Below are 57,671 nucleotides of genomic sequence, written 5' to 3' on the forward strand. Positions count from 1 at the left end.
TTCGCATTTATTTTGTAATTATTTTTCTGCAAAAACCATTGTAATATAATGTACGCACAAAAGAGAAGAAAAAAAGTATTCGACACTAAAACACGAGAACTTCCGTTAGCTGTCTTAACGGGAAAAGTACCTGGGAGGTGTTTCATCGTAATGAAACAAGTGTTTCACCTAGGAGAAACAACTGTTTCACTAGGATGAAACACTTCGATAGATGCTTACTGGAAAATTTACATAACAGGCGCATCCGGAGCTTTGCCAGGTTTCGGAGCTTCACCTTCTTTGTAATCAGGTAACGGTCCCATTTCATATTTTTCCGGACCATAGCGAAGAGTCGATGCCATGATTTCATCCCATGTAATCGGTTTACCGGTATAAGCTGCTTCACGTCCAAGAATAGCAACCTGAGTAGAATAGGCCAATGCTTCTGCCTGATTTATTTTTTTATCCAAACGAATTGATTCAACCAAATGAACATGTTCCTGATCGTATGGATTCTTAACAGGCTTATTCTGATAGTCATATTCCCAAAGCGTATTTCCATTGTAATCTACAATCTTGATCTCTCCTCTGTCATTTAACTGAGCGACCCCTTTGGTTCCATAAACCTGCTCAGACACATTCCCATCACAACCATCGATCTGACGGGCAGTAGCCAACATACGTTTGTTATTATTATAGTAATAGTCTACGCTAAAAAAGTCATAAATATCTCCGGTCAGGCGTTGAGCACGACCTCCGAAACCAACAGCACGAACCGGACGGTCTTCCATGAACCAAGTCACTACATCAATATTATGAATAGCCTGATCCAATAGGTGGTCACCGCTTAGCCATTTGATGTTAAACCAGTTGCGGATACAATATTCCATATCGCTCCACTCGGGACGTTTCCGTTTATTCCACCAGGCACCCTGATCCCAATGAGCTGAAGTTGATACTATATCACCTATCAACCCATTCTTCACCTGAACATAGGCTTCCCAATAGTCCTTACGATGACGACGCTGATTACCTGTTACGACAGTCAGTCCTTTGGAAGTAGCCACTTTCGCCGCTGCAATTACCGTACGGATACCGGTAGGATCGACAGCGCAAGGTTTTTCCATAAAAATATGTTTGCCTGCTTCCACTGCCGCTTTGAACTGTTCCGGACGGAAATGTGTCGGTGTACAAAGCAGAACAACATCAATATCATTCATTGCCAACACCTTCTGATATGCATCAAAGCCAAAAAAACAATTGGCATCAGGCACCTCATTTTTAAACTGTTCCGATAAAACTTTCCGGCAAGTAGCCATTCGGTCGGGGAATAGATCGGCCAATGCGATAATAGATACATTCGGACCGGATTTAAGGAACTGTGTTGCAGCTCCGGTTCCACGATCTCCACAGCCTACTAATGCAGCTTTCAATGGTTTACCATCAGGAGCTACGTCTACGAAAGAAAACATGCCCAATTCTTCCGGAGAATAATTTTTCACAGCTTTACCTGCATCTTGTTGTTGTGTACACGAGGTCATTACAGCCGACGACATACCCAGCGGTATTCCCGCACCCAGCAAAGCTGTGTTTGTTAAGAAATCTCTTCTTTTCATGGTATTTAAAATAAATAGTATAGTTATCTGACGTCCAAATATATGAATTCGAAAGTAAAGAAACAAACTTAGCTGTAGTTTTATACATCAGATTTCTAGATGCATAGAGGTCGTATATATGTATTTTATACAATAAGACAATAGATATTGTACAAAAGACGCCAAGTATATAACCGGACTCCCTTCATCCTGTAATACAATAACTAAAAAAGTCTAAACGCGAAGAGCTCTGCTATGCAAAGCATATTTTTCGTACCTTTGAAGCCTAAACAATAACATTTATTATGATGAAAAACTCAAATTATCTTCTCCTCCTAGGATTAGGTCTTAGTACTTTATTCTCTTGTGAAGAGACAAAAGCACCTGATCCAATTTATCCTATCCCGACACCTGAGCAGGTCGAATGGCACAAAATGGAAACTTACGCCTTCGTCCATTTTGGTTTGAATACGTTTAATGATCTCGAATGGGGATACGGAGACACTCCCGCCTCCACCTTCAACCCAACGAATCTGGATTGTGACCAATGGGTTCGTACCATCCAGGCTGCCGGGCTCAAGGGAGTAATCCTCACCGCCAAGCATCACGATGGTTTCTGCTTGTGGCCAACCGCAACGACAGAGTACAGTGTCAAAAACTCTCCCTGGGAAGACGGAAAAGGAGATATGGTAAAAGAGCTATCGGATGCATGTCACAAATATGGTTTGAAATTCGGTATCTACCTCTCTCCCTGGGATCGTAACAGTGCAAATTACGGACAACCCGGATATGTAGAGAAATTCCATGCCCAGCTTCACGAACTGGTTTGCAACTATGGTCCTCTATTTGAATATTGGTTCGACGGAGCCAATGGAGGAAACGGTTGGTATGGCGGAGCTAACGAATCCCGTTCTATCGATCCTAACACTTACTACAAATACGAAGCGGCTGTCGATACAATCAAAAAATATAATCCATCCGTTATGATTTTCGGAGGAACCGAACCGACTATCCGCTGGATCGGCAATGAAGAAGGCTGGGCCGGAGATACGCAATGGAGTATGTTCACCAAGAAAGAGGGTGTCCACTACCGCCAGAGCCAGTGGGGACTGGAAGACGGCGACCAATGGCTGGGTGGCGAATGCGATGTTTCCATTCGTCCAGGTTGGTTCTATCATGCACGTGAAGACCACCAGGTCAAATCATTATCCCATTTGGTGGATTTATACTACCGTAGTGTCGGACACAATGCGAACTTCCTATTAAACTTCCCTGTTGCCCTGAACGGCCAAATCAGTCCAACCGACTCTATCCGCGCTGTCGAATGGTATCAAACTATACAAAACGACTTGAAAACGGATCTTCTGAAAGGTACTGCCGTTGAAGCCAGCAACTCCCGTGGCGGTCAGTTCAAGGCTGGTAAAGTCAATGACGGGAACTGGGATTCTTACTGGGCTACAGAAGACGGAGTAACAAACGGAACACTTACATTCACATTTAAGAAGCCGACAGATGTAAACCGCCTGATGATACAGGAATATATACCTTTAGGCCAACGCGTAAAAGCCTTTACTATCGAGACGGAAAAAGACGGACAATGGACACCGGTCGAAGCTGCCGACTCAACCACTACAGTTGGTTACAAACGTATCGTTCGCTTCCAGACTGTGAAAGCCGATAAGATACGCATCAATTTCGAAGAATCACGCGGACCGCTGTGTATTAATAATGTAGAGGCATTCCTTGCTCCTGCTTTATTAACCGAACCGGCCATCCGTCGTGATCTGAAAAATATGGTTACTATCCGGGTAGAAGATAAAGGTTCGGAACTTCATTATACAACCGACGGTACAGAACCGACAAAAGATTCTCCCCGTTATACGGAACCCTTTACTTTTGCACAGAGAGGAACGATTAAAGCAATTTCATACGACCGCACATTTGACAAAAGTAGCCCTGTATCAACAAAAGAATTGGATATTCCGGCTTCCGACTATACGGTCATTTACCCGAAAGACGAGAAAACATCGGTTATGTTCGATGGAAACGGATATACCACCTTCTATTTACCAAAAGGGAAACAAGAGGTCGAAATACAATTAGCAAGTGAAGTAACAATTTCCGGATTCCGGTATGTACCGAATCAGGGACGTGATGCAGGCGGACATGTTTCAAACTATCAATTGTTCGTTAACAACAAAGAAGTTGCAGTAGGTGAGTTCTCCAACATCAAACATAATCCGATCGAACAGGAAATACGTTTCCCCGCAGTAAAAGGAGATAAAATACGTTTTGTAGCAACACGGATCGTAGATAATCAACCACAGGCTGGGATCGGAGAGTTTTCTGTGATAACGAAATAATGATTCAATATTTATCAAATGTGAACCAATGGAGCCGACCTTGTAGAAGGCGACTCCATTGGTTCATTATTCATGACGAATAGGTCATAAACCAATGTGTTACTTTCTCACTATATGTTTTTGAAATTGGGATATCCGGTACTTTCTCAATGTCCAACTCAAGATAAACACCATCTTTTTCGCGACGGATTACCTTTACCTGGTCAAAATTGACCATATATGAACGGTGACAACGTAATACATTCGTCTCAGCTAAACTTTCCTCGATAGCTTTCAAAGAATTACGCAGCATAAATTTGGTCAACACTCCTTTATTAAGATACCAGATACAAACATAATTATCGGCAGATTCTAGATATAAAAGATTACTCCGTTTTACGGATAGACGTAACTCATGCTTCTCATCATAAAAAGAAAACACTGATAGCTTATTTGCCGCCTCCGCCCTGTCTTCTTCCAATAAACGTAACTGCCGCTCTTTCTCCTGATAAGAAAAATACAGGTGTAAGACAGAATAAGGCAATAATAATACCAAACTCGTATTTATAGACGATTCCTTAAAAGCACTCAGATATTCTCGCTCAGGATTAAGTACCAGCGTATAAACCGTATAAAACAATGACATAAAAAAAATCTCCAACAGTATCCACAACGCATATCCTCCGATCGTAATCTCATGCTTACGTCCCCAGTAATACATCACAATCCGGCTAATAACGACAACCAACACTCCTGTTAGAATGATCAAACTTGAAAAAATAAAAAACTTAAATTCCGAAACCGAATACCAACTGGAAGAACTGAACGGTTTATAGATATTTATAAACACCAAAGCAAAAAGTGCCGTCAGCAGGATCAGACGAACGATATTCGATTTCCCATAAATATATGCGGGGATTTTATAACCTAACATTCCCATATTTTTGCCTCTTATTTGATAACAAATGTACTACAAATCCTGATATATTCGCCCCACATATAAGAAATTCGCCCCTATATTCGACTTTCTACCCCTTCGGATAGTCACTAAAACCATTTATTTGGCGGAGTTGTTTTTATAGTGTTTGTTTGCAGTAAAAAATAAAACGTTATGGATATTTCACTTCGCACACAACAACTTAACAGCCTTTTCTCGTACGATAGAAAGGCCTGCCTGAAAGAAAGTCGTTTGGATATAATCCCCTTTCGTTTCACACAAACGATAGCTGCCAGCGAAATCGACGAATTCCAAAGGGAACTTGCAACGACAGACTTCTGTACCGTTACCGACGACCATATCCAGGAAAACAAAACATTCAATTATACCATATTCGCACCCTCCGGAAAAGAGAAACGGGATAAAGCGATCATTCTCCTGCATGGTCTGAATGAACGTACCTGGGAAAAATATCTGACCTGGGCCGAATACCTGGCAGAAACAACCGGAAAACCAGTCATTCTTTTTCCTATCGCTTTCCATATGAACCGTACCCCGGGTAGCTGGTGTAATCCACGAGCTGTCTTACCCTGGGTTGGACAACGTAAACTAAAGATCAATGATCTGGCCAACTCCACCTTCGCCAATGTGGCATTAAGCAGCCGTTTGTCCATCAATCCGCTACGCTTTTATGCCTCCGGTCGCGAATCGGTCTATAATCTTTGGCAACTGGTACATGAAATAAAGGATGGGAAACACCCCTTATTTAAAGAAGATACCTCGATCAACCTGTTCGCCTATTCAATCGGTGCGTTGCTGTCGCAGGTATTATTGTTGAGTAATCCGGAGAAGATGTTCAGCGACACACGCCTGTTTATGTTTTGCGGCGGTTCGATCTTCAGCCAGATGAACGGAAGCGCACGCGACATTATGGATCAGGATGCGTTTGACAGCCTGCAACGCTTTTATCGTCATGACTTTTTGGAGAATCGTTCGTTACCGACATCTTTCAAAAACGATTTTCTGGAACAAGCCTTCAAAGCGATGATACGTCCGGATGTATTACAAGATTACCGAGAGTCATTCTTTCAACGGGCCTGCAACCGGATCAAAGCCATCTCATTAAAGAAAGATATCGTGATGCCTACAAATGGAGTAATCCAGGCAATAGGAAAAGCATCTGACAAGATACTGGAGGAAATTGATTTCCCATTCCAGTATTCTCATCAGATACCCTTTCCGTTTCGGTCAAAAGCAGATCAAACACTCGTAAATCAAGCATTCAACCATATCTTTAGCAAAGCAGCAGCATTCCTGTAGAATGAGCATTTTGTTATCTATTATGCGAAGCGTCATTTCAGTATTTTATGCAGCCAGGGAATTATCAACTCATTCTTAAAATAATGGGAAGGCGGATCAACATTTACCAATTCGAAATAAGCTTGTGGAGTCAGACCCTCCGATAGGTGCTCCACATCGTTCCTCTTTGTTTTATCGGCAAACTTCGGATAATGATGAAATTCCACATTTTCCGGTTTCCCACAATCATCATAAGCTGCCTGAATCAGACGGAAATCGCGATCAAGGCCTCCTTCCGTAAAGATGATCGGACGGGGAGCGAGAGAAGCTGCAACATCCGGAAAGTTGAAATACTTCCAATAGTCAGGAATCAAATGACGGATAGAGTTAGGAAAAGGCCGCCTGTTTTCTTTATTCGGTGCCGTTATAACAACAGCCCGTTCCTGTGTCTGACATAAAAAATCATTATACACAAAAGCATAAATATCTCTATCCAATACACCTAAAACCATCATAGGCTCTGTTCCCAACGAAAAACCGCTTACTACAATCCGATCTGTTTTTATAAAAGACTGTTTTTTCATCCATTTCAATACCTGCATATCCAGATAAGAGGTGTATCCAAGCCAATTCCAGCCCAGTTCCAGCAAATAACGGGAAACAACGTCATAATCATAATTCCATCCTTTATCATAACACTCAAGGTCGGAAGCTTCGCCGGCCGCAGCATTATCGACAGCAACAGCCACATAGCCTTCCTTTACAAGGTTCAAAGCCATTGTCACTTTCGGATCGGTCGTATCTTCTGTTAATTTAGGACATGTACCGGGTTCTCCGGCCAGGCCTTCCTTTGTTCTTCCGGACCCCGGAATACACAAGATACCGGGAGCAGCTTCCTTCAGGTTATCCGGTTTCAATACAAGAAAAGTCGATACACTCTTAGAAAATGGATAAAACTCCCATTTTTCTATTGTATATCCATCCCTTTTTTCCGTTTTAACACAAACGGGATCGGGCTGATTCTTCACCTCCGGGAATTTCATAATTGTGACCATAGCACTTCGGACGCTATCCTGCCATTGCTCAAATTCGTCGCCGGACATACCCGCCCGATAGGAAAACTTCGGATGCGTATCTTTCAGCATCTCATGTACAATACCATACGAACTCAGAAAACGCCCATCCGGACGATCCGATTTCAGAACTGCATGTTCCTGGGGATTATAATTCTGCGAATAACCGGTCAGGAAAAAACTACAGATTAAAAGAAGAAGAACAGATCTTTTCATTTTCATCAGAATTTAATAGTATACATCATAAAAAGAGCCGGACAAAAAAATATATCCAGGCTCTTTCCTATTTTAATTATCATAGCCCGGAGTCTGCTTAATCTCCGGATCTCCATTCAAAACTTCAACATTTACAGGCCACAGCATCATATAAGATTGATCATCTGTCAAAATAGGTAAGGTACTACCATAATGAGCTTTGGCAGAGAAGACAAATGGTTTTCCGTTGGCATCCTTCAGACGAAGAAGGTCGAACCAACGACTACCTTCACCAACAAACTCCTTATCACGTTCCTGTAAAATAGCCCATTCATTATCCGCAAAACTACCTCCTATATATTCATGCCCCGCAAATTTATCACCATAAGCACGCCGGCGAACATCATTAATATATTTCGCACACTGAACCGAATTTCCTAAACCGTTTTCACACTCTGCCAGCATTAGCAACACATCCGAATAACGGTAAACAGGAACGTCCGAATCATAGTAATGAGTACCTCCATCGGTATGACCTATCAGCTTTTTCCAACAAGCACCACGGGTTTTTCCTTCAAATAAATACTGGAAGAAGGTAGCATCCAGACGCGAATCATCTTTATCGTAGATATCTACAAACGACGTCTTATATTCATAGCGAAGCGGCCCCGCCGTCAACAACTTCAATGGATCTGCATCATATTTATTACCTTCCAGGTCTGTTGCATTCGTGAAAAGAGCCACATTATAGAACCAATTCGCTCCCCAGTTAGTCAGTTCGTTTTTGTTGAAACACAAAGCAAAAATAAGTTCCTTATTTTTCTTTCCTTCCGGTGTCCATAAACCAGCATAGTCCGTTACTAACTCAAACTGTTGGTTCAAAAGATTTGACAAGGCCGTTTTTGCCGTTTGCAAATCGCTGTTACCCGGATCGACTGTGGTTGCTGAAGCAATATGGCCTCCCTCTCTATCCGCACCTGTCGTCACCTTGGCAGACCACATATAAATCTTTGCTTTCAGTATTTCCGTTGCATAATACGACCATTCATACAAAACGGTAATCTTCTTGTCAGCCTTACCGAAGAACTCTTCCGATTTATTTATATCCGTTTTAATAAAGTTCAATGTTTCCTCCGGAGTCGAACGAGCTTTGTACAAATCAGTAATATCAATGTTACCCTCTGTGACAGTCGGCTCCGTTTCCAGCGGAACCCCGCCGAACGTACGATAAAGATAGAAATAATAATAAGCACGTAAACCATAGGCTTGTCCGAGATAGAATGATTTCTCGGCTTCGGTCATATAGTCGATATCACTGTCTACATTTTTTATAAACAGATTTATATGCATGATACCCGGATATAGTTCATACCAATCTTTAATACCTGTATTATCTTTGGTCAGCAGGTTATTTGTCATAGGGGGACCATATACACCTTCCCCCATAGAGGTAACATCGCTTATAAGAAGTTCGCTTCTGAACTCTCCCAGGGTAACCGGCATCTGGTATTTGCTTCTCAAATCGGCATGGATACCGGTCATGAACATCTCAGCCTGCGACTTTTGGCTCCAGAAGTTAGTTGAGCCATAATAATCTTCAGGCGACAAATCTAATGAATCGCAGGAGTTAAATCCGACCATCCCTGCTAATAATATGCTTATGCTATAAAATAACTTTTTCATAATCTATCTTATTAGAATGTAACATTTAAGCCAAACACAACCGATCTGGGTATCGGATAGCCACCATTCTGGCTAACACCATACTCAGGAGTAGCCATATTCTTAGCTGCCGTGATATAACCCAGGTTCTGAGCTGTAACAGACACATTAACTTTACTCAAACCCGTCTTCAGAATCCAGTTCTGGGGCAATGTGTATGCCATACTTACTTCACGGAAAGCGAGGTAATCACCACGATAGCAATTGATATCCGAAATTCTGTCATAATTACGCTTTCCTAAGAAGTCAGCCCAACCATAAACAGGGTATTTTCCATTCGGGTTGGTTTCCGACCATGAATCTTTTACCAGAGAAATAGTATTGAATGTTCCCTGCATATTCCCCATGATCCAAGGTGTTTTAAAATCGTGTACCCAGAATCCAAGAGCATAGTCGAGGCGACAATTCAGTGACAAACCTTTCCAGGATGTATTGATATTAAAACCTCCTGTCCAGTGAGGAATCGTATTACCCAGCTTCACCCGATCATAATCGTCGATAACCCCATCATCATTTACATCGAGCCATTTAACATCACCAGCCTGTATAGGTAAACCCTTTTCTTTTTCAGCATCCGACATCTTAGCCCATGCATCAGGTCCATACAGAACCTTTGCGTCCGCACCATTCTCGGTATAAGTAGACCTGTCGATTAAGTTACCCGCAATTTCGCTCTCACTTTTATAAATGCCCAACGATTTAAAGCCGTAGATAACGCCATATTCTTGTCCTTCCTGATAGCCGCCAACCCATTTTTTCTCATAACTTCCGTCAGACAACTTATTACCGGTATAAACCTGATAAGCATCCTGCATATTATTCGGCAGACCATTATATGGTAATGATACTATTTTATTCTTATTATATGCCGTATTCATACTAACCGTAAATCTCCAATCTTTCGTGCGCAGGATATTGGCAGTAAGTTCCAACTCCATACCCTGGTTCTGTACTTCTCCGTTATTCGACAGGAAAGAAGAAACACCGCTATGAGAGGGTAATGTAATTTCCGCAAACTTATCTTGTGTATGTCTATTGTAGTAGGTAAAATTCAATACGTACTTATTATTAAGAAAACCCAGATCCAAACCTGTTTCAAACGTATACGACTTTTCCCATCGCATGGTCGGATTAGGCAGATCATTCAACATCAAAGGAACTTTACCGTTATAATTGGCAACAGTCTTTCCGTTTTTGTCTTTCATAATACCATAAGAGCCCTGAACGGTATAATAATCGAGTCCGGTTACAATATTGCCGTTGGCATCGAGCACTCCCGATACATTCCCATTAGCCCCATAGCTGGCACGCACCTTTGCATAAGAAAGTACATCCGCCATATCTTCCATAAAACTCTCTTTCGAGAAGACCCAACCTCCGGAAATACCGGGGAATGTTCCCCAACGATTATCTTTTGGCAATTTTGAATATCCGTCACGACGCAGAACCAGACTCAGCAAGTATTTAGATTTATAATCGTAATTTACTCTACCGAAAAATGAAAGAATACGCTGGCGGTAATGCCATGAATCAATTTGTCTTACACCGGAAGCTGTCGATGTGTAATTCAGATCCTGAAAATCGGACAACGGCGAACCATAACCAGAAGCAGAGAAACCTTTCTTGTAAGAATCATAATATTCTACACCCAGCATGGCATCCAGTGTATGATCCTGTAAGAAAGTAGTCTGATAATTCAAAATACCATTATATGTCTGATCCAATAAACGCTCATGTTTGTTGGATGTACTATGGTTGGTATCGTAGACTGGCCCGGTAGCTACAATATAATCGCCTTTAAAAAACTCGCGACTATCGTCAAAATAATACCAGGCTCCGGTAGCTTTAAAAGTCAGTCCCTTCATAATATTAAAAGTGAATGACTGGCTCATATTGAACTTATCGGTGTTATTATCGTAATTCAAAGCATCTTCATACACCTTTGCTGTGGTCCAACCACGTGCGTAAGAAGCCACGGCAGGTCCGGCCAACCAATCACCGTCGGGACTTTTTACCCTGAAAGTAGGAGGTACGGATAATGTGGTACTAAAGAAATTTGTCTCACCGGCATATCCGGCAGCACCATCGTCCCATTTTGAATCGGTAAACGATAAAGAGGAATTGGAAGTCAGCCAGGGTTTGATTTTATAGTCGGCATTGATGGTAAAGTTCAACCGGCGATACCAGTTATTCACAGCATTTCCTTCACTATGATTGTATCCCAGACTGGCATAATAATGTCCTTTATCATTTCCACCCGAAACACTCAGGTTGTAATCCTGCGAGATAGCTGGTGATTTGATATTATAATCCTTTAGCTGATTATCGGCATAGATAAGCTTCTGACCCGGATTAACAGGATCGTCCATTGTTTGCCAACCCTGTTTCAACAGGAAAGCCAGGTCGTCGGTATAATTCATTACGCCCCAAACAGCCGTATTATCTTTATTTCCGTTCAGTACATTCCCGTTAGCATCAAAATAGCGGTTACCCGTACCATAAGGCTGTGTACCGGAAAGCGTAGCATCACTAGCAAAGCCACGCCAGTTTCCCGATTGATCCTGCCAGATATGAGAAGAACGATGAAAAGCCGAGCGCATATAATAAAGATAATCGTGCGCATCTAAAAATTCATACTGGCTATGAAAGAAATTCAATCCGACTTTAGCACTTAGATTCACTTCCGTTCGACCTGCTGTTCCCTTCTTGGTCGTGACCAGGACAACTCCGTTGGATGCACGTGCCCCGTAAATTGCAGTAGCACCGGCATCTTTCATCACTTCCATCGATTCGATATCTTCGGGATTAACATCGCTCAACGATTCACGAACCGCTCCGTCGATAATAATTAAAGGCGAACCGCTACCATCCAGGTTAGTTCCTCCACGTAGAACCAGTGTCGGTGTTGCATTCGGCTTACCGCTTGTCTGCTGCACTCTCAATCCGGCCACTGCTCCTGATAACGCCTGTGCAGGATTGGTATAAGTACCGTTGGCCAATACCGAGTTATCGACCTTGGCGATAGAGTTGGTCATTTTCGAGCGGAGTTGCGTTCCACCATAACCGGTGATGACCACTTCTTCTAATGTTTTGTTATCTTCTCTGAGAGATACCTTCAAAAAATGGTTTTGTCCCACCGGCAAAGTCTGCGTTATATAACCGATATACGAGATTATCAGCTTCGCACCTTTATCGACTTGCAAACTAAATTGCCCGTCGATATCGGTTATGGTTCCGTTGGTCGTTCCATCCTCTATGATGTTAGCACCGATAATAGCCTCCCCCTTTATGTCGGTTACGATACCTTTTATCGTAACCTTTTCCTGTTGTACGACCTGATTTACCCGGACAGTCTTAACTTCCGCTTTGCGGATCATTACCTGCCGGTTGCGGATATTATATTCCAGGTTCGTACCGGAAAAAATTTGTTTAAGAATCTCTTCTACTGGCTTATTGTGTACATCTACGTTTACACGGTGGGACAGATCGAGATCCGTATCGTAGATAAAAATAAACTGACTATTCTTTTCAATCCACTCCACAACACTTTTCAGCGTTTGGTTTTCCATGGAAATGGTGAAATTGGTTTGTTCTGCATAAGTCAGTTCGCTATTGTTGGCATTAGAATTGCCGGAAAATGTTAAAAAAATCGCCAAACTCATACATTTTGTGAAATCAGGCATGAGTTTTATTCTATTTATATTCTTTTTCATATATTCGATTGTTTTTTCTATTATTTCGAGGAAAATAATTAGATCACTTTCTAAACCAGGTAGTACTGCAAATACTATCTGGTTTGTTCATTCTACTACTTTTTCACTTATATCATAGGCAACAAATGTTTTTATGGTTCATACTATTTTTTAAGGCTCACATATATTTCTTTCGATTCGTTCATTGTATATTTTAAAGGAAATGACAAACAAAGATTATCCAACACATCTTTGATATCGGGAAGCAGATCCAGTTTGCCGGTAATCGACATGGCTGCCACTCCTGACGTATACTGAATCCGGTAACCATAATACAAGGCCAACTTACTGAAAACCTCATCGAGATGCTTCTGACCTATTTTAAGCATGTTTTCTTTCCAACTGATATACTCTGAAACATCCACTTCGCGTACCTGCGTTTGATTTCCTTTAATGTCGATCAGTTGGTTCGGCTTCAATTGCACTTCGTGCTTGTCTTCCGTAGTCACCACGACACTTCCCTGTACCAGCACAACCGATGCAGAAGCCTCTTTTCCATAGGCCGAAACATTGAAGGATGTGCCCAACACACGGATATCAAATCCTTTTGTCTTGACTATAAACGGACGATGGGGGTTCTTCGTCACATCCAGATATACTTCGCCTTCTACCAGTATTTCGCGTTTATCATCCGCAAACACTGCCGGATAAATAACCTTGGTACCGGAATTTATATACATTTTCGTCCCATCTGAAAAGACGATGTCCACCCGCTTACCATCGGGTACGACAATTTTATGCATTTCATTTTTAAGAACAGGCGCTTCCGCTGTCTGATTATCCAAAACATATTGTCCAAGGTTTAAACTATCACCCGCATCATATTTCAGAAAGGATTCGTTTTTAAGGTTCACCGCCTGATTTCCGGCTACCAGAATTACTTCTCCATTATTTATTGTCGTTGTATCGTTCAATAAAGCGATGTCTAATCCGGAAGGGACATCAGTATCGGCTATCCACCAGGTTGTAGCAAACAGTAGTGCGACAACGGCTGCAGCAGAAGCAGCCCACCAATAAAGCCGGCGCAACTTCGAACGCGACCGGATCTCCTTCACCTGCCCCATCACAAGCCGGAAAGAATCGTCGATTTCGCGGTCGTCAACCATGTCGGCTTTCCGAATCCGTTCGGTCAGGCTACGACTTGTCTGTAGAAACTCGTCCGGAGCGTATGTCGGTTTATTTTTTTTCATACTGCACTTCTTTAATAGGAAAACGGTGCAGGGGAAAAAACATACTCAAAAAAAGAAAAGAAAATATCAATCAGATTAATTTTTTTCGCCATCACCGGAAAAGAAATATTCACGCAGATGGACTAACGTCCGTGACAAAAGATTCCGGCATGATTGCAAATTCATTCCGAGAATAACCATGATTTCCTTATAACTTAGTTCTCTTATATAATATAGGTATAGGATTTCACGCTGGCGGGTTGATAAAGAGGCGATGGCCGCGGCCAATCTCTTCTCATTAATTACGTCTGTATCATCTTTTGCAAATAAAGAATTGATAATTTCTTCATTTAGCGAAAAAAAGTCCTGGTATTCCTCGATCGTCTCCATCCGACGTGAAGACTGAATAGCGTCGAGCAGTTTATTTCTGAAAGCGCAAAGCAAATAGGCCTCTGGATTATCGGTAGGGTGCAAATTCTTACAGTTCAGAATAAGTTTAACGAAAAGGTCCTGAATCGTATCGATCACCAGTTCACGATTTCCAACCATACGGATGCCATATGCATACAATGAAGAATAGAAGCGACGATAGATTTTTCCAAAAGCCATCTCATCCCCCTGTAGAAAGTCGTTCCAACATTCAACATCTTTGTGTCTTGTTTCATCCATAGTATTATCTCATCGTCTCCCTTCTTGAATATCATTCCGATAACGGAAAGATCAGTAGATAAACACAAATATAGTTATAGTTTCTACAAAACAAAACCTCTAATAAAATAATTTTAATATATAAGAAGCATTTTGGACTATTATTGCATATATAAACGAAGATAAATAATATATTTCTATTAATAAACAAGACGAAACACAAAGAACGCAGACTCATACAAATACTATTAATTTTTCAATTAATAGTATTTGTATGAGTCTGCGTTCTGTTTATACAGTCCGTTTTGTCAATGTTTCTTAGCGGGGCTGCTATTTGTTTTATTCAAGTGTAATTACTTTATACTTAGGAACTAATGTTTTCATGATCACCCATCCGATCAGATAAGCGACAGAGCATACACAGAAGATAATGAAATATCCGGCCGGTTTGCCTTCAAACCCCATAAAGGTCATATGAGTTTCATCGGCGTAAACAAACAGGTTGCCGGCCACCTTTTGCAATATCATCGAACCGACACCACCAGCCATACCACCGATGCCTGTAATACTTGCAATCGCTGATTTCGGGAACATATCACCTACTGTAGAGAAAATGTTAGCCGACCAGGACTGGTGGGCTGCACCACCGATACCGATCAAAATAACCGGGAACCAGGGAGAAATAGTGCCTAACGGCTGTGCCAACAATACCACTAACGGGAAAAAGGCAAAGATCAACATCGCTTTCATACGGGCGGCATACGGATTCATTCCGGTACGGTTGATAAATATTGTCGGAAGTTTACCTCCATAAATAGAGAGCATCGTTATTGCATATAAGGTAAAGATCAAAGCCATTCCCAGGGGATCAGACGTTTTAATACCGAACTGTGTATTCAGATAAGAAGGTGTCCAGAAAAGGAAGAACCACCATACACCGTCCGTCATAAATTTACCGGCAATGAACGACCACGTCTGCTTATAACTGAAACATTGCAAAAAACCTATTTTCTTCTCTTCTTCCTCTGTTTTTGCGATACCGCCATCTTCATCCTTGTCCTGCTCAATATAAGCCAATTCGGCTGCATTTACATGTTTACTTTTATTAGGAGTAGTGTACATGAATACCCACATTCCCATCCAGATAAAACCGAGTGCACCGATCACGATAAAAGCCATTTCCCAACCCAGCCATTTAGCCAACGGCGGAATAGATAACGGAGCAATCAAGGCACCGATAGAGGCACCGGCATTAAATATAGAAGTAGCATAAGCGCGGTCTTTCTTTGGAAAATACTCAGCTGTTACCTTAATAGCCGCCGGGAAGTTTCCGGCTTCACCCAATGCCAATACACAGCGGGCAACCAAGAAGCAATACATACTGACGGTAGCCAGAACCACTACCACATCACCCGTTGCAGCGATCAGTTCGGCAGCACTGTTCATCCCAACATAATGTTCTGTTACGATACCGCAACCGGCATGCATACAGGCACCTACCGACCAAACACCGATCGACCAAAGATATCCTTTTTTTGTCCCCAGCCAATCGATAAAACGACCGGCGAATAACATACAAATAGCATATACAATAGAAAATACAGATGTGATCGTTCCATAATGAGATTCGTTCCAATGGAATTCGGGTTTGATAAATTCGTCCCAGGTTAGTGATAAGACCTGACGGTCGAGATAATTTACTGTCGTTGCGAAAAATAACATCGCACAGATTGTCCATCTGTACTGGGTCATTTTCTGACCCACATTGCCTAATGTGCTCATTTCTTACTGGTTTTTCATGATTTGCGGCAAATATATATCATTTTTTTTAATTACAAAGCATATTGTGTGTGCGAATACATGGTAATTTATATTTAATAATAAATCTATTTAAGGTAGATTATCTTTTTCGGGAAGTTTCACGCACCGATAAATGAGTAGGTACGACGATCTGTCGGGGCTTCTCCCGTTTCTTTATCTGCTTGAGGAGTAAATTACAGCATTCCTCTCCCATCTTATAGGTCTGATGAGTGACAGCAGTCAAGGCAGGCTCCACATAATTGGAATGAAGCTCATCCGTATAACCGATCAGAGCGATATCAGCAGGGATACAGAACTGATGCTTTTTGATTTCCTTCATCGCAGCAAAAGCGAGTGTGTCGTTCATCGCCAGGATTGCATCCGGCGGTTTCGGCAGTGAAAGTAACCGGCAACAACCTTCCCGTCCCTCATCATAAGTCATCTTCTTACAGACAATCAAATCATTTTCCACCGACAAGCCTTGTTCTTTCAGAGCTTCCAGATACCCGTCGCGACGTTGTCGCACGATTGCCAGATGATCGGAACCACCCAGAAAAGCAACTCGCTTCGATCCGGTTTGCAACAGATGCAGAGTAGCCATCCGCGCCGACTCCATATTATCCGCCACAACTGAAGGAATATCGTTAGGCATACACACACGGTCGAAAAAGACCAATGGGATATCCATATCAGACAATGAAAGGAAATGAGAATAGTCTATCGTCTCCTGCGAAAGACAAGCCAGTATTCCCTCCACTCGCATGTTCACCAGGTCCTCCACACAATGAAGTTCCTGTTCATATTGTTCATAAGAAGAGGTGATGATCACAGAATAGCCATGCTCCCGCGCTATATCATTAATGCCACTGATAATGGAAGAATAGAAATGAGTTACCAGGTCAGGCACGATAATGCCTATTATACGCGGAGTATTTTTCAACAAACTGAGCGCAAACGGGTTAGGACGATAATTCCACTGCTCGGCAAGTGCCTTTACACGCTCACGCATTTCGGGGCTGATCTCGTAGCTGTCGTTCAGTGCCCGCGAGACGGTCGAAACGGAAACTCCCAATTCGTTTGCGAGGTCTTTCAGTGATATGTGTCTTTTCCTGGCCATCCGGTTTATTCAGTGACACAAATATAAGATTTTTCTGATAGCCAAGGTTCGATTCTTCTCTTTTATTACGCAAACGTTTGCGTAGATTTTTTCATGTAACAGGGTTATAATCAACATATAAAAGCTATACATTTGGCTCCTGACAACTTTAATCATACAAATTATGAATTATTCATATTGCGGAAAAACCGGGATGAAAGTTCCCATCCTGAGCTATGGCGCATCGTCGTTAGGCAGTGTATTTCACGAGACGCGCGAAGCGGAAAGTATCGAAGCTGTCTTTACAGCAGTAGAAAACGGGATGAATTTCATCGACGTCTCGCCCTACTACGGTCATTACAAGGCTGAAACCGTCCTGGGAAAAGCCTTGAAAGAAATACCACGCGACACTTATCTGCTTTCCACCAAAGTAGGCCGTTACGGGAAAGAGGGTGTCAATACCTGGGATTACTCGGCCCAACGGGCAACCGAAAGCGTTTACGAAAGCATGGAGCGGCTACATATCGAACAGATCGACCTGATCAATGTACACGACATCGAATTTGCCGACCTCAACCAGGTAGTCAATGAAACACTTCCAGCCCTGGTGGAACTACGCGAAAAAGGCATCGTAAAACATGTGGGGATCACCGACCTGCAACTGGAGAACCTCCAGTGGATAATAGACCACGTACCGGAAGGCACTGTTGAAACCGTTCTTAATTTTTGCCATTACTGCCTGAACGATGATAAACTGGCTGATTTTCTGGATTATTTCGAAGCGAAACAGATCGGCGTTATCAATGCCTCTCCCTTGTCGATGGGCTTACTCTCCTTACGGGGTGTCCCCGACTGGCATCCGGCACCTGCCTCCCTGATCGAGGCCTGTCAAAAGGCTGTGCAACACTGCCAGTCGAAAGAGTATCCGATCGAAAAGCTGGCTATCCAGTATGCGATCAGTAATCCACGGATAGCTACCACCCTGTTCAGTTCGGCTAACCCTGGCAACGTTTTAAAAAATATCCGCTACGCAGAAGAACCGATCGACTGGCAACTGGTATGGGAGGTACAGGATATTATAGGCGATCAGAAACGGGTAAGCTGGGCCAACTCATGAACAGAACGATAATAGATGCCCACTCCCACCTGTGGCTCCGGCAAGATACTCTTGTCGAGGGTATGCCTATTCGCACACTCGGAAACGGTCGTTCCCTCTTTATGGGCGAAGTACGGCAAATGCTCCCTCCTTTTATGGTCGATGGGAAAAACACAGCCGAAGTCTTTCTGTCGAATATGGACTATGCTCAAGTGGCAGCCGCTGTTATTACACAAGAGTATATCGACGGGTTCCAGAATGACTATTTGCAGGAAGTTGCAGCCGACCATCCGGAGCGTTTCTTCATTTGCGGTCTTTGTGAATTCCGTCGCCCCGGATACTTTGAACAAGCACGGCAACTCATCATGCAAGGATTCAAAGCAATCAAGATACCTGCACAACGACTGTTGTTAAAAGAAGGGCGTGTCTACCTGAACTGCGATGAAATGATGCGTATGTTCCGTTACATGGAAGAACAGCAGATCATTCTTTCCATCGACCTGGCAGACGGGGCCATACAGACAGTCGAACTGGAAGAGGTCATACAAGAATGTCCCGCACTGAAAATAGCGATCGGCCATTTCGGAATGGTAACACGTCCTGACTGGCTGACACAGATCCGCCTCGCCCGTTATCCGAACGTGATGATAGAATCGGGAGGTATCACTTGGCTATTTAATGACGAGTTCTATCCTTTCAAAGAAGCCGTCCGGGCCATCCGTGAAGCAGCCGGGTTAGTCGGAATGGATAAGTTGATGTGGGGCTCCGATTATCCGCGTACGATCACTGCCATCACCTATAAAATGTCGTACGACTTTATTACCCGTTCGAAAGAGTTGAGCGAACAAGAGAAAGATCTCTTTCTCGGGGAAAATGCAATTGCCTTCTACGGCTTCCGCAATCTTCCGGTATTACCTTATATAAAGAACATGTCCGAGTAAAATACCTTAAAATAATTTACCATGAAAAAGAACAACTATGCCTTGCCACTGGCACTTATCTTCAGCCTTTTCTTCCTGTGGGCAATCAGCAGTAACCTGTTGCCTACCATGATCCGGCAATTGATGAAAACCTGCGAACTGAATGCGTTCGAAGCCTCTTTTACCGAAACAGCGTACTGGCTGGCTTACTTCATCTTCCCGATACCGATCGCCATGTTTATGAAACGGTACAGTTACAAATCAGGAATCATATTCGGCTTGCTGCTGGCAGCTTTCGGAGGATTATTGTTTTTCCCGGCCGCCATCCTGAAAGAATACTGGGGTTATCTGACTATTTTCTTTATTATTGCCACCGGAATGTGTTTTCTGGAAACAGCCGCAAACCCATATGTAACAGCTTTGGGGGATCAGGATACCGCCCCGCGCCGCCTCAACCTGGCACAATCATTCAACGGGTTGGGCGCTTTTATCGCAGCCATGTTTCTCAGTAAACTGGTATTGAGTGGCGACCACTATACCCGCACCTCCCTACCGACCGATTACCCCGGAGGATGGGATGCTTATATCCAGTTTGAAACGGATTCGATGAAGCAACCGTATCTCCTGTTAGCACTACTCTTAATAATAATAGCGGTTGTCTTCATCGTTTCCAAACTTCCCAAAATACAAGACGAAGAACATTCGAAGGAAAAAGGTAAAGACCGAAAATTAATCGACTTCGGCGTATTGAAACGTTCGCATCTTCGCTGGGGAGTAATCGCACAGTTCTTTTATAACGGAGGACAAACGGCTATCAACAGCCTGTTTCTAGTGTACTGTTGTAGTTATGCCGGGTTATCAGAATCGGTGGCAACTACTTTCTTCGGTCTGTATATGCTTGCGTTTCTGCTCGGTCGCTGGATCGGAACATTGCTGATGGTGAAGTTTCGCCCACAAGACATGTTGCTGGTGTATGCCCTGTTAAACGTAGTACTTTGCGGAGTGATCGCCCTATGCGGCGGAACAGTCGGACTGTATGCGATGCTGGCAGTATCTTTCTTTATGTCGATCATGTATCCGACACAATTCTCGCTGGCACTAAAGGACCTTGGGGAAAATACCAAGAGCGGGGCTGCCTTCCTGGTAATGGCTATCGTGGGGAATGCGTGCCTACCTCAGTTGACGGCTTATGTGATGCATCATTTTGAAGCGGTTTATTATGTCGCTTATCTGGTTCCGTTAGTTTGTTTCCTTTTCTGTGCGTTCTACGGATGGAAAGGATATAAAGTGGTTAATTAATCTATAATATATAATGTATATGAAAGCAATACAAATTCCTGTATCGGAAACATTGCAGGTGGTCGATATAATGAAGCCCGAAATGAAGAGTGAAGAAATCCTTCTGAAAATTAAGTTTGTCGGTTTTTGCGGCTCCGACCTGAACACATTTCTGGGGCGTAACCCGATGGTCAAACTTCCCGTTATCCCCGGGCATGAGGTCGGAGCTGTGATTGAAGCCGTAGGTCCTGATGTTCCTACCGGACTCAAGCCGGGCATGAACGTGACCGTCAATCCTTACACCAACTGCGGTAAATGTGCCGCCTGCCGCAACGGACGGGTAAATGCCTGCGAACATAATGAGACGTTCGGTGTACAACGCAACGGCGCCATGGTTGAATATCTCTCGCTTCCCTGGCAGAAAGTAATCCCGGCCCCCGGCATTTCTCCACGCGACTGCGCCCTGATCGAACCGATGAGCGTAGGATTCCATGCTGTTTCCCGCGGACAAGTTACCGACATCGACACCGTCCTGGTCATTGGCTGCGGCATGATCGGTTGCGGAGCGATCGTTCGTGCTGCTTTAAGAGGTGCAACTGTGATCGCGATGGATATGGATGCCGGAAAACTGGAACTGGCAAAACACATCGGTGCCAACTTCACCATCAACTCACGGACGGAAAATGTACACGAACGCTTACTGGGGATAACAGACGGACTGGGGCCGGATGTTATTATCGAAGCCGTAGGAAGTCCGGCAACGTATGTAATGGCCGTAAACGAAGTTGCTTTTACCGGCCGAGTAGTCTGTATCGGTTATGCTAAAAGCGAAGTGACCTTCCAGACCAAACTCTTCGTACAAAAAGAGTTGGACATCAGGGGTTCCCGTAATGCATTACCGGAAGATTTCAGGGCTGTAGTCCGTTATCTTCAACAGGGCAACTGTCCGCGGAAGGAACTTATATCTAAAACAGTAACACCGGAAGAAGCACTTGATGCCATGCAGGAATGGGATGCCGACCCCGGTAAAGTATTTCGTATTCTTGTAAAGTTCTGACATATTAAAAATTTAATTACCTTCGCGGAATTAACCATCGCAGAACATAAATCAAGAATCGAGATAAGTTACCATGAAAAAGCTAATCAATTTAATAGTATTTTTTCTGATCGTCAGTCTGAATGGCTGGGCGCAGGAAGCCGCTGAAATAATCCGGGTGGCATGTGTAGGAAACAGTATTACATTTGGAGCTGGGATTGCCAACCGCGACCGCGACAGTTACCCTTCGGTTCTCGGACAAATGCTCGGAAAGGAGTATGAAGTACGGAACTTCGGCTTTAGTGCCCGTACTATGCTGATGAAAGGGGATCGTCCTTACATGAAGGAACAAATGTTTAAAGATGCTCTCAGTTATAATCCCGACATCGTTGTGATCAAGCTGGGGACAAATGATTCCAAATCGTTCAACTGGAAATACAAAGCCGGACTTCCCGGAGATATTCAGACGATGGTCAATGCGTTTAAGGCAATTCCATCAAAACCAAAGATCTATCTCTGTTATCCTCCCAAAGCCTATGTCAGCGATGCCGGAATTAACGACAGTATCATTGCAGCCGGTGTTATTCCAGTGATTGAACAGGTAGCGAAAAGAAACAAATTACCGATCATAGACTTGTATACGGCATTGAGTGGCATGCAGGAACATTTCCCGGATAATGTCCATCCCGATCCGGTCGGTGCACACAAGATCGCCGAGACCGTTTACAAAGCGATTACAGGCAAAGAAACTTCTCACCAGATGCAAACTTTTCCCGGTCTGAAAAGCGAATGGAACGGATGCGACCGTTACGATTTCCAGTTCAAGGGACGCGATGCGATCGTGGTTGTCCCTAAACAGGCGGCTAAAGGGAATCCGTGGATATGGCGGCCGGCTTTCTTCAATGCTTTCCCCAGTGTAGACAAGGCTTTACTGGAAAAAGGATTTCATGTAGCTTATTATGATGTGACACACTGTTATGGAAACCCACGCGCAGTAGCACTAGGTACGGATTTCTACCATTATATGAAAGATTGGTACGGACTTTCTCCGAAAGTGACCCTGGAAGGATTCAGCCGCGGTGGTTTATATGCTTTGAACTGGGCTGCCAAAAATACAGACAAGATCGCCTGTATCTACATCGATGCCCCGGTTTGTAATGTATTCAGTTGGCCGGGAAGAAAGAATGCAGAGTTGTGGAACGACCTGTTGAAAGAATGGAACCTGACAGACGAAGAGATGAATTTGTTCAAAGGTAATCCGATCGACAATCTGGAACCGTTGGCAAAAGCCGGAATCCCGATCATCAGCGTTTGCGGAGATGCCGACAAAGTCGTTCCGTTCAAGGATAATATGGATATAGTACGTTCTCGTTACCTGGCGTTGGGTGGTCCGGTAGAAGTAATTATCAAACCAGGTGTAGACCATCATCCCCATAGCCTGGAAAATCCGGGACCGGTCGTGGACTTCATCCTCCGCCACCAACCGGAATATGAAAAATACCTGCATTACAATGTGCGAGGCAGCCTGCAAAACTCGTTTATCAAGTTCGAGAAAGAACGTAAAGCACGTGTCGCTTTCCTGGGCGGCTCCATCACAGAGATGAACGGATGGAAAAACATGATCGAAAAACAACTGCAACAGCGTTTCCCTTATACGACTTTCGAATTTATAGAAGCCGGCATCGGTTCTACCGGAACGACTCCGGGTTCCTTCCGAATGAAAAATGATATTCTCTCGAAAGGAAAAATAGACCTGCTTTTTGTGGAAGCAGCCGTGAACGACCATACAAACCATTTTACTCCATTGGAACAGGTGCGTGGTATGGAAGGGGAAGTGCGCCATGCATTACTAAGTAATCCGGAAATGGATATTGTGATGTTACACTTCATCTACGATCCGTTTATCCCGATGGTTGCTAAAAAACAGCAACCGGACGTAATACTGAACCACGAACGGGTGGCAAACCATTACCTGATTCCGTCTGTCAACCTGGTTCAGGAAATAGGCGAACGGATGCAGGACGGCGAGTTCACCTGGGAACAGTTCGGCGGAACCCATCCGTTACCGTTCGGACATAAATTCTATGCCGCAGCTATCAACCACCTCTTCGATACGATGTGGAAAGGAATCACTCCCGACAGTCCGGTCGTTGCCCACGAAATACCTGCACAACCACTCGATGCATACAGTTATTACGGCGGCGACTTTATCGACCTGAAAGAGGCTAAACTGAACAAAGGCTGGAAATACATTCCTTCCTGGCGTGCGGATAATACATATGAAAAAAGAAAAGGTTTCGTTGACGTTCCCATGCTGGAGGCAACCCGTCCGGGCGACAAATTGACGCTCGACTTCACTGGAAAAGCGATCGGTATTTTCTGTACACCGGGTCCGACAGCCGGAATCCTTGAATACAGCATCGACGGTGCCCCATTCAAAAAGCTCGATACGTTTACCGAATGGAGCAAATATCTTTATATTCCCTGGGTATATATGCTGGAAACAGAATTAGACGACACTGCCCATAAACTGGTACTTCGTATCTCGAAAGAAAAGAATCCCGATTCTTTAGGTACGGAATGTCAGATACGAAACTTCGTTGTAAACAAATAAAATGAAAGAATTAAACAGGCAGAACGCTCCGGTCACTCTCCGGCCGGAACGTATCATACAGTTTGGAGAAGGTAATTTCCTTCGGGCATTTGTAGACTGGATCATCTGGAATATGAATGCTAAAACGGACTTCAACAGTAATGTTGTGGTAGTTCAACCTATTGAAAAAGGGATGGTCGACATATTGAACCAACAGGACAACCTGTATCATGTCAACTTACAGGGCCTGGATAAAGGGGAAACAGTCAACTGTATCGAACTGATCGACGTGATCAGCCGTTCACTGAATCCTTACACCGATTTCGAAGCATTCATTCAATTGGCGGAACAGCCGGAAATGCGTTTCGTGATCTCCAACACGACCGAAGCGGGCATCGTTTTCGATTCGTCCTGCAAACCGGATGATGCGCCAGCCTCTTCTTATCCAGGTAAACTGACACAGTTACTTTACCACCGTTTCAAAACATTCAACGGGGATAAGAATAAAGGATTAATCATCTTCCCCTGCGAATTGATCTTCCTGAACGGACACAAACTGAAGGAGACAATCTACCAATACATCGATCTCTGGCAACTGGGCGAAGCGTTCAAAACCTGGTTCGAAGAGGCCTGTGGTGTTTATGCCACGCTGGTAGACCGTATCGTACCCGGTTTTCCACGAAAAGAGATCGATACCATCAAAGAAAAGCTCCAATATAACGATAACCTGGTGGTACAGGCTGAGATATTTCATTTATGGGTGATCGAAGCACCACAGGAAATATCCAGGGAATTTCCCGCCGATAAAGCCGGCCTGAATGTGTTGTTCGTTCCGTCCGAAGCTCCATATCACGAAAGAAAGGTTACTTTACTGAACGGCCCTCACACTGTCCTTTCGCCCGTTGCTTTCCTTTCCGGAATCGACATCGTACGGGATGCCTGCCAGAATGAGGTGATCGGAAAATATATCCGCAAAGTGATGTTCGAAGAACTGATGGAAACGTTAGATCTGCCTAAATCAGAACTGGAACAGTTTGCAAATGATGTACTGGACCGTTTCAACAATCCGTTTGTCGATCATCAGGTTACTTCCATCATGCTGAACTCTTTCCCCAAATACCAGACACGTGACCTGCCGGGTCTGAAAGAATACCTGAAACGCAAAGGCGTTTTGCCGGAAGGACTTGTATTGGGACTGGCAGCGATCCTTACCTATTATAAAGGAGGCCAACGTGAAGACGGAACCGAGATCGTTCCCAACGATGATTCGAAGACAATATGCCTGATGAAAGAACTTTGGGCAACCAACTCTACACGGACCGTGGCAAAAAATACCCTGGCAATGGATGAGATTTGGGGCGAAGACCTCAATCGGATTTCCGGGTTGACAGAGCGGGTTATTTATTACCTGGACGCGATTCAGGAAAAAGGTATGAGAGAGGTAGTAAAAGAGATTCTCTGATGAAAAAGTATATCCAAATAAATCCGGTCGATAATGTCATCGTAGCCATAGATCCGTTATCAGCCGGAGATCAGATTGAACTTGGTGATCGTCAGATCGCTATCCGGGAAGAGATTCCAACCGGGCATAAAGTGGCTTTGAAAGATTTCACCACCGGTGATCTTGTTATCAAATATGGTTTTCCCATTGGCCACGCCCGGAACGATATCCCCGCCGGAGCCTGGGTAAACGAAAAAAATATAAAAACAAACCTGGACGGGTTACAGGATTACACCTGGCAACCACAGGACACAACATTACATATTCCCAACAAAGAATTGACTTTTAACGGCTACCGCCGTAAAAACGGAGCAGTCGGCATACGTAATGAGATATGGATCCTGCCGACAGTCGGTTGTGTAAACGGCATCATTAACCAACTGGTAGAAACTCTACGACGGGAAACGAATGGGAAAGGTGTGGATGCGATCGTGGCTTTTCCCCATAATTACGGCTGTTCCCAGTTAGGTGACGACCATGAGAATACCCGTAAAATCCTGCGGGATATGGTAAAACATCCGAACGCCGGTGCAGTACTGGTAGTCGGGCTAGGCTGTGAAAACAATCAGCCGGATACTTTCCGTGAGTTTCTGGGGGAATACGATACGGAACGTGTCCGCTTTATGGTCTGCCAAAAAGTGAAAGACGAGCAGGAAGAAGGCATGAAGCTACTACGCGAATTATATGCCATTGCCTCAACCGACCAACGTACGCCGGTTCCTTTCAGCGAACTGCGTATCGGTTTGAAATGCGGCGGTTCGGATGGTTTCTCCGGTATTACTGCCAATCCGCTATTGGGTATATTTTCCGATTTTCTGGTTGCACAGGGAGGAACGACAGTTTTGACGGAAGTCCCCGAAATGTTCGGGGCCGAAACATTATTAATGAATCGTTGCGGTACAGCAGAGTTATTCAACAAGACCGTCCGCCTCATCAACGACTTCAAAGCCTATTTCCTGGAAAACAAACAGCCGGTCTATGAAAACCCTTCTCCCGGAAACAAAGCCGGAGGAATCTCTACACTGGAAGAAAAATCACTCGGCTGTACACAAAAATCCGGTAAATCGGGTGTAAAGGACGTACTTGTGTATGGCGATCGTTTAACGATAAAAGGATTGAATCTGTTGAGCGCCCCGGGCAATGACCTGGTAGCAAGTACAGCACTGGCGGCCTCCGGTTGCCACATGGTACTCTTCACCACCGGACGCGGAACGCCTTTCGGTACGTTTATCCCCACTGTAAAGATATCGACAAACACCACTCTATCGAAAAACAAACCCGGCTGGATTGATTTTAATGCCGGAACGTTAGTGGAAGGTGAATCGATGGAAACCCTCAGCGAGCAGTTTATCCGGTTCATATTGGAGGTAGCCGGAGGCCGTTTCGTAAACAACGAAAGGAAAGGATACCGTGAAATTGCCATCTTCAAATCCGGAGTCACTCTCTAAGTGGCTAGTTACAAAAAGTGTTTCACCCTAATGAAACAGTTGTTTCTCCTAATTGAAACAGTTGTTTCATTAGGGTGAAACACTTTTGATATAGTAGCATATGTTAATGTTTTTAGTAGACTACTTTCTGCCTTATATAAAAGAAATACATTTTTTCCACCAACTCTGTTATAAAAACCTCTTTTCTCCGACTATATAATAAAGTTCAAACAAATGGATTGGTTGATTCATAAAAAATGGTCTGAAGGATTTAACCTACTATTTAGTGTGGCAAAAAGTATGTAGAGACAAAATCTATACGGTATCTCCTCGCTTTTACGTATCTTTGTTTAGGAAAAGGAGGTTATACGGAACGTAAAATCATACATATAGATATGGATGCATTCTATGCATCGGTCGAGCAACGGGACAATCCGGAGCTGCGGGGAAAAGCGCTGGCGGTTGGTTATTCGGAAGAGCGTGGCGTGGTTGCCGCAGCCAGTTATGAGGCACGTAAATACGGTGTCCGTTCCGCCATGTCGTCACAAAAAGCCAAGCGCTTATGTCCTCACCTGATTTTTGTGCCGGGCAGAATGAGCGTGTATAAAGAAGTCTCTTCTCAAATCCACGAGATTTTCCATGAATATACGGATATCATCGAACCACTTTCTCTGGATGAAGCCTTCCTCGATGTGACAGAAAATAAAAAGCAAATCTCTCTTGCCGTCGATATAGCCAAAGAGATCAAGCAACGGATACGGCAGGAACTGCATCTGGTCGCCTCCGCCGGTATATCCTATAATAAATTCCTGGCTAAAATAGCCTCCGACTACCGGAAGCCAGACGGTCTTTGTACGATCCATCCGGCACAGGCACTCGACTTTATCGCCCAGCTGCCTATCGAATCATTCTGGGGTGTCGGTCCCGTCACCGCCAAAAAGATGCATACATTGGGTATCCATAACGGAGAAAAACTAAGGGAATGTTCGCAGGAAATGCTGACCCGTCAATTCGGAAAAGCAGGTATCTTGTATTATGAATGCGTCCGGGGAATAGATTTGCGCCCTGTAGAAGCCATCCGTATCCGTAAATCCGTCGGCTGCGAACATACGCTGGAAAAAGATATCTCCCGCCAATCGTCCGTCATCATCGAGCTTTACCATGTAGCCACCGAACTGATCGGTCGCCTGCAACGAACCGGATTCAAAGGAAATACATTGACATTAAAGATAAAATTCCACGATTTCACATTAAAAACAAAAAGTATTACCCAATCTCACGAACTGACCGCCTTAAACGAGATCCTCCCCCTTGCCAAACAACTGCTGAAAGAGGTAAATTATGAAACGAACCCGATCCGGCTGCTTGGTCTTTCTGTTTCAAACCCACAGGAAGAACGGGAAGAAACCGTAAAAAAAGAACGGTGGGAACAGTTAAGTTTGGAGTTTAGTGATTGGAAAGTTTCGTATTAAAGTTATATTTGCACAAAATCTAAAAGGGATACTATTATATGCACAAGCGGTTCCTCTCCATATCCGGGCAAACCGATGATGAGTTACTTATTTTTTTGCAAAAAGGAAATGAGAGGGCTTTCACTACTATTTATGAACGGTATCATAAATTACTTTATGTCGTTGCTTTCAAATATTTAAAGGACAACGATACCGCCAAAGATGCCGTCCAGCAAATATTCCTGAAGCTCTGGGAGTCGCGTACACTCCTCAGCATTCAGATCAACCTGAGAAATTATCTGTACACCATGTTGAAAAATCACCTGCTGAACGAGATAAGGAATAACTATACCGCATTGGAGAAGAATTATGAACTGGCACAAGAAATAATCGAATATGAAAACGAAATATTGGAAAAGCTGGAAGAAAAGGAAATGAACGAACAGTTGTACCGGGCTATCGACAACCTGCCGGAACAGAAGAAAATCGTCTGCCTGTACAAACTGGAAAAAGGATTGTCCAATCAGGAGATTGCAGAAAAGATGCAGATATCGATACCGACAGTCAAAACTCATTATTCGCAGGCCATCAAACTGCTCAGGGAACATTTCGATAAGTTGCTAATCCTGCTACTCTCTTCCTTTTTCTCCTGAAAAAGGAAAAAAGAGCAACAAACACTCATACCAACAGTCCAGTTATGTGTCAATTAAGAAAACAGGAATAAGAAAATGAAAACACCAGATAAACATATCATCGACAGAACGCTCGACAATACCGCCACTCCGGAAGAAGCACGCCAGGTAATCCGCTGGTTCTCCACACCGGAGGGTGCGAAATATCTGTCCTCCTTGATGGATGAAGACGCGGAAAAGATACAGCCGGGCAGCGAAGAACTGTATGTAGAACGCAGCATTCCTTCCGATGAGATGTATCAGTATATTATGAAGAGAATCCACCTCCGGAAAAAAAAACAGATACTTTTCCGGGCAGCCGCCATCTTTATTCCGCTACTGTTGTTCCTCGGGCAATTCTGGTATATAGATAAACGCATCGATCTTTTTGCCGATTCCGGTTACGAAGAAATATATGTACCTAAAGGAGAACGCATGCAACTGATCTTCCAGGATGGTTCACGCGCCACACTCAATGCCGAAACCCGTATCAAATATCCCCGGAAATTCGGTTTCTCCGAGCGTAAAGTCGAACTCGAAGGAGAAGCATTCTTCGAAGTCTCCCCGAACAAGGACCGCCCGTTCATCGTGGATGTAAAAGATATCAATGTAAAAGTATTGGGAACGACATTTGATGTAAAAGCCTACACTACCGACCCGGATATCTTTGTCACCTTGGAAAGCGGAAAAGTGCAACTGGCAAACCAACACAGTTCATTAGCCTACATGAAACCGGGAGAAAAAGCGACTTACAACCGGAAAAGCGGCGTTTGCAAAATATCCCGTCCAGAGAACATCAATCTCCTTTCTGCCTGGAAAAAGAATCAGATTGTATTCGATAATACGTCTCTGTCTGAAGTGATAGCGACCTTGTCACGCTGGTATAATGTAGAGTTTATCATAGCTGACTCATCGGTTCTCCACTATAACTACACGCTTACCTCAACAGACCAGAGCATTGAACAGATTCTGAAAGATATTGAGAAAATAACTCCGGTGAAATTCATTGAAAAAGAAGGATTTATCAACATAGAACTAACAAAATAAAACTTTTTTCATTTTCTACTCATACTTTTTCTGGCACCGTGTGTCTACTATATAGAAAGCATCAAATTGTTTAACCTATAAAAAAAGCACACATGAACAACACAACATAATAAACTCAAAAAAATAACCGGAAATATCCCCACATTCCCGGTTATCCACGTACCGAAATTCAAATTAATTTCTAATACATAAATTCATTTCAAAAGTATGAAAAAAAATGGTTCGTGCCTTATCCCCAGGCACCTTTTAATATTAATTGAGAAAATCCCGAATGCAATGAAACTGACATTTTTATTTCTGGTTATCTCCTTGTTAACCTTTACAGCAGAAGCCTCTGCCCAGCGAGTTTCTATGTCACTCAACAACGTCAAGGTTGAAAAAGTGTTATCAGCCATCACCAAACAGACGGGACTCAGCGTTGCATACAGCAAACAGATTGTCAATCTGGACAGAAAAGTGAGTATTCAGGTTGAAAACGCAGATGTTGCCTCGGTCCTGGAAAAACTGGTTGCTGATACCAATCTGAATTACGAGATCAAAAACAATAAGATCTATTTGTTCGAAAAACGGACTGTGACTACAAAACCTGCTATTCAACAAAAAAAACAGATTTCAGGAAAAATTGTAGATCAAAATGGAGAATTCGTTATTGGAGCAAATGTAGTAGTAGCCGGAACAGCGATTGGTACAATTACAGATACAGATGGTAATTTTACATTGGAAGTGCCTAACGGAGCTACATTGAAAATCTCTTATATCGGTTATATCGAACAAAGTATTCCTATTGGTAATAAATCTGTCATATCTGTTATCCTGAAAGAAGATTCCCAAACATTGAATGAAGTGGTGGTGGTTGGTTATGGTACACAAAAGAAAGCTACTTTGACCGGTGCTGTCGCCAGTGTGCGATCGGAACAAATTGCCAATAGAGCAGCATCGGATGCTACGAACTTGCTGACCGGTATCGCTCCGGGATTGACAGCTATTCAACGTTCCGGTCAGCCGGGAGCCGACGGTGCTGAATTTATTATTCGTGGTCCCGGAACACTGAATTCTACATCTCCCTTGACCATTGTTGATGGAATTCCGGGGAGTATGAATGCCATTGATCCGAATGACATAGAAAGCATCAGTGTTCTGAAAGATGCTGCCTCCGCTGCTATTTACGGTGTACGTGCTGGTAATGGAGTGATTTTGGTTACAACTAAGAAAGGGAAAGAAGGTCGCATGAAAGTATCTTATAATGGGTATATCGGCATTCAAAACCCGACCCGTCTACCTAAATGGGTGAACTCTACCGATTATGCGACCTTGTATAATGAAGCGTTGACTAATGACGGATTGGCTCCGAAATATTCAGAGACGGACATCGAAAATTACCGAAAAGGAACAGATCCGGATCTGTATCCTAATTCGAATCAAACCGACGAATTATTTTCAAAAAGCGGATTCCAGCATAGCCATCATGTACAGTTGGATGGAGGAACGGAAAAGACAAGATATAATTTCTCTTTAGGGTATCTGAACAGAGAAGGATTAATTGCTCAAACTGGTTTGGAGAGATATTCAATCAGAGGTAATTTTGATTTCGATATTAGTAAACGAGTGAATTTTGGTATGAATTTCTCATACATCAGACAGGAAAAATCACAACCCTATCAGAGCATCAATGAGTTGGTTCACCGTTCTTATCGTGAAACACCTGTTACTCCGATCAAATGGTCGAACGGGAACTGGGCTGCTTTCATGAATGAACATAATTCAGTAGCAGAAGCACAAGACGGAGGCTATGATCATTATACAGATAATTTTCTGACTGCGATTGGAACACTCGAAGTAAAGCTCATAGACGGCTTATCTGTAAAAGGTGTTGCCGCCTTAAATGGTAATTTCACCCATACCAAAAGACAGCAATACAATCTGTTGCTTTATAATGCGCCTGATGTTGTCGGTATGAAGTTCAGACCTTATTTATATGAGAACAGAGGAGAATCATCTGATATAAACTTACAGGCGTTTCTTAACTATGATAAAACATTCGGGAAACATAATGTGGCAGCGGTCCTTGGTTACGAACAACGTAAATACACTAACTCTTCCATCGCCGCATCCCGTTATGATCTTCCAGAAAACAACATGTTGGATCAAATAAATGCCGGCGATGCTTCCGACCAGCGAAATGACGGAGGTATGGATGAAAATAGTATCCGTTCCGTGTTTGGCAGGGTGAACTATAATTTTGCAGAACGCTATCTATTGGAAGTTACGTTACGTTATGACGGTTCCTCCCGCTTCCCTAAAGATAATCGTTTTGAATTATTCCCTTCCGTATCGGCAGGTTGGCGCATATCTGAAGAAGAGTTCTTCCATTTCGATCCTGTCTCGAACCTGAAATTGAGAGCTTCATGGGGACATTTAGGAAATCAGGAAATTGGTAATTATGCTTATCAGAATAAATATTCTTTAGGGCGTTTGTATGGTTTCGGAAATATAATGTATTCTGGTATCGCAGAAAACTATAGTATGTCCAATGCTACTATTGGCTGGGAAAATACCGAAATGGTGAATGCCGGGTTGGATTTGAATATGTTTAACAATAGACTGTCGTTTACATTTGATTATTTCGTTAGAAACACTCATGATATCTTAATGAGCTTGCCACAGCCTTCCATTTTGGGAGCTTACGCTCCGGTAATCAATGCCGGTGCAGTACGGAATAATGGTTTTGAAATGCAGTTAGGATGGAATGATCAAGTAAAGGACTTTAATTATTATGCTAATCTTAGTGTATCCAGAGTAAAAGATAAGATTACGGATCTGAAAGGAGCTGACACTCCAGGACGTTCAGTTGGCGATCCGATTAATAATATATTTGGTCTGGAGGCCATCGGTTTGTTTGCTTCTGAAGAGGAAATTAAAAATGCCCCGAATCAAGATTATACAGGAGGTGCTTCTCCCGGAGATATCAGATATAAAGACCAAAATGGAGATAAAAAAATTACGGCAGAAGACCGTGTCAACATCGGTAACTCTTTTCCTGGCGTAACTTTTGGTTTGCAGCTCGGTGCAAGTTATAAAGGTTTTGATATAGCAACCACGATTCAGGCTGTAGCTGATGTCCAGGGGTACTTGACAGGAACAGCCGCCCAGGCTTTTTCTAATGGAGCAAGTGCTCTGGAGGCACAAAAGGATCGTTGGACACCGGATAATTTGAATGCTTCTTATCCTCGCCTTTCGTTGAACAACGCATCAAGGAATTATACGCAGACGAACTCTTTCTTTATGGAGAATGCCAGTTACATAAAAATGAGGAATTTACAAATCGGCTATTCCTTACCTAAGTCAGTGTTAAGTAACCTGTTCGTTGAGAAATGCCGTTTTTATGTAAGCGCGGATAACCTGTTCACAATTACAAGTTTCAGAGGTTTCGACCCGGAAACTCCGTGGGGTGGAGGTAATATCTATCCAATGGTTACTTCTTATACATTTGGTTTAAATCTTGTCTTCTAATCGTTAATGATGATAAACATGAAAAAGTATATTTTTATATGGATAATAGGGATCATATTCCCCTTATTTACTGCTTGTAATGATAGCTTTCTGGATCTGAATCCGAGAGATCAATTATCGGAACAAACATTCTGGGCCACGGAAACGGATGCTTTTAATGCGCTGGTCGGCGTTTATTCCCGTTATACGGACGGAGATAACGTTTGGATGTATTATGATCATATATTAGGATTACCGGCCCGGACGGATGAAGCTGTCAATGTGTGGAAAGGTAATGATTATAACAACCTGGGAGCAGGAAATAACAGCCCTTCCATGTGGTATACGAAAGAGTTATGGTCTATCCGCTATCGTATTATTCGTACTTGCAATGTGTTTCTGACTAATATTGACAAACCGGAAATGGATAATACAAAGCGTGAACAAATGAAAGGGGAAGTTAAATTCCTGCGTGCTTTTGCTTATCATTTTCTGTTGAATAACTGGGGAGGAGTTCCCATTATTGAAGAATCTCTGAATCTGGAGGATCTGAAACGCCCGAGAAATACAGCAGAAGAAGTGTTGAATTTTATTTTGAAAGATTTGGACGATGCAATCAAGGTCCTGCCGGAAACATGGTCGTCTGAATATGCCGGACGTATTACGAAAGGAGCAGCTTTAGGAATGAAGGCACGTGCGTTGTTATATGCCGGACGTTGGGAAGAAGCTGCCGTTGCCGCAAAAGCAGTAATGGATTTAGGAGTACATTCGCTGTATCCTAACTATGAAGAGTTATTTGAAATAAACAATAAATATAATGATGAAATATTATATGCTTGGCAATTTGTAGGACAGAATATGGCAAACTATACGCAAATCTATATGCATTTCCCTAGTTATGGCGGTTGGGGTGGAACAAATCCTTTACAGGGCTTTATTGATGAATTTCCTTGTACAGATGGAAAGCCGTCTTATGAGTCTGCGGTATATAATCCCGAAAAACCATATGAGAATAGAGACCCTCGTTTTTATATGTCCATCATATATCCGGGAGCGACTTATAGGGATATCGAAATTCCGGTTTATGGCGATGTAGACTATCCGGGGGCAACAGGAAATTCTTCCCAGTCCGGATATTATACTCGTAAATTTCTGGATAATGGAGCTGTCAGATATGCTTTGATTCCTATGGAAAGTAATGTAGTCATATTGCGTTATGCAGAAGTACTTCTGACTTACGCAGAGGCTAAGATTGAATCCGGATCAATCGATCAGTCTGTGTATGATGCCATCAATTTATTGAGAGCAAGAGCCTATGGGGTTAATATTGGTGAAACGGATAAATATCCTGCTGTTACAGGAGGTTCTCAAACCGAGTTGAGAGAGATAGTACGCCGTGAACGTATGACCGAACTTTGTTTTGAAGGACAGCGCAGAGACGATATTATTCGTTGGAAAACAGCCGAAAAAGCATTGAATGGTGCTTGTTATGGAATACCAGTAGAAAAGGGCAGTAAAGATCATATTTTAGTGATGGAGCGTCGTTTCAACCCTTCTTATCATTATCTCTTCCCGATTCCCCAAGATGAAATCGACCTGATCGGTAAAGATATTATGAAACAAAATCCAGGTTGGGATTAATTCTTTAGACCGTATAATCCTGAGTGGTCGAAATCATTCAGGATTATTTTTAATAATCTATAAAATCTTATTATCATGAGTATAAATCGTCGTAACTTTTTAAAAGGATCTCTTTTCGGAGCAGGGGTGGCTCTGACCGGCTTTACCAGTTGTTCTTCCGTAGATCAATCAGAGGCTGAAGTCACTGTAAGAGAATGCGTAGAAAAAGGGAAAAATAGAAAACAACTGTTCAATATGTGCGGCTATGCCGCCGATCCTATTCCGGTTGTCCGGATCGGTTATGTGGGAATAGGGAGCCGGGGAAGCTGGGCCGTAACTCGTATCCTCAATATCAAAGAAATAGAGGTAAGGGGATTGTGTGATCTTCGGGAAGAGGCTGTGAAAAAGAACCAGGAGACACTTAAAAAATTCAATAAACATCCGGCAAAGGAGTATTTTGGAGATGAATATGCCTGGAAGAAGTTATGTGAGCAGGAAGATATTGATTTGATTTATATCGCTACTCCTTGGAAATGGCATACTCCCATAGCTGTGTATGCAATGGAATGCGGAAAGCATGTGGCAGTAGAAGTTCCGGCTGCAAAAACATTGGAAGAGTGCTGGCAGCTAGTTGAAACTTCTGAACGTACCAAAAAGCACTGTATGCAACTGGAGAATTGCTGTTATGACTTTTTTGAGATTTTAACGGTAAACATGGTTCAAAAAGGATTGTTCGGAGAAGTTATTCATGGAGAGGGTGCCTATATCCACGAATTACTGAGTGGCATGTTTGGAGAACCGGAATGGCCGGCATGGAGATGGGATGAAAATCATAAAAGTGGAAATCCCTATCCGACACATGGTCTGGGACCGGTATGCTGGGCTATGGATATCAATCGTGGCGACAAAATGGAATATCTGACTTCCATATCAACCGATGATTTCATGATGGGAGCAAAAGCGAAGGAATTGGCGGCTAAGAATGATTATTATAAACCGATGGCGGCAATGAAATATAGAGGCAATATGAACACAACGACTGTTCGTACAGCAAAAGGTAAAACAATTATGATCCAACATGATGTAAGTACTCCTCATCCTTACGATCGTTTGCATGTACTGACTGGAACAAAAGGTTCTTGCCGTAAATATCCCGAACCTGGCAAAGTTGCATTTGGGCACGATTATATTTCGCAAGAGAAAATGGCAGAACTGGAAGAACAATATACTCCAGAAGTTGTTAAACACATTTCTGAAGTTGCCAAAATCATAGGAGGTCATGGAGGTATGGATTTTATTATGGATTGGAGAATGATCGATTGCTTACGTAACGGCTTGCCTTTGGATATGGATGTATATGATGCGGCAGCATGGTGTAGTATTACGCCATTAAGTTATTGGTCGGTAGCAAATCGCTCCAATTCAATTGATGTTCCGGATTTTACAGGAGGGTCTTGGAAAAAGAATCGTCCGGTGGATCTTTCTCTTCGTGGAGGTGGAAATACGAATGTTGTAGAACAACCGAAATCCTAAGTGCATTATGAATAAGAAAATTTGTTATCAGACATGTTTATTTTTATTCACGTTTTTCATGGGGGCTCAGGAGATATATTCACAAAAAGACGCTAAAGAGTGGAATAAATTACCGGTTAAAGCTCTTTTGCTAGCTCCTCCTGAACCAAGCCAAGTAAAATCATTCTGTCATTTTATCAGAGAAGCTTTGCCTAAAGAGGGTATTAATACCTTGGTTGTTCGATTTAAATATAGATATAAATTTGAGTCTCATCCGGAATTGGCAGATACATTGGCACTGTCTAAAAGTGAAGTGAAACAGATAGTACAAGCCTGTAAGGATGTGGGTGTACGTTTAATTCCTAAAATGAATCTGTTGGGACATCAATCGGAAGGAACACATGTAGAGCCATTACTTATCAAATATCCAGAGTTTGATGAGTCTCCTGGGGTTGATCCTCCTGTCCCATGGGTAGACGCTTACCCTCAGGGCGGATTCCTTTGTAAAAGCCTGTGCCCTCAACATCCGGATATATATAAAATTTTATTCCCTCTAATGGATGAGTTAATCGATGTTTGTGAGGCAGATGCTTTTCATGTAGGCTTGGATGAGGTTTGGATCATTGCCCATGAGAAATGCCCCAGATGTTTCGGAGGAGATCGGTCTGTAATTTATGCCGAACATGTGAGAAATCTTTATAACCACCTTAAGAGTAAAAGTTGCGAAATGTGGATGTGGGGAGATCGACTGATCGATGGAAAAACAACGGGACTAGGAGCATGGCAAGCCAGTTTGTCTGATACACATAGGGCTATTGATTTGATCCCGAAAGATATAATGATTTGTGATTGGAAATATGAAGATGCTCCGCCTACACCTGAATATTTTGCCATAAAAGGATTTAATGTATTGGTCAGTACATTTTGGAAATCTGATGTTGCCGTAGAGCAACTGAAAATGTTGGAAATGGTACGAAGAAACGGAGCTAAAGAAAGTTATTCTCCTATCCTGTCATCTAGGATGCAAGGAATATTCGCTACGTCTTGGGAACCCGCCGAAAATTTTATAAATACTTATTACGGTCGACCGGCTAAGCGGGATAGCAAAGCAGCAAAAGCTTTTAAAACTATAATGGAGTATGTTCGAGTTTCCGAAAATAAGGACTGACTAGAATGTGAGATAAGCTGATAAAAAAGGAGCCGTCTAACAACCAAATCTTAGATAATCTCCTTTTTTAATTAGGAGGTTGTGTCAAAACGCTGGCACAACTTTTTTCGTTATTAATATACGAAGGGTTGGCTTGATGTGGAGGTTTCATTTTATAATCTGAATATACCGCTGCAATGCTTCTTTTTCAGCCTCAGCTACCAAGATATAAAAATCATTCGGTTCATGCTCCGTATGTGACTTTTCTAAAGCCTTATAATATTGCAATTTCTTGTCATTATCACCTTTCAGCGTAACAAGGGTATAACCATGCAGTAAAAGGTAAAGGTTCATCAAAAGACGGCATGTTCGCCCGTTTCCGTCGATAAACGGATGTATCCTGACAAGTTCGTCATGTAAGTACCCTGCTATTATTACCGGGTGTATGCCTTCTTTCTCCATTTGCTGAAACTTTAAAATAAAATCTTCCATTTGTTTCTCAATGAGATATGGTTGAGGTGGCATGTGAGTACTCCCCGTTATCATTACCGGCACAGTCCGATAACGACCGGCATTCTCCCGGTTAATGCCATGCAGCACGATAGCGTGGATTTCCTTAATTGTCCGCTCGCTTATCTCTATCTTCTGCTGGGCAATATCTTTGATAAAATCGATAGCCTGCGCATGGTTGATAGCTTCCAGGTGTTCTCGCATAGATTTACCGGATATGGTTACGCCCTCATTCACAACAAGGGCCGTCTCCTGCAAGGTAAGCGTATTTCCTTCTATTCGGTTACTTTCATAGGTATACTCCATTTCAAGAGCATCCTCGATCTTTTTCAAGGCTTCCGGGGGCAATGGACGTAAAGTAGACAGTTCCGCTTTAAGAGAATCCACTTCTTGTAATACGATACTTAGATCTTCAATCATGATTATTCGATTTTAATGTTGATGCTTTTCCCAGTACAACAAAACAAAAAAGGCTTTGCAGTCACCTACAAAGCCTTCATTTTCCACCGGTGGTCCCACTTGGGCTTGAACCAAGGACTCCCTGATTATGAGTCAGGTGCTCTAACCAACTGAGCTATAGGACCGGTATTTCAGAGGGTTACTCTGAAATCGGGTGCAATATTACGACATTTAATCGGATTTTGCAAGTATTCTCGTGAAAACTTTACTTTTCAGCAGCTTCCTCACCACCAAATTCCATCAGATAAGCCTTGATGAATTCGTCGATCTTACCATCCATAACACCGTTCACATCAGAAGTCTGATAGTTGGTACGGTGGTCTTTCACACGTCGGTCGTCAAAAACGTAGCTACGAATCTGTGATCCCCATTCGATCTTTTTCTTACCGGCTTCGATCTTGGCTTGCTCAGCCATACGATGTTTCAACTCCTTATCATACAGGATAGAACGCAACTGACGCATAGCATTTTCACGGTTCTTAGGCTGGTCGCGCGTTTCCGTGTTTTCTATCAGGATCTCTTCCTCCTCACCTGTGTAAGGATCTTTAAACTGGTAACGCAGACGAACGCCAGATTCCACCTTATTTACATTCTGTCCACCGGCCCCTCCCGAACGGAACGTATCCCACGAAATTGCCGCAGTTTCAATCTTCACTTCGATCGTATCATCCACCAACGGAGTGACAAACACGGAAGCGAAAGAAGTCATACGTTTTCCCTGTGCATTATAGGGAGAGACACGAACCAGGCGATGTACACCATTCTCACTTTTCAGGTAACCGAATGCATAATCACCTTCGATATTGATCGTCACCGTTTTTATACCGGCTTCATCCCCTTCCTGTAAGTTGGCGATAGAGACTTTATAATTATTGGATTCAGCATAACGCAGATACATACGCATCAGCATAGAAGCCCAGTCCTGACTTTCGGTACCGCCGGCTCCGGAGTTGATCTTAAGGACACAACTCATTTGATCTGCCTCATCACGAAGCATATTCCGGAATTCCAGGTTTTCTACCAGTTCCAACGCCTTGTTGTAAGCTGCATCAACCTCAGCTTCAGTGATAATTTCCTCTTTTACATAATCATAAGACAACTGCAACTCTTCTGCGGCATCATGAACCTCGTTATAAAGTTCAATCCACTTTTTCAGTTCCCTCACTTTTTTCATCTGAGCCTCTGCTCGCTTGGCATCCTCCCAGAAACCGGGGTCCTGCGTACGCAATTCTTCTTCTTCTAACTGGATGGTCTTACCATCTATGTCAAAGATACCCCCTCAGCGCGAGCTCGCGCTCCAACACATTCTGTAGTTGGTCTGATGTTATCATACTCTTGTTCTTCTTTTAAATTTTGTGCAAAGATAGAAAATTAATCGTCAGTTTACTCTGCATACATAGCTTCAATCTGATCGGCATATTTCTGCAGGACAACCGGACGTCGTAATTTCAAGGTATCGGTTAGCTCACGCCCTTCCATAGTAAACGGTTGGGGAAGCAAAGTAAATCGTTTGATCTTTTCATAAGAAGCCAGGTTCTTCTGATGTTCTTCAATATGAGATTCTATCAGACGAATAATATCATTGTTGGTAACCAATTCTTCACGACAGCCGTATATTATACCTTTCTTCTCAGCATACTCTTCCAATAAAGAATAAGCCGGAACAATCAAAGCACTGACAAACTTACGCTGATCGCCGATAACAGCAATCTGCTCGATATATTTATCGCTGCTCATCTCCATCTCGATGGCCTGGGGAGCAATGTATTTACCGTTGGATGTTTTATAAAGGTCCTTGATGCGCTCTGTAAAGAACAACACATTACCTTCCAGGCGTCCGGCATCTCCTGTACGAAAAAATCCGTCTTCCGTAAACGAACGGGCGTTTTCTTCCGGCTTGTTATAATATCCAGTTGTTACCGTCTTACCTTTTACCAGGATTTCACCATTGCTTTCATCTATTTTTACTTCCACCCCCGGCATGATCTCACCGATAGAACCAAACTGGAAACCTATCTCCGGATAGAAACATACGGTTGCCGTAGTCTCACTCAAGCCATAGCCATAAACAATAGGGATATTAACAGACTGCAGAAATTCGTTCACTGTATCAGACAAAGGAGCCCCGGCCACAGGAAACAGACGTCCTCTTTCAATACCCAGCACCTTCTTCAACAAAGTGAAAACAGTCTTGTCATAAAATTTAAACTTGGATTTCAAGCAGAAAGGCGCCTTCAGTCCCTTATTCTTATATTCCAGATTATATAAACGTCCTGTTTCGATCGCATCCAGAAAGATCTTTTTCATAAAAGGAGCAGAAGAATTAATCTTCTCATGAACTCCCACATATACTTTTTCCCAGAAACGAGGCACATTACACATCAAGGTTGGATGAACCTCCGGTAATGTTTTCTGGATCTGCTTAGGGTCCTGATTGATAGCGATCTTCACACCTTTATGCAGACAATAATACGTCCAGGCCTTTTCAAAGATATGAGTCAAAGGCAGAAAACACATCGACGTATCCTTGTCGTTCACCATCGGCAGACGAATATCATGGATGCGCATCGCTTCCAGATAATTGAAATGATGAAGAATAACCCCTTTCGATTCACCGGTGGTACCAGAGGTATACATGATAGTTGCCACATCGTCGGGAGTAGCCTCATTTGTACGGATCTTTACAGTAGTCTCTGCATGTGCATTATCCCCCAAACGCAAAAAATCATTGAAATAAATGGACGTTTTATCGTCCGGATTCAATTTAACGGCAGAGTCAAATACCACCAGACGCTTTAACACAGATGATTCTTTCTGGACCTTAAAGGCATTATTATATTGCAGCTGTTCGCCCACAAACAAGGTGTGTATATTCGCATCATTAATAATATATTCTATCTGGGCCGGAGAATTAGTGGCATACATGGGGATAGAGATTACCCGGTTGCCATAAGCACCGAAGTCTGTAAACAGGCATTGGGGCATGTTCTGAGAATAAATACCAATCTTTTCCTGTACCTCTATTCCAAACTCTGCCATTGCTTTTGCAGTAAGCATTACATACTCAGAGAAATCTTTCCATGAGATCTTTAACCATTTCCCGCTTTCATTATCGCGGTATTTCAAAGCTGTACGCGAGCCATATTTTTCAGCCTGCTTATGAATTAATTCAGCGTAGTGGTAATAAACCATAAATCTTCTTTTTGAGTTGATACAACAAAAGTACGGCTTTCCTACTGAATAGCAACAGATTCCCTCCTTTTTTTACACACAATCGCTCTTTTTGTGCAAAAAGCATTCCCGACATATTACAGACACAACAGAAAAAGCATGTTAAAATAGAATAAACATAGTAGTATGTATTGCATAGTACATAGGCAATACATATATTTGCATCATAAAACTATAAGAGATGAATGCAGAGAACGTAAAATCACAAATGAGAAAAGGGACACTGGAGTATTGCATCCTCCTGCTTCTCAAGAAAGAGCCAGCTTACACCTCTGACATTATTCAGAAGTTACAAGAGGCTAAATTGATTGTAGTTGAAGGCACCTTATATCCCCTTTTAACCCGGTTAAAGAACAGCGAATTATTAAGTTATCAGTGGATAGAATCGACTCAGGGACCGCCTCGCAAGTATTATCAACTCACAGAGAAAGGTGAAGAATTTCTCGGAGAACTGGAAAACTCCTGGCAGGAACTAAACGAAACAATCAACCACATCAGAAACAATTAAAACAGCAAAACAATGAAGAAGACACTTACTGTTAATTTGGGAGGAACAGTTTTCCACATTGACGAAGATGCATATCAGCTATTAGATAAATATCTCTCCAATTTGCGTATACATTTCCGTAAAGAAGAGGGATCCGAAGAGATCATGAACGATTTCGAAATGCGTATATCCGAACTTTTTGGTGAACGGGTCCGTCTGGGTCATGAAGTCATCACGATCGAACATGTCGAAGAGGTCATCAACCGCATGGGAAAACCGGAGGAGATATTTGAAGAAGAGAAAGAAGATGAAAAAGAGACTACGGGTAAACGCGTATTCCAGGAACAGGTCATTACCGGTAAGAAAAAACTAATGCGTGATCCCGACAACCGGGTGATCGGTGGAGTTGCAGCCGGCATTGCCGCTTATATGGGGTGGGATGCCACAGCTGTCAGACTAGCTATGATCCTACTGCTCTTTATTCCTTTCGTACATTGGATGGCTATTTTATATATCATTCTTTGGCTGGTAATGCCGTTAGCAAGAACAGCTGCCGACCGATTAATCATGCGGGGAAAAAGCGTCACACTTGAAACCATTGGACAAACTGTTACAGACGGTTTTGAAAAGGTATCAAATAACGTAAACGATTATATCAGCTCGGATAAGCCAAGAAGTTTTTTTCAAAAAATAGCTGACCTGTTTGTTACAGTGTTTGGCTTCATCCTGAAATTCGGTGCTATATTAGCGGGTATTATCCTATTACCCCCTCTCCTACTCGTTGTATTCATATTATTCATTGTAACGGTCGCATTACTCGGAGGCGGAGCCAGTGTTCTGTATCACCTTTCACCGTTCGGAATGGATTTATATAACGGAGAGCCTGTTTATATGGTCATCATTGGTTGCATTGGTACTATATTATTGATAGGCATACCGGCAATCTCCCTGCTTTATGCCATATGCGGACAACTGTTCAATCTGAAACCGCTTCCCAATTCCGCTAAATGGACACTGCTTGTCTTATGGATAATTGCATTGATCGGTTGCGTGATCTACTTTGTACATGTTGGATTACCGGCTCTTACTCCTTATTTCTGGCAAAACGGTTACTCTATACATATATAGAAGGAAATAAAATGATTGGCGTTTAAAATGTGTGTTTAAAAAAGAAGGCCGCTCTGTCTCAGAGGGGCCTTTCTTCTAAGGTTAACAAATTTATGAGTAAAAACCACTAATGAATCATTTAAAAAACCACTATCTCCGAGCCCCTTGAGGTGACACAGAAATAGTGGTTACAAATATACGTATTATTTTCAATAAAAAAAGACTTTGACCAATTATTTGTACGCTATTCTTATCAAGGCGGCAATTGAAGATAATTCATCTTGACTTATTGTCAATTTTTCACCTCCAAAATACATATCCGATTCCTTCGTTATAGGGATCAAATGGATATGAGCATGAGGCACCTCCAACCCCATCACAGCCAGCCCTACACGCTTACAGGGAATAGCTGCTTCCTGAGCACGGGCTACACGCTTGGCAAAAGCCATCATTCGCCCTAACAATGCGTCTTCCAGATCAAAAATATAGTCAATTTCCTTCTTTGGAATCACCAATGTATGCCCTTTTGCAACCGGGTTAATATCCAGGAAGGCAAAGAATTCTTCGTCTTCCGCAACTTTATGGCAAGGTATCTCACCGGCCACTATTCTACTGAATATTGTTGCCATATCTTATTGTATTAAATTGAAATTTCCATTACTTCGAAAGTCATTAACCCTGATGGAACTTTGATTTCCACCACGTCACCAACTTTCTTACCCATCAGTCCCTGAGCGATCGGAGTGCTGACAGAAATCTTACCTTCTTTCAGGTTTGCTTCCGAATCAGAAACCAAAGTATACGTCATCACAGCATTGTTTTTCGTATTCTTGATCTTTACTTTGTTCAAAATCTGAACTTCGTTCGTTTGAACACGCGTTTCGTCAATCAAACGGGCGTTGGCCAACAAACCTTTCAACTGTGACAGCTTCGCTTCCATTATACCCTGAGCTTCTTTTGCAGCATCATATTCTGCATTTTCAGACAAATCTCCTTTATCTCTGGCTTCAGCAATCTGGGCAGAAATCTCAGGACGTTTCACGGTTTCCAAATAGTTGATCTCAGCTAAAAGCTTATTGTAGCCGTCTTCTGTCATATAACTAACAGCCATATTAAATCCTCCTAATTATTGATTATTAAATTAATATTTATACCACATATAAAAAAAGAATCCCGACCAACAACCTGGCCGGAACTCCTTTTTCTCTCTATTTAAGACTATGCAAAGATAACACATCTTTTCAAAATGCGCAAACCTCCGCAAGTGCTCTACAACATATAAATCTGATTGTTAGCACGATACATTAAAGTACAGCTTTCACATCTGCTTCCAGGGTTTTCACGTCATCCACACGTTTAACCAGGTTACCTTTGCGATCGAGTATGAAAATCGCGGGGAGTTGCTTCACGTTATACAATCCTGCAATCTGCGAATAAACCGACTGCGGATCACGCACGGTAACCCAAGGCAGGTTAGAAGCTGCATTTTTCCAGAAATGGACATCGGAATCCAAAGAGATCTGATAAATATCCAATCCCTGTCCATGATACTTTGTATAGAGCTCTCCCAAAGTCATATTCAGAGCCGGCGACCATTCTGCCTGATAAGCAGTAAAATTGATTACAACAGGTTTACCTTCAGCCACAGACGACAACTTCACCACTTCCCCTTTCAGGTTCGGCAGTTCAATATCGAGGAAGCTCACCTCGGTTGTTTTCACATTATCAAAGTTCACCGGACGTTGCGCACGAAGCACCTTCATCGACTGCAGTGTCAGATTATACAGATGCTTGGAACGGGGACTTCCCGGATAGAAATGGTCGTAGCTGGTTGCTACGGCACCATAAGCCTTCACATCATTCTTGTCATACAGGTCGAAGAACAACAGACCGTCAATCTGCTGGAATAATGCAAAATAAGCAGCAGTCGACATCGGTGCCGAGTAAATATATTTACGGGCAACATCTTTATAGGCCTCTGCCGTTTCCAGTATTCTTGCACGATAAGTCGTGTCTGCTATATGCTTATCTTCATATTCTTTACGCAACCTGCCGATAGCCTGATTAGCATCCAATTGCGCCAGGGTAATCGCTTTGATCGCTTTTGAATTCTCAGAACCTTCCACGGTATATGAAGTAGCAAACGTACCTGCATCAGCAGCAATCGTGATCGTCTCAACCGAGTCGATCGCAAAATTGATCCGCTGATTATTCAGGCGCAAGCGATAAAAATCAGGAAACGCCGGACGTTTATGATTGAATTTGAATTTACCGGCAGCCGTCAGCTTGACAGAGTCAAGAGTCTCGACATTCGATATACCAACGTTCTCCAGATACATGGTCTGCCCATCAGCTCCGGAAACAACTCCTTTCACGGTAAAATCGGATGCATTATTACACGCAGTGAATAACAGCATGCATATTCCGAAAACAAGCAGTAATTGTGCAGATATTTGTTTCATCATTTCTTCTTTACAATGTTCGTAATTCCGATGCAAATATACATTATTTTACAATTGTGGCACTATTATTCTCAAAATCTTCCCTTTATTTTTATAAAAAAGAACTTTTCTGATGTTTTTTATTTTCATTTTCATGCATTTACAGGTAAACTTTCATTACATTTGCACCAATTTTTACAGATAGAAAAATAAGAAAGAAGATTATGCTTAATCCAATTAACAAGACGATCGAGTTGGCTGATGGAAGAACCATCACCATCGAGACCGGGAAGTTGGCAAAACAGGCGGACGGTGCGGTTACCGTACGTATGGGCAACACAGTGTTGCTGGCTACTGTTTGTGCCGCAAAAGATGCAAATCCCGGTGTTGACTTTATGCCGCTGCAAGTTGAATACAAAGAAAAGTACTCCTCATTTGGCCGTTTTCCGGGAGGTTTTACAAAAAGAGAAGGAAAGGCTTCTGATTATGAAGTTCTTACATCACGTCTTGTAGACCGCGCACTACGTCCGTTATTTCCGGACAATTATCATGCTGAAGTATATGTAAACGTTATATTGTTCTCTGCCGACGGCGAAGACATGCCGGATGCACTGGCAGGTTTGGCTGCATCTGCTGCACTGGCCGTTTCAGATATCCCTTTCAACGGTCCGATCTCTGAAGTACGTGTAGCACGTGTAGATGGCAAATACATTATCAACCCGACATTCTCAGAATTGGAAAAAGCAGATATCGACATGATGGTTGCCGCTACAATCGACAACATCATGATGGTAGAAGGTGAAATGTCTGAAGTACAGGAGTCTGAAATGCTTGAAGCTATCAAGATTGCGCACGAAGCGATCAAAGTACAGTGCCAGGCTCAGCTCGAACTGTCGGAAGCATGCGGTAAACTCGTAAAACGCGAATATTGCCACGAAGTAAACGATGAAGAACTGCGTAAAGACGTACATGACAAATGTTTCGCAAAAGCTTATGCCGTTGCCACATCAGGTACAGACAAACACCAGCGCTTCGATGCTTTTGAAGCAATCATTGAAGAATATAAAGCCAACTTCACAGAAGAAGAACTGGCTGAAAAGGCTGAAATGATCGGCCGTTACTATCACGATGTAGAAAAAGAAGCTATGCGCCGTGCAATTCTGGACGAAGGTAAACGTCTGGATGGCCGTAAGACTACTGAAATTCGTCCGATCTGGATCGAAACAGATTATCTTCCGGGACCTCACGGATCAGCTGTTTTCACACGTGGTGAAACTCAGTCACTGACAACTGTTACACTCGGTACCAAAGCCGACGAAAAAATGGTTGACGACGTACTGAACCATAGTAAAGAACGTTTCCTTTTACACTATAACTTCCCTCCGTTCTCAACTGGTGAAGCAAAAGCATCACGTGGTGTAGGACGTCGTGAGATCGGCCACGGAAACCTGGCCCACCGTGCTTTGAAACGTATGATTCCGGATGAATATCCGTATGTGATCCGCGTAATCTCCGATATCCTCGAATCAAACGGTTCTTCTTCCATGGCAACTGTTTGCGCCGGTACATTGGCATTGAGAGATGCTGGTGTTCCGATGAAGAAACCGGTATCAGGTATCGCAATGGGTCTGATTTCTGAAAACAAAGGTAAGAACTATGCTATCCTGTCCGACATCTTAGGTGACGAAGACCACCTGGGCGATATGGACTTCAAGGTAACAGGAACAAAAGACGGTATCACTGCTACCCAGATGGACATCAAGGTAGACGGTCTGTCATACGAAATTCTTGAAAATGCATTGGCACAGGCAAGAGAAGGCCGTATGCATATCTTAGGAAAGATCATGGAAGCTCAACCGACAACCCGTGAAGACCTGAAACCGCATGCTCCTCGTATCGAAACGATGACAATCGGCAAAGAATTCATCGGTGCAGTAATCGGCCCGGGCGGAAAGATCATTCAGGGTATTCAGGAAAAGACAGGTGCTGTTATCACGATTGAAGAAGTTGACGGATTCGGTCGTATCGAAATTTCAGGAACCAACAAAGATACAATCGATGCTGCTATCAGATCTATCAAGGGTATCGTTGCAGTTCCGGAAATAGGCGAAGTATACGAAGGAAAGATTTCTTCTATCATGCCTTACGGTGCATTCGTTGAATTCATGCCTGGCAAAGACGGTCTGCTTCACATCTCTGAAATCGACTGGGCTCGTCTGGAAACAGTAGAACAGGCCGGTTTAAAAGAAGGTGATACTATTCAGGTTAAATTGGTAGACATTGATGCAAAGACCGGTAAGTTCAAACTATCACGTAAGGTGTTATTGCCGAAGCCGGAAGGTTACGAAGAACGTCCGCCGAGACCAGAAAGAGGTCCGAGACCGGAACGTGGTGATCGGGGTGACCGTGGTCCTCGTCAGGATCGTGGAGATCGCAATAACCGTGGCGATCGTTAATAGATAACTTTCTTATACATTATATAAAGAGCTATTCTTTCCGGAGTAGCTCTTTTTTTGCGCCCTTACAAAGTCAAGTATCATATATTGTGATACAACAGTTCCATAATATATGAGAATAAAGTATCATAATATATGATACTCCAGTTCACAACATAGAAAAACCTGCCTCGAACTAACGGAGCAGGTTCTTTACCTCTTATAATAAGTTTTTCTTATTTACAACCGGCACAACGAGGCTTCAGTTGTTTGAAGAAATCGTTGCCCTTATCGTCAACCAGGATAAAGGCAGGGAAGTCTTCTACTTCGATCTTCCAGATTGCTTCCATTCCCAGTTCAGGATATTCCAGACATTCTACTTTCTTAATGCTTTCCTGCGCAAGGATAGCAGCCGGACCACCGATACTTCCAAGGTAGAAACCACCATGTTTTTGACAAGCATCTGTAACTTGTTGGCTACGGTTACCCTTGGCAATCATGATCATGCTACCGCCATTGTCCTGGAACAGGTCGACATACGAGTCCATACGACCAGCAGTTGTCGGGCCGAAGGAACCGGAAGCCATTCCTGCCGGAGTCTTAGCAGGTCCTGCATAATAAATAGGATGATCTTTAATGTATTGAGGCAGACCTTCCCCTTTATCGATACGTTCTTTCAGTTTAGCATGCGCAATGTCGCGGCCTACCACGATCGTTCCGCTCAGAGAAAGACGAGTCGATACCGGATATTTAGTCAGTTCTTTCAGGATATCAGCCATCGGCTGGTTCAGATTGATCTTTACAGCATTACCTTCACCTGCCTTACGCAATTCCTCAGGGATCAGGCGACCAGGATTTGAATCCATCTTTTCGATCCAGATACCGTCTTTATTGATTTTACATTTGATGTTACGGTCCGCAGAACAAGAAACACCCATGCCTACCGGGCAAGAAGCACCGTGACGGGGCAGACGAACGATACGTACATCGTGTGCATAATACTTACCACCGAACTGGGCACCCAAACCGATGTTGTGAGCAGCTTCCAATACCTGTTTTTCTAATTCGATATCACGGAAAGCCTGTCCGCCTTCGTTACCGCTTGTAGGCAGGTTATCGTAATAATGAGTAGAAGCCAGCTTCACTGTCAACAGGTTCTTTTCTGCAGAAGTACCGCCGATAACGAATGCAATATGATAAGGAGGACAAGCAGCCGTACCTAATGTTTTCATTTTTTCTACCAGGAACGGAACCAGGGTAGCCGGGTTCAGGATCGCTTTTGTCTCCTGGAACAGATAAGTCTTGTTGGCAGAACCACCGCCTTTAGCTACACAGAGGAATTTATATTCCATACCTTCAGTAGCTTCGATGTCGATCTGTGCAGGTAAGTTACATTTGGTATTTACCTCGTCGTACATATTTAAAGGAGCATTCTGTGAATAACGCAGGTTTTCTTCCGTATAGGTTTTATAAACACCCAGAGAAAGAGCCTCTTCATCGCAATAGCCGGTCCATACATGCTGTCCTTTTTCACCGTGGATAATCGCAGTACCCGTATCCTGGCAGAAAGGAAGCTGCCCTTTTGCAGATACTTCCGCATTACGCAGGAAAGTCAATGCCACAAACTTGTCGTTGTCGCTGGCTTCCGGATCGCTCAGTATCTTAGCCACCTGTTCGTTGTGCTCGGGACGAAGCATGAAAGCCACATCACGGAAAGCAGCGTTAGCCATCGCTGTAAGTCCTTCTTTTGCAATTTTCAGCATCGGCTGTCCTTCAAATTCGGATACCGATACATAATCTTTTGTTAGCAGATAATACTCTGTTGTATCCGGTCCGAGTGGGAACGGTGCCTGATACTTGAAAGGAGGTGTTGCCATATCTTTATTATTTAATTATGTAATATTGGTTTTATAATTCAGAATGATCCGTTTTCGCATGGCAAACTTAGATAAAAATCATGAAATACGAGAGAGGTTTCGAAAAGAAAAACATATATTTGCATGAATATGAAAAAGCTGACCATATTTTTCACATTGTGCTTGCTCATAACCAACCACTTGACAGCACAGATCAGTCACGGAGGCAAACCTCTTCCGATGACGACAATCAACACCCGCTCCGGAAGTATATTCAAAGAAATGCCATCCTTTGATATAGAAGAGCAATTACGTATCGATTCACTGAACGAAAGCGATTTACGCAGCGGCTATCATTTCGCCTATAAGTTTATGACGGACTTTACACCGGAAAACTCAGGCACCAGTTTTACACTGGCCGACGGGACCCGTGTGTGGCGGTTAGGCATACGCTCGGCCAAGGCTTATTCCATAAATGTATTATTTACTGAATACGAGCTACCGGAAGGTGCCCAGCTTTTCCTGTACAATCCCGATCAGACACATATATTAGGTTCTTTCAATCATCTGAATAACTCGGAACTCGGAATATTTCCTGTTTCACCGGTACAGGGAGACGAGTTGATCATCGAATATCAGGAACCTGCCAATGCTCCGTTTCACGGAAGACTGAAAGTAGGAGAAGTCAACCACGATTATCGGGGACTGAAAGAATATGAACCTAAAGGTGACGACCCCTTTCTATGGTGTATGAAACCGTTAGCCTGTATACAACAGGAGACAGATAAATACAATGATATCGGACGCAGCGTCGTGCTGATCGTACTCAATGGAGAGACGGCTTGTACAGGTACATTAATTAATAACACAGAAAACGATGGTAAGCCATATATCCTGACAGCCTCCCATTGCCTGAACAAGCAATTTACAATTGAAAATCCGGATTATGAACAGATCGCCGGAACCATCGTAACTTTCTTCAACTACGAAAGTCCGCTTTGCGACCCTATAATGAGGGGGACGGAAGAGATGTCGATGGCTTCGACCTACTTCAGAGCGACCAACGAGAATACGGATATGGCTCTACTCGAACTATTGGAAACTCCACCAGTCTACTATCAACCTTATTACGCAGGATGGAATGCCAAAGACGAGGGAACAGCCCCCTATATCAATATCCACCACCCGAATGCGTCCGTAAAAAGGATCTCAAAGACTGATAATGTAATAATAGATTCTTATCCACAGTCCTTATTTGGAAAAAACGGACACTGGCATGTAGAGGAGTGGGCGGAAGGGAGTACTTACAGAGGTTCATCCGGTTCCCCCCTGTTCGACGACAATAGCCGGATAATCGGAGGCTTGTCCGGAGGATTTTCCTCCTGTTCGCAACCATACAACGATTACTTCTACATGTTAAGCCGAAGCTGGGATATATCTCCCGACCCGGACAAACAGCTAAAAACATGGCTCGATCCATCTAACCGCAACAAAGAACTTATCTGTAACGGTATCGACCCGTATGCAACAACACCAGCTATTCGCTTGAGCAATATCAGTGAAAGCGGTAAAACAAATACGATAGTAACTACCGCCCTCCCTTCACCCGGAAAAGGACCGGCTTTCGGTAACAACTCATTAGGTATGACCGAATTTACAGAAATGTATAAAACAACAGGGGATGCCTCCATTTTTGGTGCGTATATAGTTAATCCATCTATCGCCAACTCAAAAAATATCGATATAGAAATAACCGTTTACAGCGGAAGCAACAAACCGGAAAGACTTTTACATACCGAAGCTTTCAAACCGAAGTTCACTACATTCAAAGAGAAAGGTGAGTTATTTATCGACTCGCTTAAGCCTTTGAACCGCGACCAGGAGTCATTCATCCCATTCTCAGAATCGGTCACGGTATCCGGGACTTTCTTTATCGGTTATAAAATCAAATCTTCTACAGATGAGACCTTCTTTTCGGCATTTAATCTACCTAAAGGAGAAACCAGTAAAAACACTACCTGGATTCATTATAAAGAAGAATGGATCGAAGCGACCGCTCACCCGGCCTCCCCGATGAGCACGTCCCTGTTTATCGATCCGGTCATCCAATATAACACTACATCGGCCAACACATCCATAGAAAAAAGCAATCCTATCCGTATATTTACAGGATCGACTCAAAAAACAGTCTATATCCTGCTCCCTGAGAATATCAGACAAGCCCAATACTCAATGATTACGACAGACGGAAGAACGATACGGAGCGGAACGGTCTATACTGGCCAAAACACAGTCACAACACCCTCTGTCACAACAGGGATTTATCTGATACGAGTTACTTACAATAACGAAAGTTTCACGCAAAAGATATTATTTTAATCAAAAATACACAATAAGTGAGTCGACAACACCGCTCTATTGTATTGACAACGATATAGTAAATACAAAAAATTAACCTAATTATGTCAGGATTCCCGGTTAATGAATACCCGTAAATCCTGCTATTTATATCCGTTTCAGCAAAAAAGGGGACACGGATTCATTAATAAGTATTAATTAGAAAGATTTTATTGTATCTTTGCTATTCATAACAAAAAAATGCTTTAGTTTTGCACTTTGATGGCTAAGGGACAATTGGAAGAGAATATATAAACATAGTAACATTTTAAACTTACATCAAATTATGAACAAAAAGTTTTTATTGTCATTCTTCGTAATGGCAGCAATTTTAACCCTTTCTTCTTGTTCTAACAAGTTGAAACCGCTAGCTGAAGAGTATATCAAAGCTGAGCCGCAGCCGCTAGAGGCTATCGGAGGCAAAGTTCCGGTAACTATCAACGCAACATTCCCTGCAAAATGGTTCAATAAAAAAGCTGTTGTAACAGTAACTCCGGTTCTTCGTTATGCAGGTGGTGAAGCATGGGGAACATCCTACACTTATCAAGGTGAAAAAGTAAAAGGTAACAACCAGGTTATCCCGCAGAAAGAAGGTGCTAACGTAACTATGAAATCTGCATTTACTTACAAACCGGAAATGAAGAAATCAGAATTGTATCTGACTTTCGACGCAAAGATCAAGAACAAAACTGTTAAATTGCCGGACGTAAAGATCGGTGAAGGTGTTATCGCTACTTCTGAATTGGCTGACGCCGCAACTGCAACTGCTGCTATCGCTGCTGACAAATTCCAGCGCATCATCAAAGAAGCTCACGATGCTAACATCATGTTCCTTATCCAACAGGCTGAACTTCGTTCAAAAGAACTGAACTCTACAGCTATTAAAGATTGGAAAGACCTGGTTAAAAATGCAGACGAAGCTCCTAATCAGAACGTAGCAATCGAAATTTCGGCTTATGCATCTCCTGATGGTGGTGTTAAACTGAACACAGGCTTGGCAGAAAGACGTGAAGGCAATACTTCTAAGTATCTGGCTAAAGAATTGAAGAAAATGAAAGTGGATGCTCCGGTTGACGCACGTTACACTGCTCAGGACTGGGAAGGTTTCAAAGAATTGGTATCTGCTTCTAATCTGCAGGATAAAGACCTCGTATTAAGAGTTATCTCTATGTACCAGGATCCTGAAACAAGAGAAAAAGAAATCAAAAACATCTCTGTTGTATATTCAGACTTGGCTGAAACTATCTTACCTCAGTTGCGTCGTTCTCGTTTGACTGCTAACATCGAAATCATCGGTAAGTCTGATGACGAAATCAGTGCATTAGCTAAGAGCAACCCTGCAGAACTGAACATCGAAGAAATTCTGTATGCTGCAACTCTGACTAACAACGATGCTGAAAAGATGGCTATCTATACAAAAGCTTCTGAACTGTATCCTAACTGCTACCGCACTTGGAACAACATCGGTATGATGGCATTCAAGGCTGGTGACCTGGCTAAGGCTGAACAGATGTTCAACAAATCTAACTCTGTTAAGGCTAACAACGAAGCTAACATGAACTTAGGTCTTATCGCTCTGACTAAGGGTGACCAGGCTAAAGCTCAGCAATTGTTCGGTAACGCTGCCGGTGTAGCTGAATTAGGAGAAGCTCTGGGTGTTCTTTATCTGGAACAAGGCGAATATGCTAAGGCTGTTAACTCTTTCGGTTCTGTTAAGACAAACAACGCAGCTTTGGCTCAGTTGTTAGTAAAAGATTACAGCAAAGCTTCTCAGACTCTGAACGCTGTTGCTAATCCTGACGCTACTACTTCTTACCTGAAAGCTGTTGTTGCTGCTCGTACAAACGACGCAAACGGTGTTATCAGCAACCTGAAAGCTGCTATCGCTGCTGACAAAGCTATGGCTAAAGAAGCTGCTATCGATCTGGAATTTGCTAAATATGCAACTAACGCAGATTTCGCTAGCTTAGTTAAGTAATTAAGTTTACAACCTACATACCAAAGGCTGCTTCCATATGGAGGCAGCCTTTCTTTTTTAATACATAGTTACCGGTCTTCTATGCCGTTGCCTTGATCACCAGCAGATTGACTGCTTTCTATATGTCCCATCAGCCCCATTATGTCTAAAAATATATATCTTTCCTGTACGAGTAAATCATAAATAGTTTATATTTACAGCAGGAAACAAATATATTAGTAACCACCTAATAGACTATTTATGAAACAGATTCTACTATTTTACCTGATCTGTATTATGCATACATCCGGCCTCGTTGCCCAGATAGACAGTACACAATTCCTGTTAAAAGATTTCCAGGACGGATATGTATTTTATAAAGATGGACGGCAATTCCGTGTCCCAATGAATTACAGTCTATTAATCAAAAAATTCCTGTTTATCGATCAAAATGACAATAATAATATAAAAGAATTTCTGGAGCCAGAAATGGTTGCAACGATCAAGATCGGCGAAAGAATCTTTCTTCCGACCAAAGACGGAGCTACGGAAGTATTGCAGATGGACCCTCCTATTTTTGTCCAATATAGAGGCTCGATGCGTTGGGAAGGGAAAAACGTCGGATATGGCGGACGGTCGGAGACCTCAGCCGTAGACTCATACTCAAGCTTCCAGTCCGGAAATACCGTACATAAACTGGAAACGGAAAAACTGATTTTAACCCGGATCGATAAGATATTCCGAATTGAACGGAATGGAAAGCAATACCGTTTTATCAATGAAAAGCAATTCTTGAAAGCCTTTCCGGAAAAGAAAGAGACCTTGAAAGAGTATATCAAAAAGAATGATTTCGACTTTAATGCGATAGATGATGTTTTACAGGTATATAACTATGCTACTGCTCTTTAAACAACGGTAATATAAAGACAAAACATGCACCGGCTGTATAAGAGGCATCTATATAGACTTCTCCTCCAAAACGGGTGGAGATTGCTTTGCATATTGGCAAACCCAAACCAGCACCCTGTTTAAAGTCATTCACTTTTTCAAACCGGTCAAAAATAATCTTTTGCTTATCCAATGGAATGCCACATCCTGTATCGCTAACAGAGAAACAAATTCTCTTATTTATCACATCCACCTTATAATCCAGACGTATTTCTCCTTCTTCCGTAAATTTCGCAGCATTTATCAACAGATTCACCAGCAACTGCTGCAAACGAAGCGGATCGGTACGCATAAAATAAGGGGCTTCAGAGTAGGTAAAAATCACCTTTACGCCTGGATTTACCCGATGCCGCATTGTATCCAAAGCATGCAGGCAACATGCATGAATATCGACATCCTGATAACACAATGAAAAATTAACAGCCTCCAGTCGAGATAAATCAAGTACATCGCTGACCAGATTCAACAATAAATCCGAATTATTATTGATTATTTGTATATATTCTACCCGTTCCTCCTCCGATGAATCAGCCAACAAACCTGTAAAACCAACGATGGCATTTAAAGGTGTGCGTATTTCATGACTGATGTTGGCTATAAAATTACTTTTCATTCTGTCAGCCTTTTCTGCTTTTTCCCTTGCCATCTCCAAATTACGGTTTATGTCATTCAAGAATTCCTTTTCCCGTTCCAACACATTTCTCAAACGATGTGTATTCAAAGAGTATCGAATTAAAAAGATTAGTAAGATTGCCAGAATTACAGAAGAAGCGATCAATAAGACCAAGAGGATCTGTTTATTCCTCAATTCTCTTTTCTGTGTTAACAAAACTAGTTCCTGCTTTTCCCGTTCATTCAATTGCTGTAAAGAATGAAGCTGATCAACCTGTGAGAGATAGGCATTGAGGTTCTTCTCTTTATAAATCTCCAACAATTGTTGGGAGGTTTCCAAAACGGCTTTATTATCACCTTTAGCCTTTAATATTTGAATTTTCAATCGAAGAACTTCATCATCCCCTTCTTCAATCGGCTGCAGTTCCGAAAGAGCCTGGTCATACTTTTTTACCATAAAAAAGTAATGTCCCATTGCAAATTTATTAATTGCCCACGCAAATCCCCGCAATGCATCTTTATAGAGCTCCTGCTTCTGAATAGCTTCGACAGCTTCTTCATTTTTACCTTGCAGCGAATACATCCATATTTTATATGAATACAAAAAACAACGGGAATATCTGGCATCATAATTCTCAAAATTCATGCTCGATTCTATCTTTATCAAAATTTCCTCATAATAATCCAGCAAATGTTCTGCTTTTATAAACTCCGATTGATAAATATAAATTCGAACAAGACTTTCTGCCACCTGCAGTTTATACCGTAACTGATCGTCTTCCTTATTCAAGAGGGATAAACAAGTTTCCATGTTCAAAACTGCATCCTCGTATCGC

At 42.6% G+C, this 57,671-nt stretch carries 39 protein-coding genes and 1 tRNA gene (1 of these 40 running past the window's edge); 22 read left to right on the forward strand and 18 right to left on the reverse strand.

What is annotated here, in order from left to right; all coding sequences use genetic code 11:
- Positions 1-227 precede the first annotated feature (227 nt).
- Positions 228-1,595: a Gfo/Idh/MocA family oxidoreductase gene (locus QZ076_RS00005; protein WP_293709142.1), complete on the reverse strand. Its 1,368-nt coding sequence runs from the start codon at positions 1,593-1,595 to the stop codon at positions 228-230.
- Positions 1,596-1,882: 287 nt separating this feature from the next.
- Here QZ076_RS00005 and QZ076_RS00010 point away from each other — a divergent pair, with 287 nt between their 5' ends.
- Entirely contained in the window at positions 1,883-3,937 is a 2,055-nt protein-coding gene (locus QZ076_RS00010; RefSeq protein ID WP_293709461.1) for an alpha-L-fucosidase, read from the forward strand.
- Between the two features lie 70 nt (positions 3,938-4,007).
- On the opposite strand, the gene QZ076_RS00015 is transcribed toward QZ076_RS00010, so the two are convergent.
- Positions 4,008-4,850: a LytTR family transcriptional regulator DNA-binding domain-containing protein gene (locus QZ076_RS00015; protein ID WP_365324152.1), complete on the reverse strand. Its 843-nt coding sequence runs from the start codon at positions 4,848-4,850 to the stop codon at positions 4,008-4,010.
- A gap of 177 nt (positions 4,851-5,027) precedes the next feature.
- On the opposite strand from QZ076_RS00015, the gene QZ076_RS00020 reads away from it, so the two are divergent.
- On the forward strand, positions 5,028-6,173 hold the full coding sequence (locus QZ076_RS00020; RefSeq protein WP_293709146.1) for a DUF6051 family protein: 1,146 nt from the start codon (positions 5,028-5,030) through the stop codon (positions 6,171-6,173).
- 32 nt (positions 6,174-6,205) lie between these two features.
- Here QZ076_RS00020 and QZ076_RS00025 read toward each other — a convergent pair whose 3' ends face one another.
- The 7 genes from QZ076_RS00025 to QZ076_RS00055 all read right to left on the reverse strand — a co-directional run bounded on the left by QZ076_RS00025 (position 6,206) and on the right by QZ076_RS00055 (position 17,628).
- Positions 6,206-7,441, reverse strand: coding sequence for an alpha/beta hydrolase family protein (locus tag QZ076_RS00025; protein ID WP_293709148.1), 1,236 nt, complete (start codon positions 7,439-7,441; stop codon positions 6,206-6,208).
- A gap of 72 nt (positions 7,442-7,513) precedes the next feature.
- Entirely contained in the window at positions 7,514-9,103 is a 1,590-nt protein-coding gene (locus QZ076_RS00030) for a RagB/SusD family nutrient uptake outer membrane protein (protein ID WP_293709150.1), read from the reverse strand.
- Positions 9,104-9,114: 11 nt separating this feature from the next.
- Positions 9,115-12,855, reverse strand: a complete 3,741-nt coding sequence (locus tag QZ076_RS00035) for a TonB-dependent receptor (protein WP_293709152.1) — start codon at positions 12,853-12,855, stop codon at positions 9,115-9,117.
- Positions 12,856-12,998: 143 nt separating this feature from the next.
- The gene (locus QZ076_RS00040; protein WP_293709154.1) at positions 12,999-14,084 is read right to left on the reverse strand and encodes a FecR family protein; all 1,086 of its coding nucleotides are present in this window, start codon (positions 14,082-14,084) and stop codon (positions 12,999-13,001) included.
- Between the two features lie 75 nt (positions 14,085-14,159).
- Positions 14,160-14,732, reverse strand: a complete 573-nt coding sequence (locus QZ076_RS00045; RefSeq protein ID WP_293709156.1) for a sigma-70 family RNA polymerase sigma factor — start codon at positions 14,730-14,732, stop codon at positions 14,160-14,162.
- A 318-nt stretch (positions 14,733-15,050) separates the two neighbouring features.
- Positions 15,051-16,493 carry an MFS transporter gene (locus tag QZ076_RS00050; RefSeq protein WP_293709158.1) on the reverse strand — a complete coding sequence of 481 codons (1,443 nt, stop codon included), beginning with the start codon at positions 16,491-16,493 and terminating at the stop codon, positions 15,051-15,053.
- A gap of 118 nt (positions 16,494-16,611) precedes the next feature.
- Positions 16,612-17,628: a LacI family DNA-binding transcriptional regulator gene (locus tag QZ076_RS00055; protein ID WP_293709160.1), complete on the reverse strand. Its 1,017-nt coding sequence runs from the start codon at positions 17,626-17,628 to the stop codon at positions 16,612-16,614.
- A 163-nt stretch (positions 17,629-17,791) separates the two neighbouring features.
- Here QZ076_RS00055 and QZ076_RS00060 point away from each other — a divergent pair, with 163 nt between their 5' ends.
- The 14 genes from QZ076_RS00060 to QZ076_RS00125 all read left to right on the forward strand — a co-directional run bounded on the left by QZ076_RS00060 (position 17,792) and on the right by QZ076_RS00125 (position 38,416).
- Positions 17,792-18,724: an aldo/keto reductase gene (locus QZ076_RS00060; protein ID WP_293709162.1), complete on the forward strand. Its 933-nt coding sequence runs from the start codon at positions 17,792-17,794 to the stop codon at positions 18,722-18,724.
- On the forward strand, positions 18,721-19,644 hold the full coding sequence (locus QZ076_RS00065; RefSeq protein ID WP_293709164.1) for an amidohydrolase family protein: 924 nt from the start codon (positions 18,721-18,723) through the stop codon (positions 19,642-19,644). Before QZ076_RS00060 ends, QZ076_RS00065 begins: the two co-directional genes overlap by 4 nt.
- Before the next feature lie 21 nt (positions 19,645-19,665).
- Positions 19,666-20,922, forward strand: a complete 1,257-nt coding sequence (fucP, locus tag QZ076_RS00070; protein ID WP_293709166.1) for an L-fucose:H+ symporter permease — start codon at positions 19,666-19,668, stop codon at positions 20,920-20,922.
- Positions 20,923-20,941: 19 nt separating this feature from the next.
- Positions 20,942-21,958, forward strand: coding sequence for a zinc-binding alcohol dehydrogenase family protein (locus QZ076_RS00075; RefSeq protein ID WP_293709168.1), 1,017 nt, complete (start codon positions 20,942-20,944; stop codon positions 21,956-21,958).
- A 73-nt stretch (positions 21,959-22,031) separates the two neighbouring features.
- Positions 22,032-24,551 carry a GDSL-type esterase/lipase family protein gene (locus tag QZ076_RS00080; protein WP_293709170.1) on the forward strand — a complete coding sequence of 840 codons (2,520 nt, stop codon included), beginning with the start codon at positions 22,032-22,034 and terminating at the stop codon, positions 24,549-24,551.
- Position 24,552: 1 nt separating this feature from the next.
- Positions 24,553-25,992 carry a tagaturonate reductase gene (locus QZ076_RS00085; RefSeq protein ID WP_293709172.1) on the forward strand — a complete coding sequence of 480 codons (1,440 nt, stop codon included), beginning with the start codon at positions 24,553-24,555 and terminating at the stop codon, positions 25,990-25,992.
- A complete protein-coding gene (locus QZ076_RS00090) occupies positions 25,989-27,479 on the forward strand; it encodes an altronate dehydratase family protein (RefSeq protein ID WP_293709463.1) in 1,491 nt (496 codons plus the stop codon). The genes QZ076_RS00085 and QZ076_RS00090 overlap by 4 nt, the downstream gene beginning before the upstream one ends.
- Before the next feature lie 359 nt (positions 27,480-27,838).
- Complete coding sequence (gene dinB / locus QZ076_RS00095; protein ID WP_293709465.1) at positions 27,839-28,930, forward strand: DNA polymerase IV; 1,092 nt, start codon at positions 27,839-27,841, stop codon at positions 28,928-28,930.
- 38 nt (positions 28,931-28,968) lie between these two features.
- Entirely contained in the window at positions 28,969-29,562 is a 594-nt protein-coding gene (locus QZ076_RS00100; protein WP_293709174.1) for an RNA polymerase sigma-70 factor, read from the forward strand.
- Positions 29,563-29,637: 75 nt separating this feature from the next.
- Complete coding sequence (locus QZ076_RS00105; RefSeq protein ID WP_293709176.1) at positions 29,638-30,627, forward strand: FecR family protein; 990 nt, start codon at positions 29,638-29,640, stop codon at positions 30,625-30,627.
- Between the two features lie 276 nt (positions 30,628-30,903).
- A complete protein-coding gene (locus tag QZ076_RS00110) occupies positions 30,904-34,137 on the forward strand; it encodes a TonB-dependent receptor (protein ID WP_293709178.1) in 3,234 nt (1,077 codons plus the stop codon).
- An 18-nt stretch (positions 34,138-34,155) separates the two neighbouring features.
- Entirely contained in the window at positions 34,156-35,757 is a 1,602-nt protein-coding gene (locus QZ076_RS00115) for a RagB/SusD family nutrient uptake outer membrane protein (RefSeq protein ID WP_293709180.1), read from the forward strand.
- 75 nt (positions 35,758-35,832) lie between these two features.
- Positions 35,833-37,269: a Gfo/Idh/MocA family oxidoreductase gene (locus tag QZ076_RS00120; protein ID WP_293709182.1), complete on the forward strand. Its 1,437-nt coding sequence runs from the start codon at positions 35,833-35,835 to the stop codon at positions 37,267-37,269.
- A gap of 7 nt (positions 37,270-37,276) precedes the next feature.
- Positions 37,277-38,416: a family 20 glycosylhydrolase gene (locus QZ076_RS00125; RefSeq protein ID WP_293709184.1), complete on the forward strand. Its 1,140-nt coding sequence runs from the start codon at positions 37,277-37,279 to the stop codon at positions 38,414-38,416.
- 147 nt (positions 38,417-38,563) lie between these two features.
- On the opposite strand, the gene QZ076_RS00130 is transcribed toward QZ076_RS00125, so the two are convergent.
- The 4 genes from QZ076_RS00130 to QZ076_RS00145 form a co-directional block, all read right to left on the reverse strand.
- The gene (locus tag QZ076_RS00130; RefSeq protein WP_293709186.1) at positions 38,564-39,325 is read right to left on the reverse strand and encodes a Fic family protein; all 762 of its coding nucleotides are present in this window, start codon (positions 39,323-39,325) and stop codon (positions 38,564-38,566) included.
- Between the two features lie 90 nt (positions 39,326-39,415).
- A tRNA-Ile gene (locus QZ076_RS00135) sits at positions 39,416-39,489 on the reverse strand.
- Between the two features lie 80 nt (positions 39,490-39,569).
- Positions 39,570-40,695, reverse strand: a protein-coding gene (gene prfB, locus QZ076_RS00140; protein WP_293709188.1) for a peptide chain release factor 2 whose coding sequence is annotated in 2 segments (ribosomal slippage) — positions 39,570-40,631 and positions 40,633-40,695 — 1,125 coding nt in all. Because the reading frame shifts where the segments join, the coding sequence is not laid out codon by codon here.
- Positions 40,696-40,747: 52 nt separating this feature from the next.
- Complete coding sequence (locus QZ076_RS00145) at positions 40,748-42,556, reverse strand: long-chain fatty acid--CoA ligase (RefSeq protein WP_293709190.1); 1,809 nt, start codon at positions 42,554-42,556, stop codon at positions 40,748-40,750.
- 220 nt (positions 42,557-42,776) lie between these two features.
- On the opposite strand from QZ076_RS00145, the gene QZ076_RS00150 reads away from it, so the two are divergent.
- Together QZ076_RS00150 and QZ076_RS00155 are read left to right on the forward strand one after the other, a co-directional pair.
- Positions 42,777-43,103 carry a PadR family transcriptional regulator gene (locus QZ076_RS00150; RefSeq protein ID WP_075559891.1) on the forward strand — a complete coding sequence of 109 codons (327 nt, stop codon included), beginning with the start codon at positions 42,777-42,779 and terminating at the stop codon, positions 43,101-43,103.
- Positions 43,104-43,115: 12 nt separating this feature from the next.
- On the forward strand, positions 43,116-44,210 hold the full coding sequence (locus tag QZ076_RS00155; RefSeq protein WP_293709192.1) for a PspC domain-containing protein: 1,095 nt from the start codon (positions 43,116-43,118) through the stop codon (positions 44,208-44,210).
- 212 nt (positions 44,211-44,422) lie between these two features.
- Here the strand turns inward: QZ076_RS00155 and QZ076_RS00160 are convergent, their stop codons facing one another.
- From QZ076_RS00160 to QZ076_RS00170, 3 genes are all read right to left on the reverse strand, one after another.
- On the reverse strand, positions 44,423-44,818 hold the full coding sequence (locus QZ076_RS00160) for an HIT family protein (protein ID WP_293709193.1): 396 nt from the start codon (positions 44,816-44,818) through the stop codon (positions 44,423-44,425).
- An 11-nt stretch (positions 44,819-44,829) separates the two neighbouring features.
- Positions 44,830-45,300, reverse strand: a complete 471-nt coding sequence (gene greA / locus QZ076_RS00165) for a transcription elongation factor GreA (RefSeq protein ID WP_028726457.1) — start codon at positions 45,298-45,300, stop codon at positions 44,830-44,832.
- Positions 45,301-45,493: 193 nt separating this feature from the next.
- A complete protein-coding gene (locus tag QZ076_RS00170) occupies positions 45,494-46,651 on the reverse strand; it encodes a TlpA disulfide reductase family protein (protein ID WP_075559888.1) in 1,158 nt (385 codons plus the stop codon).
- 203 nt (positions 46,652-46,854) lie between these two features.
- Between QZ076_RS00170 and pnp the strand changes: the two genes are divergently transcribed.
- The gene (pnp, locus tag QZ076_RS00175; protein WP_293709195.1) at positions 46,855-49,086 is read left to right on the forward strand and encodes a polyribonucleotide nucleotidyltransferase; all 2,232 of its coding nucleotides are present in this window, start codon (positions 46,855-46,857) and stop codon (positions 49,084-49,086) included.
- Between the two features lie 215 nt (positions 49,087-49,301).
- On the opposite strand, the gene QZ076_RS00180 is transcribed toward pnp, so the two are convergent.
- Positions 49,302-50,942 carry a fumarate hydratase gene (locus QZ076_RS00180; RefSeq protein ID WP_293709197.1) on the reverse strand — a complete coding sequence of 547 codons (1,641 nt, stop codon included), beginning with the start codon at positions 50,940-50,942 and terminating at the stop codon, positions 49,302-49,304.
- Between the two features lie 123 nt (positions 50,943-51,065).
- Between QZ076_RS00180 and QZ076_RS00185 the strand changes: the two genes are divergently transcribed.
- From QZ076_RS00185 to QZ076_RS00195, 3 genes are all read left to right on the forward strand, one after another.
- Entirely contained in the window at positions 51,066-53,300 is a 2,235-nt protein-coding gene (locus QZ076_RS00185; protein WP_293709199.1) for a trypsin-like peptidase domain-containing protein, read from the forward strand.
- A 304-nt stretch (positions 53,301-53,604) separates the two neighbouring features.
- A complete protein-coding gene (locus tag QZ076_RS00190; RefSeq protein WP_293709201.1) occupies positions 53,605-55,296 on the forward strand; it encodes a hypothetical protein in 1,692 nt (563 codons plus the stop codon).
- A 240-nt stretch (positions 55,297-55,536) separates the two neighbouring features.
- Entirely contained in the window at positions 55,537-56,184 is a 648-nt protein-coding gene (locus QZ076_RS00195) for a hypothetical protein (protein WP_293709203.1), read from the forward strand.
- On the opposite strand, the gene QZ076_RS00200 is transcribed toward QZ076_RS00195, so the two are convergent.
- Positions 56,171-57,671 carry the 3' portion of a HAMP domain-containing sensor histidine kinase gene (locus QZ076_RS00200; RefSeq protein ID WP_293709205.1) on the reverse strand. Its footprint extends 572 nt past the window's final position, so only the last 1,501 of its 2,073 coding nucleotides appear in the window; the start codon falls outside the window, past its right edge; its stop codon occupies positions 56,171-56,173. The genes QZ076_RS00195 and QZ076_RS00200 overlap by 14 nt on opposite strands.

It is taken from the genome of uncultured Parabacteroides sp., from assembly GCF_905196875.1.
In the GTDB taxonomy this organism is placed as follows: domain Bacteria; phylum Bacteroidota; class Bacteroidia; order Bacteroidales; family Tannerellaceae; genus Parabacteroides.

Bases quoted from the DNA above. Each gene is read 5' to 3' on its own strand.
- QZ076_RS00060 (WP_293709162.1), top strand. From the start codon at position 17,792: ATGAATTATTCATATTGCGGAAAAACCGGGATGAAAGTTCCCATCCTG.
- QZ076_RS00015 (WP_365324152.1), bottom strand. From the start codon at position 4,850: ATGTTAGGTTATAAAATCCCCGCATATATTTATGGGAAATCGAATATC.
- QZ076_RS00085 (WP_293709172.1), top strand. From the start codon at position 24,553: ATGAAAGAATTAAACAGGCAGAACGCTCCGGTCACTCTCCGGCCGGAA.
- QZ076_RS00150 (WP_075559891.1), top strand. From the start codon at position 42,777: ATGAATGCAGAGAACGTAAAATCACAAATGAGAAAAGGGACACTGGAG.
- fucP (WP_293709166.1), top strand. From the start codon at position 19,666: ATGAAAAAGAACAACTATGCCTTGCCACTGGCACTTATCTTCAGCCTT.
- QZ076_RS00025 (WP_293709148.1), bottom strand. From the start codon at position 7,441: ATGAAAAGATCTGTTCTTCTTCTTTTAATCTGTAGTTTTTTCCTGACC.
- QZ076_RS00055 (WP_293709160.1), bottom strand. From the start codon at position 17,628: ATGGCCAGGAAAAGACACATATCACTGAAAGACCTCGCAAACGAATTG.
- QZ076_RS00020 (WP_293709146.1), top strand. From the start codon at position 5,028: ATGGATATTTCACTTCGCACACAACAACTTAACAGCCTTTTCTCGTAC.
- QZ076_RS00110 (WP_293709178.1), top strand. From the start codon at position 30,904: ATGAAACTGACATTTTTATTTCTGGTTATCTCCTTGTTAACCTTTACA.
- QZ076_RS00170 (WP_075559888.1), bottom strand. From the start codon at position 46,651: ATGAAACAAATATCTGCACAATTACTGCTTGTTTTCGGAATATGCATG.
- QZ076_RS00125 (WP_293709184.1), top strand. From the start codon at position 37,277: ATGAATAAGAAAATTTGTTATCAGACATGTTTATTTTTATTCACGTTT.
- QZ076_RS00045 (WP_293709156.1), bottom strand. From the start codon at position 14,732: ATGGATGAAACAAGACACAAAGATGTTGAATGTTGGAACGACTTTCTA.
- QZ076_RS00145 (WP_293709190.1), bottom strand. From the start codon at position 42,556: ATGGTTTATTACCACTACGCTGAATTAATTCATAAGCAGGCTGAAAAA.
- QZ076_RS00195 (WP_293709203.1), top strand. From the start codon at position 55,537: ATGAAACAGATTCTACTATTTTACCTGATCTGTATTATGCATACATCC.
- QZ076_RS00160 (WP_293709193.1), bottom strand. From the start codon at position 44,818: ATGGCAACAATATTCAGTAGAATAGTGGCCGGTGAGATACCTTGCCAT.
- QZ076_RS00030 (WP_293709150.1), bottom strand. From the start codon at position 9,103: ATGAAAAAGTTATTTTATAGCATAAGCATATTATTAGCAGGGATGGTC.
- QZ076_RS00155 (WP_293709192.1), top strand. From the start codon at position 43,116: ATGAAGAAGACACTTACTGTTAATTTGGGAGGAACAGTTTTCCACATT.
- QZ076_RS00065 (WP_293709164.1), top strand. From the start codon at position 18,721: ATGAACAGAACGATAATAGATGCCCACTCCCACCTGTGGCTCCGGCAA.
- QZ076_RS00105 (WP_293709176.1), top strand. From the start codon at position 29,638: ATGAAAACACCAGATAAACATATCATCGACAGAACGCTCGACAATACC.
- QZ076_RS00050 (WP_293709158.1), bottom strand. From the start codon at position 16,493: ATGAGCACATTAGGCAATGTGGGTCAGAAAATGACCCAGTACAGATGG.
- QZ076_RS00080 (WP_293709170.1), top strand. From the start codon at position 22,032: ATGAAAAAGCTAATCAATTTAATAGTATTTTTTCTGATCGTCAGTCTG.
- QZ076_RS00010 (WP_293709461.1), top strand. From the start codon at position 1,883: ATGAAAAACTCAAATTATCTTCTCCTCCTAGGATTAGGTCTTAGTACT.
- QZ076_RS00180 (WP_293709197.1), bottom strand. From the start codon at position 50,942: ATGGCAACACCTCCTTTCAAGTATCAGGCACCGTTCCCACTCGGACCG.
- QZ076_RS00185 (WP_293709199.1), top strand. From the start codon at position 51,066: ATGAATATGAAAAAGCTGACCATATTTTTCACATTGTGCTTGCTCATA.
- QZ076_RS00120 (WP_293709182.1), top strand. From the start codon at position 35,833: ATGAGTATAAATCGTCGTAACTTTTTAAAAGGATCTCTTTTCGGAGCA.
- greA (WP_028726457.1), bottom strand. From the start codon at position 45,300: ATGGCTGTTAGTTATATGACAGAAGACGGCTACAATAAGCTTTTAGCT.
- pnp (WP_293709195.1), top strand. From the start codon at position 46,855: ATGCTTAATCCAATTAACAAGACGATCGAGTTGGCTGATGGAAGAACC.
- QZ076_RS00100 (WP_293709174.1), top strand. From the start codon at position 28,969: ATGCACAAGCGGTTCCTCTCCATATCCGGGCAAACCGATGATGAGTTA.
- QZ076_RS00115 (WP_293709180.1), top strand. From the start codon at position 34,156: ATGAAAAAGTATATTTTTATATGGATAATAGGGATCATATTCCCCTTA.
- QZ076_RS00190 (WP_293709201.1), top strand. From the start codon at position 53,605: ATGAACAAAAAGTTTTTATTGTCATTCTTCGTAATGGCAGCAATTTTA.
- QZ076_RS00040 (WP_293709154.1), bottom strand. From the start codon at position 14,084: ATGAAAAAAAATAAACCGACATACGCTCCGGACGAGTTTCTACAGACA.
- QZ076_RS00005 (WP_293709142.1), bottom strand. From the start codon at position 1,595: ATGAAAAGAAGAGATTTCTTAACAAACACAGCTTTGCTGGGTGCGGGA.
- QZ076_RS00075 (WP_293709168.1), top strand. From the start codon at position 20,942: ATGAAAGCAATACAAATTCCTGTATCGGAAACATTGCAGGTGGTCGAT.
- QZ076_RS00130 (WP_293709186.1), bottom strand. From the start codon at position 39,325: ATGATTGAAGATCTAAGTATCGTATTACAAGAAGTGGATTCTCTTAAA.
- QZ076_RS00035 (WP_293709152.1), bottom strand. From the start codon at position 12,855: ATGAAAAAGAATATAAATAGAATAAAACTCATGCCTGATTTCACAAAA.